This is a genomic window from Actinoplanes hulinensis (assembly GCF_019429605.1).
Classification (GTDB): Bacteria; Actinomycetota; Actinomycetes; order Mycobacteriales; family Micromonosporaceae; genus Actinoplanes; species Actinoplanes campanulatus.
This window is the reverse complement of sequence record NZ_JAHXZI010000035.1, coordinates 1-57,671: the sequence shown is the minus strand read 5'-3', so window position 1 is coordinate 57,671 and position 57,671 is coordinate 1. Positions and strand designations below refer to the sequence as shown.

Genomic DNA, 57,671 nt, shown 5'->3' with positions numbered 1-57,671 from the left:
TTCTGGTGGCTCGCCGCGCTGCGCGGCCTGCGCCGCGGTGAGCTCTCTGCGGCCTACGGTGGGCGGCCGTCGACCTCGACCGAGGGCTGCTGTTCGTCAAACACCAGCGCACCACGGCCAGCTACACCGTCGTCGAAGGTGAACCCCAAAACCGCCGCCGGCCGTCGAGCCGTCGCCTTGGACAAGCACACTGTCGCGGTCCTGCGGGCACACCGCAGCCGCGGGCTCGCCCACCGCGACAAGCGGCACGGCAACAGCCAAATGTGGATCGACTCCGGCTACGTCTTCACCCGCAAAGACGGCGAACCGATCAACCCGAACTACGCCACCACCCGATTCCGCAAACTCACCAACCACGCAGGCCTACCACCCGTCCGGCTCCACGACCTCCGGCACGGCGCCGCCTCCCTCGCCCACGAAGCCGTCGCGGACTTGAAGACACTGCAAGATCTACTCGGGCACTCCAGCATCGTGGTCACCGCCGACACCTACACCAGCGTCCTGCCCGACTCCCAGCGTCGCCGCGCGGATGCGACTGCCGCGTTGGTGCTGGCCGCAGCCCGGCACACCCGCAAACGCATCAAGGAGAAAGCCACGAAGAACCGGCCCTCCGGGCGCACCGAAAAAGAAACACCTTCGGAGAAACGGCCCACCAGCAAGAAGCGAACCCGCAGGTCCCGCAGCCACCGCAACCCGTTTCGTCACGGAAAGTGACGACACCCATGTGCCACCCACACGCCACCCAACCTCCACAAAGGCCGGACAACGAGAAAGGCCCGAACCGCGTTTCCGCAGCTCAGGCCTCAATCGAAGAAGTGCGCCCGAAGGGACTCGAACCCCTAACCTTCTGATCCGTAGTCAGACGCCTAGTGGTCATACGCACACTCCGCGACCACCGTCGCGCGAGACTGCATCGAAGGCGTTGTGCCAGGTCAGAGTGGGTACGAGTTTCCGCAGGTATCGGCCGAGTGCATGATTTCTAGGCCCGTCGAACCGGCGTCGTTCAATCGATCGTGCTGATTTAGTCGCACCCGTGCTGAAACGGTCGCCGACATCCGATCACCACCGGATCACCACGTGATCAAATCACTCTGCATCGAAGTTGGCCGCTACCACGCTGTTCCGATCGCCCGTCAGCGATGGCCGACTCTTTACACCACGCCCGTGGACGTGACCAAGATCTGCGGGCAGAACGGCAACCCGACTGCGACCGAAAAGGTACTCGAGGTCTCGTAGCCTAGTCGGACGTCCACGCGCCATTGGTTGCAGGAGATCATCCTTGCAGCCAACGGCGCTGTTGCGGGCGCAGGGAAGTTGACTTCACGGGAATCGCGGCGACCCTACCGCATCGACTCAGAGATACACGCGGGAGCGAAGGTTGGCATTGAAAATCAAACGCGCGCTGGCGGTAGCCCTCCTTGCGGCCGTCGCCGTTGCGGTTGCCATTGTGGTGGGGAACCGTCAGAAGCCTCATCCCGTCAAGGTCGCATACGCCACGCCCGGTAACGAATTGGACACGGCAAAAATGCTGCCGTACGGGTGGTCGGGATCAAAATCGGTAGGAACGCGATTCACCGACGGGCTCAACTATCTGCAGATCTCGCCGGATATCGAGGGCCCTATCGAGATCGTCTCCGTTACGCCACTACTGGACAACGAAGCAACCATACGTGTCGTCGGAGTGCTGGCCCGGGTCGTGCCGGACATGCTCCCCGCGGGTCACCAGTCAGGCTGGTTCCAGCAGGACCAGGGGTTCCCGCCGGCGAGCCCTGACAACTCCGGCGGCCGGGACCCCCGTGGCCTGGTGGTTCAGAACCCCGGACATCGTGACGATCTGACCGTTGAATTCCAGATCGGGTTCGAGGTCGTCGGCGATGGAAAGTCCAGCAAAAACGGTGTCGAAGTCGTCTACCGGCACGAGGGGGAGACGAAGCGTTTCGTCATTCCAAGCTACTTGTCGATTTGCGCGCCCATCTCGGTGAAGTGCTCACCGGAGGACAAATAGGCGCCTGACCTGCCAATACGCAGAGCCGCCGCTTCTCATATTCCGCAGATGTGATGACGCCGAGCCCATACGACCCGGCGTCATTGCAGCTGTGACTCACTCCGAAACTCTGGGCCGTGTCCTCCAAGCCCACCCATGTCACCTGAACATGCTGCGGCACCGGTTCCCAGATGACGCCGGGATGCCCGTGCCAGAGGCGGTCGCATATGGGTGGCGGGTCATCGATACCGACCACCATGTCTTCGGTAGTCGTCTCTCCGAGGTACTCCACGAACAGGCCCTTGGCCAGCCTTTTTATAGTCAGAACATCCGGTGAGCCCACCGCAACAGCATAAGTCGACGAAACCACTACGTGCACGACAGTTGATCTCAGGCTCTGCCGCCGCACGCGTGGCACCTCGGTATCGGATTGACGCGCACGATCGGCGGCAGGAGAGTAAGAGTCGCGCAACTCGGCCCGAGTCCGGTCCGACTATTCAGGATGCCGCTCGTGCATCACGCGTACGACCGCCCTGTGAGTCGCCTCGTACTACTACCGTTCGGCCTATGGCTTCGAGCGCCCCGGTGCGCCTGTTGTCGGGACCGGGCGATTACGCATGCCGTCCGCCATGCCGATGAGCGATTTCCACCGCTCCTGGCCGCGCGATGAGCGGTTGAGTGGGCTCAAAACGCGAGTCAATGGCCCCCTGACATCTTGTCACTGGTCATCGATGCTGCTACCGTTCCAGCGCCGCTTCTCCCCGAGCTCTTGGAATCCTTGTGGAATTTCATCGCAACACCGGCAAAATGCTCCGTACGGCGCTTCTGCTCGTCCTGCTCGGCGTCGTGCTGTTCGCCTTTCCTGCACTGCTGAATCTCATCGGCTACGAGTTCACCCTCGGGCCATGGATCGCCTACGCGATGGGTGCGATCCTCGCCTTCTTTGGCATCGCCCGGATCTACCAGATCATCCGCTACCCGTTCCTGCTGGTTGTGGACGAAGCCGGCCTCTCCATCCGCTGCGACGGCCTCAACGCGGACGTTCCGTGGGCTGCGCTGGCCGAGGTCAGCATTGAACGGGCCCATTTCGTCGACCCTTCGTCGGCCCCGTACCTAATCATCTGGCCCGTGCCGGGCGCCGAGCTCGGCTTCAAGTGCGGCTACCGCCGCAAGGGCGACGACCGCCCCGGCTGCCTGGTGATCCAAATCGACGAGCTCCGCGAGGCACCCGCCCAGGTGGCTGCCGTGCTGCAGGCGTACGCGGGAGGCAGGTTCAACGCCCGCGACCTGCCCGCCTCGGCCGGATGATCGGCTGAGGCATCACCGGAGCCGCGCCTGAAGGCCTGGCGAACAAACGGTGAGCTTGCCGTTCAACCTCTGGCTCCAGCGCAGTGCCTCCACGGAGCAGCCGCTGCGTCATCAACGGCGACTACAGCCAGTACCGGCCTGGCGCGCCGGGCACGGGCAGAGACGAGACCACGCGCGCATTGTCTGCGGCATGACAATGCGTTCACGACCAGGCTGGTTGGGCGGCCGATCAGGCAATTCAGTGGGCCTCACGTTCCGATACGGCGGCAGCCGCCTCGCGAACCGCGCGGTCGTACTGATTCCTACGGAAGGTAATGGGGCCAAAGCTCCCGTAGTCGCGTTGCGGACGGAAAGGCTGCGTGAAACCGCGCCACGTGACGAGGTCCTTTTCGAGGACAACCCGGGACTCGAGCGGCCAGCAACCGACCTCGCCGCAGTCGCAGCCCAGCAGGGCGATCACCCCTCTGTTCGCCCGGTAGGCCGACTCCGGCTCCCCCATGAGGTAGGCAGTCAGATCGCCGACGTTGAAGTGGTCGAGCACAAGCCCGGCATACGTGCCGGGAACATCGAAGCCGGATGCACGCTCGTAGCCGGCGACCAGCTCGACCAGGCTGACGTCGTCGACGAACGGAAGTAGCTCACGCCTCGGGTCGGCGCTGTCACCCCACGGGCAAACGTCGAATCGGACCCGCCGGATGGGCAGTTGCGAAGGCACGAGGCAAGTCTGCACGCAGCAAGGCGTCTCCGGCCAGTAGTTATGCCTGGTGCTCGAACGAAGCGGCAGTAGAGCACGTTGGCCGGGGCCGTCCCCCGGAATGTGGTTGCTTGACGCGGCGTCGAGATCCCGACGATAGGAACGTGTTCGACTCTCGGTGTCCAGGGTGTGGCCAACGAGGCTTGGTCGGTGATCGCGAACGCCTCGAAGACTTCTGCGGCACTTGCAGGGCTGAGGCGACTTGGAACTCACTCGACCTCCGCACGCAGTGCGTGATTGATGCTGCGATCCGCCGCGGGTCGATAGCGGGGCTGATCGCGATGCGCGACGCTACACCGCCGATCCGACTGCCCCATGCAGTCGGCCTGCTCCAATACCGGCGTACTTCGGGCGTGCTTTCCGACGCGGCCGGCCAGTAGGCCCGGGTAAGCGTTATTTGCGGCAGATCCGGACGTCGCCTGCGACGTGAAAGACTGGGAGCAGAGGACCTATGCTGGCGTTTATAAGGTGCCGGGCGCAGCCGGTTCCACCAGCATTACGGTGATGATGCCCCAGAACCGGTTCTACTCAATGCCGCCGGCTTTGCACACCGAGCGGCTTGCGTTGAACACTTTCACCGAGGACGACGCGGCCGAGTTGCACGAACTGTTCGCCGATCCGCGGACCCACACCACCGGCTCGGGACCGTTCACCGCGCTCGCGCAGACAACGCGGTGGATCGCAAACCGTGTAGCGACACAACGCGATCACGGGTTGTGCTGGTACGCGCTACGACGCACCGACACCGATCAGCTTATTGGCAACTGTGGCCTGTTCCCCGGCCGCACTGGCTACGCGGAACCCGAGATCGGCTATCTGATTGCCGAGGAGCACCGGGGCCTAGGCTACGCCGCGGAGGCCGTCGCGGCCGTCTTGCGGCACTGTCGCGCCGCGGGCCTACGGCGAGTGTGGGCCAGCATCCGTCCGCGCAACGCCGCTTCCCTGCGGGTTGCCGAGTCTGCCGGTATGGGCCTTGACCACGTCGAGACCGACGAACGCGGCGACTTGCTGCTCTATGTCATCGACCTGGCGCCCGCGACCACGGGCTGAACGCAGAGCCCCGCGCCGGATCGCGGCAGATCAGCACACCTCGGGCAGCAGAGAATATCGGCCAGGCAGTCGCCGCCTAACTCTATGAGATCATGCGACACACCCGCTACGGCGGCTCGGCGCACGAAGCTGGATTGCCGTTCCACAGGCGCTGGCCAAGCGCTTGATTTCAGCCGCCCGGCCAGATGGAGGGATCCTGTGCGCGAAGACCATCCTGTCGACCGGCTTGTTGTCGCGCTGGAGGGAGACCCCACCGCATCGACCGTCGATGCGATGGTTGCGTCAGCTCAGCGGCTTGCCGGCCGACGGACCTGGGTAATCAGCCCGCCCCAATTCCTCGATCAATCAGACGACTCTGGCGCACGCTGGGTGGGATTCGGACTGCAGCTCTACACGGCTCTACCGCCATGGGGCGATGAGATCGACCCCCAGGTGGACAGTGCCCACCTGGAAGAGGTCAAGGAGCTGGTCGGCGAGATCTGTCGCCTCTCGGACGATTGGGGCGCCTCGTTTCAATTTGAGTACGCCAACGAGTTCATTGGCATGGTGGAAGCTGGCCGCATGGACTCCGGCATTGCGGAAACCCTCATCGGCGAGTGGGAGCGAGCGATCAACCGCGCGAAATCACCTGGCTGATCATCGGCGGTGAAAGCCCGCCAGGCAGCCCCAATCGGGCTCAATCGCATGCAGGAGGTCTTGCTACATCAAGCTCATGCGCTCGACCACTTTGAGAACATCGGCGATGTCAGAGGGCGGTACGGAGATTAGGTCCGTAACCGCCCTCTGAGGGTGAGGCCTGCGTTTCTGCGGCCCCACCCTCAGGTCCAATCAACCAACGTCAGCGAGGCAATTGCCTCAGCATTTGCGCAAGGTCATCCGGGAACTCCGTCATGTGCGGCTCGGCACAGTACCTCACTGTACAGGCTGCGGAGACCAACTCAATCGCAGAATACTCGCCGCTCGACAACATCTCGGCACACATCCCCAGTGGGACGACGAAGTCAGCTTGAGTCCGACCCGTTAAAGAGTCAAGCAGACCAGTCTCCTCCGAAAGGACCAGTTCCACGATCGAATCTAGAACGCGTACCAGTTCAGAAACATCCAATCCACGAGAGATTTCGACCATGTCTTCATATTCGGCGAAACCGAATCGGTTGATCCGGAGGTGCTCCCTAACCACCTAATCACCCCAAGCCCGCAACGAAGCCGATTCCCTGATTTTCAAGCCGAGGCTGGCAGACCAATTCACAAGGACTGGCGGGTTTACCATGCGCACCACCGGGCGGAGAATTCAATCCTCTTACCATGACCACCTCGAACGTTCCCCCTCGAACTCCGGCTGCACCCTCCTTCGCCTCGGCTTTGATGAGGCACATTGTCTCGGCACAGCCCTTATGGTAGCGGCCGTCTTCCGGCGTGAACCGCCGAACAAGCGAGTCCACCACTCCACCAGGAGCCGGCACTAGATCGTGGCCTGAGTGGCCGTAGTACGTCTCACCGGATGCGGACGTGTACTTCGCTGCAAAAAAGGGGCCCTTACCCTTCTTAAACCCGGGACGCAGGCTATCGGCGTAGTTGGCGAGGTCGGGGGAGGTATCGCAGTTGTGAACTAGAACCGGAGTTGTTCCCGCGAGCACATAGTAGGTGTGAACCTCAGAAACCGTGAGGTCGTACATGTGACGCGAACCGCTGTACGTACGCACCCCCGCAACGGTGGCGTCAGTTCCCTCTCCGAGAGAATGAAGCTCGTCTCCGTACGCCAGGTCGCCTGCTTCGGTCCATTCCTTGTTGGTCCGGTTCCAGAACGGATGGTTGGACGTGGCCTGGAGGACTGCCATGGTGCCGTCACTCAAGCCAACGGTGATGTCCGAGAATTCCTCGTCGACGTTGTCAAACAGCGTCTCTACGGTTTCGCTGGTGGTCAGACCCGTTTCAGGATCAGTTGCAAGGACCTCGTCACCGATCTTGACCTCGCTGATCGGTTTGGTCGTTCCGTCTGCGAGCAGGACCGGAGTCGCGGCAGCGAAACTGTGGCAGTTCATCTTTTTGCCGCGAATGGTCTTGACACCAGTTACGACGGTCACTACATCCAGGACGGCGGCTGCGCCGTGTCCGCCGACTGCCAGCCAGTCGCCTTCCTTGGCGTTGTCGTATATCGCAACTGACTGTTTGGCGAGATCGACGGCGGCGAGCGGAACCGCCAGAAGGCCGTCTAGTGCGCCCTCGGCGGCCGAGACGACAAGGTCGGAGGCGCTGTCGATCCTGCCGTCGAGGTAGTCGGTGGTGACGGATGCGGCGGCGCCTGCCACGCCGGCGCATCCCAGGGCTCCGGCTCCGCCGGTGACGGCGGTGCAGCCGATGAAGGTCACGACACCGACGCCTGCTCCAGCGAGCATGGTCTTGTTCTCGCTGAACCAGTCACCGACGCGGTCCCAGCCGGACTTCTTCTGCTTTGGCGTACTTCCGCTGCTTCCGCCGCTAGATCCACCGCTGGAGCTGCTGCTCTGGTTCCCGCTCGATCCGCCGCTCGATGGGCCGGGGCCGCTCATGTAGTCGTGGTTGGCGTCGCCTCCGCTGGGTTCCTTGGGGTATCGCAGACCGGTGGGGTCGGAGAAGGAGATCGGGTTGTTGTTGGAGTAGGCGTACGCGTTCCACTGCTGTGGGTCGGTGAGGTCCTGGATCGGGTCGACGGAGATGAACCGGCCGAGGGCGGTGTCATACTCGCGCGCTCCGATGTGGGTCAAGCCGGTCGAATCGATGTCGCCGCCAACGAAGCCCTTGTTGTTGGGCCAGGTCGGGTTGGTTCCTCGGAGGCCGCCGTAGGGTGCCTGGCGGCGGATGCTGACCTGCTGGGTGTAGGCGTTGACCGCGATGCTTTGGCTGCCCTGGTGGTCCCCGAACAGCCAGGTGAGGCTCTGTGTTGCGTTGGTGCGGGAGGCGATGATCCCCGCGGGGCCGAAGCTGTAGTAACGCGTTGCAGTCGGCGCGGTTCCCGAGATGACACGCCGGATCTCGTTGCCCGGCAGGTAGAGGGTGGCGCCGGTGTTGTCGCGCTGGATGAGTCGGGTGCCGTCGGCGTCGTAGAGGCTGGTGGTGACCTTGCTGCCTTCCACGGTCTTGATGGGTTTGCCCTCGGCGTCCCAGGTGATGGTCTGAGTTGCCGTGTCACCGGGCCGGGTGGTCATGTTGCCCGAGTTGTCGTAGCTGTAGCCGACGGTGGTGCTGCTCTGGTTGGGCAGGATGGTGGTGAGACCGGTGACGGAGTGTGGACGCACGGCGTTGAGGCCGGCGGGAGGCACCGCGTAGTTGCGGGTGGTGTCACCGGCGGCGCTGTGGGATACCTCCTTCGTACGGTTGCCGAGGTTGTCGATGGTCCAGTCGGTCCAGTACGGCGCCGGTCCACCGAGGTCGGCCACGCTCGGGGCGGCCGCGCAGGTGACACCGGTCTTCGGGGTCCATGCTGAGGTAAGCCGTTGCAGGGCGTCGTAGGTGAAGCACTGCGTGTCGGCCTGGCCGACCTGCGGGGTGTCCGCGATCGAGGTGATTTGCCCGCTGTGGTCGTAGGTGTAGCTGCGGTCGGCGACCGTCCCGGTGGAGGTTTCGGGCTTGACCTGGACCTGCTTGACGCGGCGGGTGTCGAGTTCGTAGCTGATGCCGCGTTCGGCGTAGGTGCCGCCGCTGATCTTCACGGTGTTGACGGTCGGTTCGCCGTAGCTGGTGTATTGCTGGCCGACGACGTAGGAGCCCACGCCGGCGAGGTTGGTGTCGAGGCTCTTGGGGAGCCCGCTGGTGGCGTCGTAGTTGGTGGTGACGGTCTCGGTGGTGAGGCCGCCGCCGGCGGGGTAGGTCAGGGTGGTGGGTTCACCGGTGTAGGCGGAGAACCCGTACGCGTAGATATAGGTGCCGGCGAGTCCGGTCTCGGCGGTCGGGATGATGTGGTGCGCGCCGGTGACCTGGTTGCGGGTGTTGAAACCTCGGACCTGCCACTTGTAGGGCTGGCGGGTGCCGTCGGCGGCGGTGTCGTACCGGATCGTCTGAGTCAGGGCACCGCGGACCGTCTGACCGGTGTACAGCTTGTCGTAGATCCATTCGGCGCGTTTGTTGGCGTCGGCGACGGTGGAGTTGTAGACAGCGGTCTGACGGCCGAGGGTGTCGTAGGTGTAGGCGAGGACCCGGTTGTCGGCGTCCCGGGTGAGGGTGACCTCACCGAGGTCGTTGTACTCGGCGTAGCTCTTGCCCTTGTCCGGGTCGGCGGTCTCCTTCTGTCGGCCGAGAAGGTCGTAGGTGTAGGTCCACTGGTCGCCGGCGTGGTCGACGACCGTGGTCAGCTGGTTCTTGGCGTTGTAGCTGTAACTGGTCTTGAGGTAGCCGCCGTCGATGCCCGCGGCGGTGTTGTACTGCCGCAGTTCCTTGGTACGGCCGAGGACGTCGGTGATGGTGGTAGTCGGCGTTCCGCCCTGGGGTGGTACGACGGTGGTGAGATCGCCTTCGTAGCGGGTAGTGGTGCGCCACTTCTCGACCATGTTGGTGCCGCCGCTGTCGGCGCTGCCGGCGCGGAAGATGTTGTCGGTGGGCCGGCCGGCGCGGTCGAAGACGGTGACCGATTGGGCCGGGACCGACCACTCCGGCTCCCACCAGAGCGTTCCGGAGGGCGCGTCGGGTTCGGCGTGCGCGGCGTACGACATCGAGGCGAAGCCGTACTCGTCGTAGAGGGTGTCGGTGACCACACGGCCGCCGCCGACCGCGGCGCTCTGGCTCTGGCGGTTGCGCATCATGCCGTCGTAGATGACGTATGAGGTGTCGGTGCCGCCGGTGACGTTGAGGGCTTCGGTCTTGATGTACGGGTAGGTGCTGCGGGTGGGGCTGAATACGTAGGTGAACTTCTTCAGCGGGTTGTTCGGGTTGGCGGCGCGGGTCCATCCGGCGTCCCAGACTTGGCTGGTGCGCCCGAGCGGGTCGTAGGCGACGTCGGCGACCCGGTTGTTGATGTCGGTGATCTTGGCCGGTGCCGACCAGGCCGGGTTGATGTCGGTGGTGGTGACCCAGCCGAGGTTGGTGGTCTGGGTCTTGCGGGTGACCAGGCTGTTGGCGGGTGTGTAGGCGTTGGTGACGGTGTTGCGGCGTACGTCGGTTTCGACGAGGGTGCGGCCGAACGCGTCGAAGGTGCTTTCGCCGCTGGTCTTCCAGGTGGTGCCACCGGCCGGGGTCCAGGCCTTCATGAGGTCGGTGCGGCTGAGCTGGCCGCGTACGGGCGCGGTGGTGGCGCTGGTGGCGCCGTCGTAGAAGGTCAGAGCGTCGTCGACCATCTGGGCTTCGCTGGTGGGGGCGACGCCGCAGGCGAGCGCGGTGGTGGTGATGCGGCTCGGCAGGGTGACGATGTTTTTCGTGGTGTTGCGGTTGTAGGTGGTGGTGGTGCACTTCTCGTCGCCGGTGGCGGCGATGTCGCCGTTGTCCTGCACCGTGGTGGGCAGGCCGTAGGTCTGGTCGTATTTGGTGGTGGTGCTGGTGACGCGCCAGCCGCGGGAGCCGTTGACGCCGAGGGCGGTGCCGGAGTACACGGTCTCGGTGTTGACGTACCGGGCGGTGACGGTGTCGCCGTTGATGGTGCGTGAGGCGGTGGGGTTGGATAGCCACGGGACGTTGACGGTCTTGCTGACCGGTTTGTTCTCGTCGCCGTTGTAGACGACGTGTTCGCGGACCATGCCGGCGTACTGGTCGTGGTCGTTGACGGTTTCGGTGCCGAGTGAGGCGGGGACGGTGACGGGGGTGGTGCCGCCGGACGGGCTGGTCCGGTCGTTGTGCATGCCGCGGAAGAAGGTGGTGCGGGTCAGTGTCGGGTTGACCTCGCCGACCTTGGTGAGCACGCTGGCGTATCCGCGGAACTGGTCCCAGGTCTTGTACTTGGCCTTGGAAAGGCCGTCGTCGTCGGCGTAGTGCCAGGCCGGGGTGCCTTCGTAGGTGTAGAAGGTGGTCTTGGCCGGGGCTTGGTGGCCGTCGGCGAGCGGCACGTCGAGTTCGGAGACCGCGGTGACGACGTACTTGTGCCACCACTCGGTGAGGTCGCCGCCGGAGGTCGAGTACGGGTCTGGCCCGATGACCGGGTAGCAGCGTTTGGTGTTGTTGTGCGGGGCTGTCGGCAGGTTGGTCTGGGTGCACTCGGGCAACGAGTAGGTGACCGCGATCCGCGCACCGGTTTCGGTGTCGATGTTGGCGATGCGCTGCCAGTTCTCGGTGTTGTTAGTGCCGGTGAGCACCCGGTTGGGCTTCGAGACGGGGTCGAAGGTGACCGGCGGCATGGCGGCGGTGCCGCCGACCAGGCCGGTGTGGGCGATCGAGGAGAGCCACAGGCCGGCGTGGGTGCCGTCTCCGGTGTTAGGGAAGCTGTGGGTCAGCACCCACTGGTCGACGTCCTGCCAGGCCGGGGTGGTCTTGGTGGTGTCCCAAACCCGGGTGGCGATCTTGCTCAGGCGTTTGGTGGACCAGAACGTCGGCGAGTAGTCGGTGCAGCTGGTGGCGGTGGTCTTGCATTCCTGGTCCCAGGGGGTGTCGGGCCAGTGCTGCGCGTCGTGGACGGTGCAGTTGGAAGAGCACCGGTCGGCGGTGGTGAAGTTGACCTGCGCGAGTGGGGTCACGGACCGGTCGGTGCTGCCGCGGTCCCAGGTGCCGTAGTCGATGCGGGCCAGGCTGCCGCCACGCACGTACTCCACCAGTTTGGTCGAGGTCAGTTCGGCGGCGTACCGGTTGGTTTCCTTGGTGTACCAGTACGAGATGGTGTTGCCGTGGGTGTCGATGGCGTAGTCAAGGTTCCAGCGCCACGCCTGGGTACAGGCGGATGCGGCGAACGTGGCGGCCTTGCAGGGCTCACCAGCGTGGTTGCCGTATACGCGGGTGGTCCAGGTGGAGCCGGTCTCGGCGGTCTGCCCGGCGGGCTTGTTGAGGCCGAAGAAGTACTGGACGCCGTCGGTCGTGGTGACCTTCCAGTGCTCGCCGTCGTTGTCGCCGTTGGTGGCGCCGGTCAGCAGCTCGATCTTCGAGCCGTTCTCCGAGCGTCCGTGCCAGCCCTTACCGGTTTCGTAGACGAGTTCGGTGGAGCTGCCGCCCAGTGACATGGTGGCGTTGTTGGAGCGCCAGCACTGGTCGAAGGACTGGGTCGGGTTGTTCGGCGAGCCGGCTTTGTCGTCGTCGCAGGAGACGTAACGGCGCTCAACGAAGCCGGGCGAGAAGTCGAAGCCCTCGCCGATCCAGGACGGCTGGTTGTTGGTCGCCGCGGATCGGCCGTCGACGCTCGACGACGAGTACGACAGCGACATACCCGGTTGTGGGCCGGCGATGCCGTTGGGCGTACGCATCGGGTAGGACCAGGTGAAGTCACCGGTGGAACCGCCGGCAGACCAGGTGGCCGAGGCCGCCAGCGGGGAGGCGGAGAAGTCACCCGAGGAGCCGGACGGCGCGGCCGCCAGCGCCACCATCATCGTGCTCGCGGGTGCTGCTGACCCGGTGGTAGCGGCCGTAGTCGTGGCGACAGGCACGTCGGCGGTGACGGTCGCGGTGTTGGTGTTGTTGCTGGAGTCCAACGGCGTCGGTGCGCAGCTGGCTTTGTCCGGTGTGGTGAGGGCACAGTCGGGCAGGCGCCACAGCCGCAGCCGTGACGCCCAGTCACCACCGTAGGCGTGCTGGAACTTGGAATAGTCGACGGCCAGCGACGCGGCACTCGCGTCGCGGGCCGAGACCTTAATAACCATGCCAGCCTGCCACCGGGCCGGGACACTGGCCCGGTCGACGACAGCGGTGGTCACGGCAGGATCCGCCGCCGCGCTCGATGCGGTTGCGGCAGCGCGTTTCGCCGGCTTGGCCGTCGCACGGATCGGTGTTCCTGCGGCGGGCCAGACGGGATCGGGCAGGACAGCAGGCTTCGGTTGGGGGGCCTTCTTCCAACCCTTACCGGCAACGGCACCGCCGTCGTCGTCGAGCTTCTCGACCTGTGCCTTGAGGGGTTTAGGTGTGATGGGCGCGGCGAGTGCGGGTGGTACGGCCAGCGGGGACGCGACGAGGGTGGCCGTCGCGGCGGCTGCTACCGACAGGCGTAGCCGGGCAGCCCGTGACAGGCGGCCAATGATGAATGGTTTACCGCCGATGCGGCTCACGAATGATCTCCTGGAAGACATGGGTCAGGCTCCTGCCTGCGCGGCGAGCTGAGCGACCTGGGCCTCGTTCATGGCGCCCTGGTAGATGCGGACGTCGTCGAGACCGCCGAACCAGGCGTCGACGTAGCGGCCGGCCGCGTTGTCGGACGTGTACCACGAGTTCCCGACGATGACGGGCCCGGCGGCGTTCCACGCTGCTGGCTGCGCGGCTGTCTTCTTGCGTTTGCCGTTGACGTAGAGCTCGAGCGTCTTGGCTCCGGCGTTGTAGACGATGGTCAGCTCGTGCCACGAGGTCGTTTCGTCCAGGACCAGGGCCTCGTCGGCGATGATGTGGGCGTAGGTTTCGCCGACGTCGGCGTCGAGGTTCGGCACCATGATCTCGTACCGCTGGGCGGTCACCCCGTTCACCGTGGACCTGCGGGTGCCGAGGTAGAAGGCCGACTGCTTGGTGCCCTTCGGTGCGATCGCGGTCATCGTCGTGTCGACGGAGGCGATTTTGACGCGCACGGTGGCGGTGAAGGACTGGTTGGTGTAAAGGACCGGCCCGTCAGCCCACTGCGGCAGGGCGGGGTCGCCGCTGGTGTTGCGTTGCGACTGCCCGTACTCGCGGGTGACCAGGGTGGGGTCGTCGGGGTGGGTGTTGTCGAACATGCCGTACTGGCCACCCGTGCCCTCTTCGATCATGACGCCCTGGGTCAGTTGCAGCCGACGGCCGAACTGCGTGCCGTCCGGCGCTTCACAGGTCAGCTCGGTGGCCGGGTCGTAGCAGGACACGGCGGCGTTGAAGTCCCAGCGGGCAACCTCAATGGGCGTGATCATGCCGCGTTCACCCTCGACTGCTGCAGCCGGATCGGTGGCGTCACCGGTGAGGTCCTCCTGGACCAAGGCTCGGTCGAAGACCTGCAGGTCGGCGACGCTGCCGTAAAGCTTGTCGGTGAAGGCTGTCGTTGATGACTTCCGGTTACCCGAACGCAGCGGGCCGGTACTCGGCAGGCCAACCGGCGCGGCGACTTCCTGCATCAGGACGCCGTCGACCCAGATCCGCATCTTCTTCTCGCTCGCGTCGAAGCTGGCAGCGACGTGAGTCCACCGGGCAGCCGTGGCGACGTTGACGCCGCAGGCGACCGTGCCGGGCGCCGTGGCTTTATCTTCGTTAGCCATGAGGAAACAGAAGGACTTGTCCGCGACCCCGTCGGCGTTGCGGTCGTCGCTTCGCAGCTGAACTTGGAACGTGGCCGTGTTGTTGCCGTCCTGAGCGATGAAGCTCTGGAAGCCGTTCAAAGTGTCCAGCCGTACCCAGGCAGCGACGCCGTAGCTCTTGGTGGTGTCAACGACCTGCCCAGCCGTCGTCAGAGCGCCCGCTCCGTTGAATGCAAGGTTCTTTCCGCCGACCAGGTGCTGCTTGGCGTCGGTGGGGGCCCACGTCACTCCAGTGGCCGTCAGCGTGCCACCGACGCCCGCGGGATCGGCGGCCTGATCGTCCGTGAGAGCGGCCTCGGCCGTCACGCCCGGGTATTCCTCCAAGCCCCAGCGCGCCACCGCAGCCGCTGCCTTCTCGACGCTGAACGAAACACTGCCGTCGCCGACGTTCCCGGTCGTGTCGATCGCCTTCGCCCAGAAGCTGTTCAGCCCGTACTTGGGTGCCGACAACTTCACGCGGGCGGTCTTGTAGGTCTTGCCTTCGATCACCTCGGTGCCCGTCGCCGCCACCTCGTTGACGACGGATTCGGTCCAGCCGTACTTGAACTTGGCTAGGTCAGTGGCCTCTGACCTGATCCGGAACTCGCCTTCCTTGCCTGGCCCGGCTGGCGCCACGAGGACATCAGCTTTTACGTCGGGGTCCTTCAGATCCACCTTGAAGGTGCACCACTCGGACGGGGGACTCTGCTGGAAATACGGATTAGGGTCTTTGCCGACGACCCGGAACCGGTAGGTGCCTCCGTCGACGGCACCGGTGATGCCTGACCGTTGGGCGTCGTTGTTGGACCGGATCACGCTGGGCGCCGGGGCCGGTGTGATGGTGGTCCAGGTGGTCCCGTTGAGGCGCTGCCACTCCCAGGTCGCGGTGATGTCCTGGTCGGAATCCCCGTCGAGCATCTTGGCCTTGAACGTCAACGAGGTCGTACCGATGTTCGCCGTGCCGGTGCCGCACTTCGCACCGCTGACCCAGAAGTCGGTCGGCTTACCGGGGATCGCGTCGACATCCGCGCTCAGCCACACCTTGTCGGGGTAGAACTTCTTCCACCGATCCTGCGTGGTCTCGTAGTCGCCGCTGGCGTTGCCGGCGCTGAGCGCCACCGTGAAACTCGTCGCCGCCTTCGTCGCGACCACCTGCAACGCGTCGCTGACCGAGTGATCGGCGCCGCGGTCCTTGGGGAAGTTCACGGTCATGTCCGGTTGCGGCGAGTCGGCACACCCGGAGCCCTCGTTCGCGTTCGACGAGTTCGAGGCAAGGTGCTTGACGTACCACGACGCCGACGAGTTCCACGCCATCCGAGGCGTACCGCTGATCGGGTTGGTGCTGTACAGGTGCGTAGAAGTCGCGTTGCACGACCACGAGTGGTCGAGCTCGGTGTGCACGTGCGCCTCGTACACGTACTTGTTCGCGATGGTGGAGATGGGGAACTCGAAGTACGACCGGTACACGACGCCGCTGGACGGGTCCTTGCCCACCCGCGCCCGACTGGTGTCAGTGTTGGTGCTGTTGTTGCTCGTCGAGTACGCCCACTTGTTCTGGTTCTTCGACCAGACCGGGTCGATGAACAGCGGGAACGTCGCCGATGTCAGCAGCTTGGTGTCGGGCTTCAACACCAGGTCACCGGCCGCGTTCAGCGTGGACGGCACCTCAGCCACCGTGGCCGCGTCCGACGGCCCGGCCGCACTGGACTTGTCCGGGCTCATGCCGTCGGCAGCGGTGGCGTTCAGTGCTTTGACGCCAGCGGACGGAGCCGTAGTTCCGGCGGTCTTGGAGTCCCACATCGTCGGTGCCGGCGCCGACGCGACGACGACGTTGCCGGACACCGCCTGCAGGGAGCCGTCCCGGGTACGCCGGGTCCGGGCCTGTCCGCCGAGGTCGAACGTGATCGCGCTGAGCTTCGGGTTCGCAGCAGCGGCAGCGGTATTGACCTTGAGCACGTGCGAGAAGCCGTCAGTGGTCGCCCGGACGACGAGATCGACGTCCGGCAACACTCCCGGATAGGTGGCGGAGTCACCGGACACGGTCGGCTTCGGCAAGGTACCCAACGGCCACGAGACCGTGAAGGTCTTTCCCTTCTCGACCATGGTGACCAGCGGTCCGTCGCCGCCGGCGGAGAAGCGGACATCCGCGGCCGAGACCCTCGGCCGCAGCGTCCCGTCGGAGGCGGCGCCCAGCGTGTTGTCGATGTCGGCCCAGGAGCCGTTCGCACGGCGAACGCGCTGCTGCACGACCGCTGACTCGAAGGTGAACCGCCCCGTCGGCTCAGCAAAGAGCTGCGAGAACTCGGTCCTGCTCGACAGCACCTCGACCCGCTCGCCCGACGCAACCGCGAGCTGCCGCGCCGCGCCTTCGGTGGCGGCGGCTCGTGCGGGCGGAATCGCGGTTTGCGGCGCGGCGTTCGCGCGCTGGGGAACCAATCCCACCGGAACCGCTACGGCCAGCGTCAGGATGCCAGCCAGGAGCGATCGAAATTGGGCAGACCTAGCCCGGAAAACGGCGTCAGACACCGAACTCCCCCATTCCATCGAACAACGGGGTGGAACATTAGGTGGCTGTGGATCTTTTGTGAATCAGCTGGGCGGCAGCTAGGTGATCCCGCTCGCTCTGAAACTGGGCACCAAGAACAGACAGCCACAGAATTCAGCGAAAGGGTTCAACGTTGTGACCTTCTCCATTAACGGAATGGAACGATCCGCTACACAGCAGCGTTCGGCGACCTTAGTGCTTGTACGGATACAACTCGGATGATCCGCGTTGGGCCTTCGCGCAGCAGAACGGACGTTAGTGCACCCAGCGGAGAAAGGTGCTCATCACCCCAGCAGTGGCGGGATCACGCAGCACGCACCTAGGAGAGGAAGCAACTAGACCGACACGAGCACTACGGAACTCCACGCGAATAGACGTGCGAAATGTCAACCGCATCAAGCTCACCGTCGAAAGACGGCGCAGGGCTTGCACCCATCGACGCTCCTGGGCTTATGCTGCCAGCCTCCAAAGAACACCGAAGGTCAGGCAATGCAGCACAAAGAATTGGCGACACGAGTCAGTGGCGCGGTCATGGCCGCCATCCTCATCAACATCGGACTCGGGGCACCGGCTGCCCACGCCGCCGCGGCCGGCGACACCACGGCTCCTACAATCGCGGACATCGGCATCGCCGCCGGCACCCTGGTCAACGGAACCGTTGCCCTCCACCCGGTCGTCGCCGACGACGTCGCCGTGACACGCGTGGAACTGCGAGCCAACAACGCCCTCGTCGCCACCTCCAAGGCCGCCCCGTTTACCTTGTCATGGGACTCGCGCAAGCACTACGACATCAACGTACTGCTACGGCTGACCGCCTTCGACGCCGCCGGCAACTCCGTCACGTCCGACGTCGTGACCGTGCACGTGGACAACGACGCGCCGTTCATCACGTTCCCGTGGTACTTCACCGACAGCATCAAACAGAACCCGGACATGAGCTTCACCGGCACCGTCGCCATCGACTTCACCAAGTGGGGCCTCGACGCCGACACCGCCGGCATCGAACTGTCCATCGGCGACAAGGTCATCGGAACCCGTACCAGCGCCCCATGGGTGATCGACTGGGACACCAGCGCCTACAACGGCCGCACGACGCTCACCGCCCGCGGCTGGGACACCTTCGGCAACACCTACACGGCCCGCAGCACCGTCTGGGCCGATCACACCGGCCCCACCATCACACCCCGCTTCAACTGGACACCCGACCACGTCACCGGCGGCGGTCAGATCCACACCGAACAGACCGACGGCGCCTGGATCCGCAAGGTCGAACTGCTGGTGAACGGCACCCTGGTAGCGACCAACACCATCGGAGACAGCAAACTCGTCACCTTCACCTGGCCCAAGGGCATCCCGAACGGGCCGGCGACCATGACCATCCGCGCCGAGGACATGATCGGTAACGTCAGTGAGCACACCCGCACGGTGATCGTCGACAACGACGCGCCGACCGCCACGGTCAGCCCGGCCACCGGGTCCCTGCTGCACGGCACAGCCACCGCCAGCCTCACCAACTACCGGGACGCGACCGGCGTCGTCTACTTCTCCGCCGGCCTCGGCGACAGACTCAGCGCCACCGCGAAGGCTCCCTGGCGGACCGCCTTCGACACCACCTGGCACCCGGACGGCCGGCAGACCCTGACCTGCTACGTCGTCGACAAGGCCGGCAACACCACCGTGATCACCCGGGCCGTGACCGTCGACAACACCGCGCCGGCCGTCGCGATGGTCAAGGCCCCACGGAACAACACCACACTCCGCAAGGCCATCAGAATCAACGCCGCCGCACGCGACGCCCACGGCATCGCCCGCGTACAACTCCTGGTCAACGGCAAGGTCATCGCCACTGATACCACCAGCGCCTACCGCTTCACACTGAACCCCAAGAAGTTCGGCAAGAAGTTCACCGTCCAAGTACGTGCCTACGATCGGGCGGGCAACGTCAAGTACACGGCTAAGCGCACCTACCGCCGCTGACGGGAACAGACCTGCATCACTGGGCGGTCCGGCGAAGCTACCGCTACGGCGGCTACGGGCCGCCCGGCGGGGAAACCGGTCGGTCCGCAGCCGCCTGTGATGAGGCTCCGCGAACGCCGACCGCTCGCGCATTCAGTCTCTGACCACCGACGTGTTGCCGCTACCGGTCAACGCCTGCTCCGCGGCATGCCTCACAGCGGTCCCGCCGGCGCCATCCGGCCACATCCCGACACCACACCGCGGCGGCCCCGATCTGGTGCAGCCCGCGACCCGCGGCCGGGTCACGGTCCGGCGGAGGTGGGCGGGACAGCCAGATTTCCGGCGACGTAGCTGTCGATCAGGCAATGCCGGATTCGCTGAATCTGGCGCGAGAACATTCGCTCGTCGGCCAGATCCGCAACATGATCACAAATTCTGTGATCGGCACAGCGAGGGGTCCGGGACACCCACGGTGGGCGCGACACCCTCACCCCGACGTCGGACACCGCTCCGGACCGCGGCGATCCGCCACGGTCCGGAGAAGGAGACCCCACGGCAGGACAACCGTGCGACTAACCTCGCCTGCATCAGCCGCCGCCGGCTTTGGGTCCGGCATCGGCCGACCGCCCGGGCCAAGCGTGACAGGCACCACCGGGCATCACACACCGTAACCGGGCCAAGTGCGGGTCCGGCCAAGGGTTCGCGTGGCGGAAGTCCAGGCCAACCCGTAAATCCACTATGCACTGAACGCGCTCGCGACACAGGATCACCACCCGATCACCACGGTTCCACCTGGTGGGAAAATCCGAGCCGAAATGGGAAAGAAGAAGGCCGTGGCCCTTGTTTCCGCAGGTCACGGCCTTGATCGTTTGTGCGCCCGAAGGGACTCGAACCCCTAACCTTCTGATCCGTAGTCAGACACCTAGTGGTCACACGTACACTCCGTCACCATCGTCGCGCAAGACCGCATCGAAGGCGTTGTGCCAGGTCAGAGTGGGCGCGAGTCTTCGCAGGCACCGGCCGAGTGCATGATTTCTAGGCCCCTCGACCGGCGCCGCTCAATCAATCGTGCTGATTTGGTCGCGCCCGTGCTGAAACGGTCGCCGACATCCGATCACCACCGGATCACCACGTGATCAAATCACTCTGCGTCGAAGTCGGCCGCTACCGCGCAGTGCCGGCCGAAACCGGACCTGAGCAGACAGGCGTTCAACGGTACGCACCGTAACCGGGTGCGGGGCTCCGATCGGCGAGGGACATAGCGCGATTCGATCGCCTGTGGGTCAATCTACGATGCCAGCGTGAGCCCCTGACCACCCCGGCGATCCGTCACGCTGCGTAGAATGCCCGAAACGCTGCTGGTCAGGCGAAGTTCAAGCCACGCCCATGGCTTGTCACCGAGTTTCCGGGTCAGCAACGATTTCTACAGCCGTGCGGCCGTCATGCAGGGCGCAGCCGCTCAGGTCACCCGATCCCGATCGTCAGCGGCATCACGACGACACTCGTGAAATGTCCGTCGTCGTCCTGCTCGGTCAGAACCAGATATCCGGGGAACGGGTTCGCTTCCCTGGTGAAGTTGGCGTGCGCGTACCAGTACTCGTCCGGGTCGACGTTCTCCGACCAGCTGGTCAGCTCCTTGGAGTTGCGGGCGTCCAGCAGGCGTATCCGCGCTGTGTCGTTGGTGCTGGGCCGGAAGTTGACCGACAGCGGCGGGTTGGCCGCACCGTTCGGCCTGGGGTGGCGCACGGTGGTTCGCGGCGACTGCATGGCCTGCACGCCCCACGCTCCGCCGCCGGCGTCCCGGCGCAGGCTCACCGTGCCGAGCACGCTCCCGTCCCGCTTGGTGACCTTGACCAGCCGCGCCTCGCCCCGGCTGTCCTGCTCGACCGAGAAGGCCAGGTCGGACGTCGGGACGCCGAGTTCGTCGAGGAACCGCTCGGCGGTCGGTCCCGGATCATCGGTCGCCGGTCCCGTTCCAGCCTTCCCGCCCACCAGATCCTGCGGCCAGATGATCGGATAGTCGACGGTCGCGCCCTGCTGCGACGCGGCCGTGGGCATGCCGCTGTCCGAGCGACGGTTCACCGTCACCCAGCGACCACCGCGAGAATCACTCCCAGCGCCGCCGTGGCCAATATCAGAAAACGTTTCCGCACGACTGCCTTCCGCCGCCCTTGGTCCACTCCGCAATTCAACGGTCCGGCCCCTCCGATCCGCCCGGTCATGCGCGAAGCCGCCCCGGTCCACGACATCGGCGCCGTTGACTTTGCGATAGAACTCCTGAGCCTTGGTACGCAGCAGCAGCACGGAGGCCATGGTCAGGGCGAGGAGCACACCCGCCACCAACATGCTGTGTGCCATCGGATACCAGGAGACAAGCAGCTCCTTCAAGGGAAGGTACGCCGGGTTTCCCCGGGCTGCCCGAGGTCAGCAACTCCGGCGCCACGGCCAGTCCGCAACCCAAACCCGCCCCCACGTGGCCACAGTCACCACCCACACGCCGACCTGCACCCAACGCAGCCGGTAACGAAGCAACCACGCGAGCCAGCCAGTCGTCAGCAGAACCATGCCGGCGGTCAACATGTCGTAGAGAAGCCGTGCGCGGACCTGCGCCGGCACGTCCGCGGACGGTCTCTCCCAATGCCGCCATCGCCTGCTGGTAGACGTCGTAGCCGTCGTCGGCGGCATCGAGATGACCTCTGGCGACGATCGCAATGAGCTGCTGCCGGAGTCCGACCAAGGCGAAGGTTCCGACTCGGCGACCGCGGCATCCGATTGTCACGGGAATACCACGGAGCACCGGAAACCGGCCAACCCAGTGATGCAAATCATACTTCTGCCCCGTCGAGGCGGCGGCAGAGAAGCCCCAGACTCGTGCGACTTCGCTGGTTCTCGATGCCGACGACGTCATCGGACGGCATCCGCCACGACGGAGGATGCCGGAGCATATGGTGCTCACAGGCTTCCGCACCGAAGGGTCGGGGCGGCGCCGGACGGATGGGCGCCTCCGACAAGGGAATGAGCGATATGAACCTTCGCCCGATACCGTTGAACGACTCCGTCTCGTCGCAGATGCAACGGATGCCCCGGACACGCACAAAGCCCGAGATGCAGCTTCGACGAGAGCTTCATCGTCGCGGCATGCGATTCCGGGTGAACTATCCGAAGCTGCCCGGCCGTCCGGACATTGCTTTCACCAAACTTCGACTGGCCGTCTTCGTTGACGGCTGCTTCTGGCACATGTGCCCTCTGCACTCCACGATGCCCAGGAACAACGCGGAGTGGTGGCGAATCAAGCTGCTGAGAAACGTCGAGCGGGACAGAGAGAAGGATGACCAACTGAGCGTCCGCGGCTGGCACGTGCTTCACATCTGGGAGCATGAAGACACTCATGAGGCTGCTGACAAGGTGTCGGCACTTGTGTCCTCCCTGCGGTAGCCGTTTCACGCGCTTCCGGCACGCGTTTTCGTGATCTTGGGGCGGCTGTGGCATCCTGGTCGTCACCGACGACGTGACGGAGGAAACGGTGGCGGAGAAAGCGTGGTACGACGTATCGCCTTCGGCGGCCCGGTTGACGGGCTCCTTGCGGGACATCGGCTACGAGTTTTCCACCGCTGTGGCGGACGTTGTGGACAACAGCGTCGCGGCAGGAGCGACACGCGTTCAGATCCTGATTGAGCACGAAGGTGCGCAGTCACGGGTGTTTGTCGCTGATGATGGTCACGGCATGTCACCGTCTGCCTTGCTCGAGGCGCTCCGTTTCGGCACACGGCGCAGTTACAGCCGTGGCGAGTTGGGGCGCTACGGGCTGGGCTTGAAGACTGCGTCACTCTCGCAGTGCCGCGTTCTGACTGTCGTCAGCCGTAGTTCGAAGTCGGCAGTACGCACCTGCGCCCGGTCACTGGATCTCGACCTCATCGAGGAATGGGACCAGTGGGTGATCGTTGATCCATCGAGCGCTGATCCGGCGGTCGTGCGCGCTCGACAGTGGCTGGCCGAGGGTACGGGCACGGTGGTGATCTGGCAGTCACTTGACCGGGTTCTACCGGAGAAGCGGCCCGAAGGTGGCTGGGCCCGTCGGCGACTCGACACGCTTGCCGCCCGCACCGCCGAGCATCTCGGTATGGTCTTCAATCGGTTCCTCGTCGGCCCTTCTGGCCGACCGCAGCTGGTCATCACTGTCAACGGGCAGAAGGTCCAACCGTGGGATCCGTTTGCCCAGCAGGAGAGCGCCACCGCAGAGCTACCGACACAGCGCTTTGAGATCGAGTCTGCGGGTGCGGTCGGCAAGGTGACGCTCCGCAGGTTTGTCCTTCCTTCACGCGACCAATTCGCCGATTCAGCAGGGTTTGACCGGTTATCGGGGCCATTGAACTGGAATCGCCAGCAGGGCTTGTACGTTTATCGGGCTGACCGCCTCGTCCAGTGGGGCGGTTGGGGAGGCATCCGAGGCATCGATGAGCACACCAAGCTGGCCCGGGCCGCGCTCGAGTTCGACACCGATCTCGACACAGCCTTCAACATCAACGTCGCCAAGATGCGCGTAACCTTGCCGGCTCAACTGCGCCAGCTCATAGAGCCATCGGTAAATGAACTCTGCGCCCTTGCTGACGATGCATACCGCAAGACCTCGCGTGCGAAGAGCACGCCGGTCCCTGCTGATCTCGGGGCATCAGCTGAGGCGCGTGCAACTTCTCAGGCTGCTACCACAGCCGGACTGGCTTTAAGGATGGCCGCGATGCAGGCCGACCAGTGGGACGCATGGGCGCAGATTGAGAACCTACTGCGCCAGCAGTCGCCCGACGTCGCCGAACTGCTCGGACTCAGCGATCTGTGAGGTTCAGAAGAGCGGCTCCGACTGGATTTTCGCCTCAACGCACTTCTTGGACAGCGGACACTCCTGGCACACAGGTTCCTGTGGTCGGCATAACGTGTTCGCTAGTTCGATGAGACCAAGGTGGGCACTGCGGGCGTCAGTGTCGAGGCCGATCATGCGAGCAACCTCAAGGCGTCCATCCGTGAGGCGATTTCGGCTGCCCACCGGGTTGCCGCTGAACCGTGCAGCGACGCGGAGAACCCCCTTGGTAACCAGTACCGGTTCCTCGGACTCGTCCTCGCCACCTCCAGGAACCACGAGAATGGCGAGGTCGGCAATCGACTCGTTGAGCCCTCGCACCTTGCGCAGAGCGTCGTCGTCACGCAGACTCGCCGGATCGTCGGCGAGAGAGCGCGCCAGCCCAACCACGATGTCAGCGCGTGCTTCCCGGGAGACGAAACGGCCGATACGTCGCAGGTCGTCCTCGTGGGCAAGTGTGTCCTGCGGTTGACGCCAGGTTTGAAGCATGCGCCAGACCTGGCGGGTGACATCGGAGTGGGCGCGGTCGAGCAGGATTTCCGCCTGAATTACCTGCCACCGGGTCTCTGCCCGCAGCCAGGGGATCCCTTTCACTTCCTCCGAATCGAACCAGGCCGCAAGGCTGGCAGCAACCTGTCGGGTATTGACATGTGCGGGGGTGTCAGCCTTCAGTGACGCAGATACCGCCCGGCCGAGGTGTTCGCCGAGCATCGGAGGTACAGCATTGCCGATCTGCTTGAATGCAGCCGAAGGCGGACCGGCGAACCGGAAGTTGTCGGGAAAGGTCTGCAGTCTTGCTGCCTCGCGGACTGTGATCGTGCGGTGCTGCTCGGGGTGGATGTACCAGTAACCGTCTTTCGCAATGTGGGCGGTGATGGTGCGGGAGCGGCCGTCCTTGTCAAGGCGCTTGTACTTGTCATCGAAGATGTCGTCGCGGTAACGCTTCACCTCGGCCGGCAGTTCGGAGTAGCGGGTATTTGCGTCCATGAGCTCGAACGCCTTGAGGTCGTCGGGCCGGACCGGCCGGGTGATGTGGTCAAAGACCTTGGCTTGGTCTTCGTCCGCCACATATCTGCGCATCCGCCGTTGGAAGTCGGTCTTCGGCCCTTGATAGTCGGCCCAGCCCTCCGCCCCGCCGGGCGGCCGCCATCCTCCTTCGACCTCGGGAAGGTCACCGATGGCGTTCCACACCGTCGGCTTGTCGGGAGACTCGGCGGGCCACTGGAATGCGGCACCATCGCGTAGCGCGACCAGGATGAGGCGCTGCCGGAACTGCGGAACTCCGTACCGCCAGGTGTCCACCACGCGTTCTTCAACGGCGTAGCCGAGGGCCTCGAGTTCATGGACCATCGTACGGAGAATGAACATCTCCTTGTCGAGGGCCATGTCGGGGACATTCTCCATGATGACCGCGGGAGGTCGCGCCAAGCGTACGACCTCTAGGAACGAGCGCCAGAGATCACGCCGTTCGTCGTAGGGATCACGGAGGCCATGGCGGACCCTGTGCCGAATCTTGGACCGACCCGCTTTGGAGAACGGCTGGCATGGCGGTCCGCCAGCCAGCAGTTCGACACCAGCCTGCCCGATCAGGTCGGCAACCTGGCGGACCCGGTCGGGATCTCCCAGATCCCAGTCAACGCTGAGCCCGGCATGGTGGTGTCGATGCGTCTCGACCGCCTCGGGATAGTGATCGACGGCGAGTACGACCCGGTAGCCGGCTTCCTCCAAGCCCAGGCTGAGCCCGCCAGCGCCGCTGAACAGGTCGGCGGCCAGGCTCTCGCCGTGCTCGCGGGCTTTCGCGGCATACTGCAGCATCTGCTCTGGGCTGTCGGAGGCGTCAGGGTGGCTGGGAAGCTCGACGAACGGCCCGCGAATGAGCTTGACCCCGTACGCACCCCGCCTGGTCGAAGGATCCTGTACCGACTGGGGCGGCGTATCGTCAGCGGCGGTCACGGCTACGCACGTTACCGGCAGTCTGGCGGCACACCCAAGAACCGATGGTTGTAGACCGGTAGCGGTTACCGAGCGTAACTCCAGCACAGCGGCCTGGGCTGCGGTTGACGGCCTCTCGAATGGGGTGTGGTGCGCGGGTGGCCAGCTGTACGAATTCGGACAACCGTTCGGCCGAGTCGCAGTATCCGTTGGTACGGGTTCCGATCAGGGGTCCGATGCGCCGGTTGCGCCTCATGACTGGTTGTCGGTCCTTCTCTTTATGCTGGAGGCTCTTACGTGGTTGGCCACATCGATGATGTAGCCAACCACCCTGCCCTCGGAGAGATCGATGCCCACGGCCAGTCCTCGCCTAGGCGTATCCGCCCGCCTGCCTGCCTGCTCGGCATCGACGGAGGTGCGCAGTGCATGAGTCGGATCTCGACTTCTACGCCTACACACTCCTGGAAGAGGTCCGGGCATACGCGGAGATCAACGACTGCGACCCGCAGGAGGCGTTCGCCGGCCTGGTATTGGAGCAACTGGCGAACGACGGGCTGACAGAGGATGCAACCGTGGTTCGTTTCAAGGATCACGGGGTCGAGGTCAGCGGATTCGGCCTTTCCTCAGATGACCGCACCCTCGACCTGTTCGTCACCAACTACAGCCCGCGGGCCGACGAGGCCCACAAGATCAACCGATCTGACATTGAAACCGCATTTCGCCGGCTCGAGAACTTCCTGTCACGCAGCCTCTCCGGTGTGCTCGCCAAGAAGGACCCTTCCTCCGAGCTCTCGGGCATGATCCAGGCTGTCGTGGACAGCTACCCACGGGTGGACAAGATCCGCTTCGTCTTCATCTCCAACGCCCGCAGTGTGCTACGGGATTCGTTGCCGCCGCTGCAGTTCCAGGGCCGCGAAATCCTACGCGACGTGTGGGACCTGCGCCGCCTGTCCAACTGGACGGCGTCCGGCAGCCGCGCCGAACCGATCGTTGCCGAGTTTCCTGCCGGCCTGCCGTGCCTGGGTACGGCAACCACCACCGAGGACTACTCCGTTCTGCTTACCATCGTGTCGGGCTCCGATCTGGCCGACCTGTACTCCCGGCACGGTGCGCGGCTGCTCGAACTCAATGTCCGATCCTTCCTCCAGGTGCGTGGCTCGGTGAACGCCGGAATCCAACGAACCCTGCGGGAGCATCCTGAGCGGTTCCTGGCCTACAACAACGGCATCGCCGCCACCGCCTCGGCAGTGGACTTCGACACCGACAAGTCCGGACAGCGGCGGATTCTGCGCATTCATGATCTCCAGGTGGTCAACGGCGGCCAGACCACCGCTTCGATCCACCACGCGCGGCGTACCACCGACATCGGCGCCGTCCTGGTGCAGATGAAGCTGACCGTCGTCTCGCCGGACCGCCTGGACGAGATCGTTCCGAAGATCTCCGCCTACTCCAACACACAAAACCGGGTCACCGCGTCTGACCTCAAGGCAAATGCGGGCTTCCATGTCGAGGTTGAACGCATCATGCGAACCCTGTGGGCGCCACCCGGCCCGATCCACGACAGTGACACCCACTGGTTCTACGAACGCGCCCGTGGCCAGTACGCCAACGCGGTCGCCGCCGAGTTGACCCGCTCCCGGCAGAAGGTCTTCAAGACGATCAACCCGGCCGACCAGAAGTTCACCAAGTCGGAGTTGGCGAAGTTCGAGGTCTCATGGTCGTTGCGTCCATACCAGGTCAGCCTCGGCGCGGAGAAGAACTTCACGTTGTTCTCCGAGTGGCTCGATCAGCAGAACATCACCGTGGACAAGGACTACTGCCGTCACCTGGTCGCCAAGGCGATTCTTTTCCGGCGGACCGACAAGATTGTCGCCCGGCAGAACTTCGGCGGGTACAAGGCCAACATCGTCACCTACGCCGTCGCGAAGATCGTGCACGCCACCGGCGCTCGTATCGACCTCGACAGGATCTGGCGGGAGCAGGACATTTCACCGGTGCTTGCCGAGGCGATCACCGATCTCTGCATATTGGTGCAGAAGGTGATCACCTCCCCTCCGGGGAACATGACCCATGTCGGCGAATGGGCGAAGAAGGAGGACTGCTGGGACGCCGTCCGCGATATCGACTGGACGCCGCCACCACCTCTGGATGCGGAGCTCATTCCGGTCGACAGTTACGCCGCCGACGTTGATGCGCTGAACGACTCTCAGGCCGGCGACTGGCAGGACCTCGCCGCCTGGGGCGCCACAACCGGCACATTTGACAGCCACCAGCGCTCGACCGTACGCGACGTCGCCCATGCTCTCTCGCAAGGCAACATCCCTGCCGGCAAGCAACTGCGCGCAGCATCGCTGCTCATGGAGCTGGCTCGCGAACGCGGATTCTGTCCCACCCGGACGACCACCCGTCCTGGTACCGGCATCACATCAAGGAACGCATAATGACCGCCTGGATCGCCGAGGTCCCCACCGCCGGAACGGTGGAACTACAGCCGGATCCCCACGCCCTGGACTCGCTCGGCCGTAACCACTCACTCGAAACAGCCTTGGCGGATTTGGTCGACAACTCTGTAGACGCTGGCGCCGGTACCGTTCTGATCCGATTCATTCGCCACGGCGCCAGGCTGATCGGACTCTATGTCGTCGACGACGGTCGCGGGATGACGCCCGAGTCCATCGACACCGCCATGACCTTGGGCGGGCGTCGTAGCTACAACGAAAACGACCTTGGACGATTTGGCGTCGGTCTGAAGGCCGCCTCCTTCAGTCAGGCAGCGAGCTTGACTGTCCTCACCCGTGCGACCGGCCACCCCGCGGTTGGTCGTCGCTGGCTGCATGGACAGGAACATGCAAACTTCCAGTGCGATCTGGTAGCCGGCAACTTCGTTGAGGCCGAGCTCGACCGAGCATGGCCGATGAGCACCAGACCGTCCGGCACCGTCATCCGGTGGGACCGGGTGGCAGGTTTCCCTGCCACCGATGACACACACCAGGTCACAACATTCCTGTCCCGGGCAATTGATCATCTCCGGGGGCACTTGGGACTCATGTTCCACCGGCTACTGGCCGCTGGCAGGATCAAAATTCTTGTCGATGTCGAGGACATCAACGAGGGCGTCGGGATCCCAACGGAGATCAGCCCGATCGACCCATTCGGTTACATGAAGCCTGCACCGGGTTGGCCCCGCACGCTGACAAGCGACGTCGACGGCCGCCAACTGCAGATCGTCTGCCACATCTGGCCACGTAAAGCCAGCACCGAGCAGTACCGCCTTCCAGGAGGGGCAGAGAACCGGCAGGGTCTCTACTTCTACCGTCGTGACCGGCTCCTGCACGCCGGCGGATGGGAAGGCATTCACGCACCGGACAAGAAGCTCCAGCTCGCACGCGCCAGCATTGACATTGACGGCGACGTTGCCGGCCTGTTCACCATGAATCCGGAGAAGTCGCGGGTTGCCGCCGGAGCAGACTTCGCCCGGGCTGTCACCGCAGCCCGCGCAGACGATGGCACCACAATCAGCGACTATCTCAAAGCCGCGGAATCGACCTGGGGTATCAGCACGCAGCGGGCGACCGCCCAACGCCACCCGGTCATCCCACCTGGCAAGGGTCTCCATCCGAAGATTGTCCGGGAGATCGTCGAGGAGCTCCCGCAGGTCAACAGCAGCCCGCTCAACCTCCTGTGGGCCAGGTTCGACAACGACAACTTCTTCGAGATCGACCGCGACGCTATGACGTTGCGACTCAACAACCGATACCGGGCGGCAGTCCTGGGCGGTCGCCGAGGAGGTCTCAACGATGCTCCTCTGCTCAAATCCGTGCTCTTCCTGCTCATAGAGAACGTCTTCCAAGGAGTTCACCTCGGAGCAAGGGACAAGGACAACATCGAGCTCTGGCAGGAGATCCTCACCACGGCTGCCCGCGCCGAACTGGCCGCCTACACGAGTCGCGCATGACCGGACACGACCGCCACCTCAGCGGTGACAGTTTTGCCGCTTACCTCGCTACCGGCATTCCCATGGAACACCCGATCGACGGTGTTCCTCGGTTGGTGCTTTTTTTCGATCCCGACAATCGGCGCATCGGCCTACGTGGGCCAGCACGCCCGAACGAGACGCCGGTTCATACCGGCTTGGAGCACATAAACATGGCGGTGGTCCACCAGTCCGGCCACCGCATGATCGAAGTCGCTGTGGAGGAACCGCGACTGTTCGTGGATGCCTATCCCGTTCTGTGTGGGGTAGCCGACCGGACCCAGCTTGACAACATGACGATCAGCCGAGCCTTCAGTGAAACCCTCCGCCGGCTCGGGCATCTGATCCGGGCCGAGCAGACACTGACCCAGGAGGTAGAGGCCGGGCTAATAGGCGAACTGTGCTTGCTGGCCGGGCTATGTGTCACATCCACGCCGGAAGCCGCGCTGCAGGCGTGGCGGGGCGGAACCGAGGAGCATGACTTCGGCCTCGCGAGCCTCGACGTCGAGGTCAAGACCACGATGTCGGAGACCCGCCGCCACCGCATCTCCTCGATCACCCAGCTGCAGCCGACCGGTGACCGGCCGCTTTGGCTACTTTCGTTGCAGCTGACCGATGCGGGCACGGGTGGTAGCACCGTGGCAGAGTTCGTCCAGCGTGTCCGGCAGATGTTTCCGACCGCGGCGCAACGGGACGAGTTCGATCTGCGCACCCAGGCTGCTGGTTGGCGCCACCGCTACGCCGACACCCCACTTCACCGCTGGCGGCTGCGTACTGATCCGGCGCTCCACCTCGTCACGGCAGCCTTTCCCCGAATCACTCCCAGCCAACTTCTCGCGGCAGGTGTCAACCTCGACGCGATCAGCGACCTGCGGTACCGCATCGACCTCACCGGCAGAAGCGCTGACCGGGCCCCCGCCCACCTCGACAACGCCGTCAATGCTGGACGACAGGAGCTCCGATGAGCGACATCCTCACGACCGCGTACAGCGCGGCACTCGACGCGATGGCCCGCACCGGCCCTAGAAGCCTGCATCCCTTGGCCGCCATGCTTGGTGACGACAGTTTGGCCAACGGGGCAGCCCTCCTCTCCCATCTGCGCGGTGCCGGGCCGGAGGATGCCCTCCGCCAGCAGTTCGCTCATGTGTTGGCCGGCTGGGATCGGGTCGACACCGATGCCGGATGGGCCGCCGGCACCAGCCGGAACACCGCTGAAAGGCGCGAAGCAGCCATCGCTGCGCTCACTCTCGACACCGACACCGAACAGCTGTTCGCCGATCGTTTCCCGTATGCCGCCGCATCAGGGTCAATCGTCATCAGCGCCGACGACTGGGAGCAATGGCGGACCCCGCAACGTCGTCATGACCGTGATTTCTACTGGGCCCACTACAGCAAACTCCTGCGCGACAAGGGGTGGGACCCGGACGCGGTTGCCGATCTCGATGATGCCACCGAGGAGGTGGTGCAACGTCTGTCCGACCCGACCCGCATCAAGGCCTACCAGTCAAAGGGCCTTGTCGTTGGCTATGTGCAGAGCGGGAAGACCGCCAACTTCACCGGTGTCATCGCCAAGGCCATCGATGCCGGCTATCGCTTGGTCATCGTGCTGACAGGCACCACCAACATGTTGCGCGCGCAGACGCAACGTCGCCTCGACATGGAGCTGCTCGGCCGCGAAAACCTTGAGCTGGAAATCTCTGCCCACGACACCAAGGCCCACGACTACCAGGATGACCCGGACTGGGATGCGGACCGTTTCATCCGTCATGGTGGCCGCCCGTCCGATGCCGGCTACCCCGACATCCGCCGGCTCAGCACTCACGCATGGGACTTCAAGCGACTCCGGCAGGGCTTCTCCGCGCTCGAGTACCACCGACGTGAGCCTGCAAGGCGCCTGTTCGAACCAGTCAACCTTTTCACCACAGATGCCCGTCTGGTGGTTGCCAAGAAGAACAGCAGGATCCTGGAGGACCTGGTAGCCGATCTTGGTCGAATCAGTGATCGGCTCGGCGAAGTGCCTGTTCTGATCGTCGATGACGAGTCCGACCAGGCCTCCGTCAACACCACCAGCCCGAAGAAATGGCAGGCCGACAGCAAAAAGCGCACCGCAATCAACGACCTCATCGGCAAGCTGCTGAAGATGATGCCGCGCGCTCAGTACGTTGGCTACACCGCGACTCCGTACGCCAATGTTTTTATCGATCCAGGTGACAGCGAAGACATTTTCCCGCGCGACTTCCTGGTGGCACTGGACCGGCCGAGCGGTTACATGGGCGCGGAAGATTTCCACGACTTCGATATCGATGTCCCGGTCGAAAAGCGTAGTTATTCCGAGTCGCAGGAACGCCGCCACGTTCGTCTTCTCAGCGATGAGCCCGAAGACGCGGAACTGCGCACCGCCTTGGACATGTATGTCCTGACCGGGGCCGTCAAGCTACATCGCGAGAGGCTGGGCCACGCCACCTCAAAAACCTACCGGCATCACACCATGCTGGTTCACGAGGCCATGGGCCGCGACACGCACCGCGAGGCTGCCACCACGATCAACTCGATGTGGAACAGCGGGGACTACCGTGGTCCGTCCGGCTTAGCTCGGTTGCGGCGCCTTTACGAGACCGACGTCCTGCCCGTGAGCCAGGCAACCGCCGCGGATCTACCGACCCCACCGAACTTCGACGATCTACGCCCTGACATCGGAGCAGCTGTCAGTCGGATCAGCCCACCCGACCGGGACGCCGGACCGGTCATCGTGGTCAACAGTGATCCCGATCTAGACCGTCAGCAGGAAAGCCTCGACTTCGACCGCCGCTCTGTCTGGCGCATCCTGGTAGGCGGTAACAGCCTCGCCCGCGGGTTCACCGTGGAAGGGCTCACTGTCACCTACTACCGTCGCTCGACCGCGCAGGTCGACACGCTCATGCAGATGGGTCGATGGTTCGGATTCCGGCCGAAGTACCGTGACCTGGTACGCCTCTACACCACCGAAGATTTGCACAGTATGTTCGCGGCGGCCTGCAAAGATGAGGAGTATCTGCGTACTCAACTGCGCCTTTACTCACGGTCGGTTGGTGGCGCGCCGCAAATAACGCCCAGACAGGTTCCACCTCTGATCGCCCAACATCGCCCCGACCTTCGCCCCTCAGCTCGGAACAAGATGTGGAATGCCCGACTTGTCGAGCGCAGCTCACCGGGTGAGCCGATGGAGCCGGTGGCCTTCCCCTACCCTGCAGGCACATCAGGAGCCCGCCAGACCCTGCACAATAACCGAGCCTGGCTGCCTGCAATCGCTGCGGCTGAGGAAATCGTAAAATTCAAGACCGTTCGCGTCAGTAGAGTTAATGGCCTGTCCGCCACACAGGAATCCGGTACCACCTACAGCGCCCGGATCGCCGCGGTTGAGCACGCCCGGTTCCTCTCGATCCTCAGCGAGCTGAAGTGGAGCGGGGTTGACACCTTCCAGCCGGAGCTTGCCTGGCTTCGGAGCCTCAGCGCCGATCAGCTCAACCGCTGGATTGTCCTATTTCCATTTCAGAGTTCCGCAGGTGACGATCAGGAGATTTTGGGACACGGGCCTTTCAGTATTTTCCAGCGCGCGTGGACGGCATCCAAAGGTTCTCTGAGAGTTGCCAGTGAGTCCCGTCACCGAAACGCGGCGAATCGAATTGCCGGCCTTCCCACGCCCGTTGCTGATCCTACTGCCGATCGTCTCCATCAGCCTGGCACAGGTGCCGTGATCGTCTATCCCTCGGTGGAAAAGAAGAGTGAACTCGATGAATATCCCTACCCTGATGACCGGATCACTCTTGCCTTCCACCTTGTGACACCGTTGAGCACGATGCCTCTCAGCGGCCGACTCATCAAGTGGCAGACCCGTGACAACAGCAACCCGACAGCTGTGGTTGTGAATGTGACATAGCGGGGGCGGTTGAGTATCGGAGGCAGGTTGACCTGCCCGGGCAGGTGAGTGAGTGCCATCGCTGGGTGGGCCGATAACGTCCCCAGCTGCTGTCGGGCGCCCCACAACCCGACAGTCGTGCCCGGATTGGACGGCTCTGAATCCGCGGAATCAACGACATGTCGCCTGCCCCTGGCCTTTTCGCGGTACATCCCGGCCTGCAGCGACGTGGCTCGGCTACTGCCCCGGACCCTGCCGCCTCAGCGGAAACAGGTCGCGAATCGGTGATAGGCCGCCAGTCGGACACGGATGCGATTCCGGGTTCGACGACCTCCAGGCCGTGGAAATGTCGGGCGACCTCATCAGCAGTGCGGGGGCAGAACGGCGCACGCTGCCAGCGTGCGCCTTGTTGAATGCGGCGATCGTGTCAGGGTCGAGCAAGGCGTACCTCGCCGGGAACCTTCCGGCTCCAGGCGACCGAGGGCCTACTGGTGAAGGTCCATCCATGCCGGTCGGCCCGCTGTCGCCATCGTTCGCGCTCCCGACGGTCACGGCGACGTTGAACCACCGCAACGGCCGCGACGATCATGATCGACGCCAAACAGCACAGGCCTCCCGCGACGGCGATCGGTTCATCCACCGCGGGTCCGGCGAGCAACCGCACCGGTGACGACGAACCCGGCGAGCGCGTCACCGAGGGCAAGGACCATGCCGAATATCCCCGCCACGGAGACGCCGACGGTCAGCGCGATGACCGCCAAGGCGATAAGGACCGCACCCAGCCGCAGCCACGTCAGGTTGAGCGTGCCACGAGCGAGACCTTGGCCGCGCCCGCCCCGCAGCAAGGCGATCACCGCGAGGATCGCGAGAATGGCACCGATCGCGGCCGATGCCCCCATCACCGTGAACGGCCCGGCCTGTACGGTGGTGAAATCGCCGTCGCGGTACGACTGCCAGGCCACGACGCCCATTGCGGCGAGCCCGCCCTCGGCCAGCGCATACACGATGATCACTCCTGCTAGGAGTGTGTTGCTCGTCCGCTCGGTCCGCGCCGCGGTCATGCCGTGCCCGCCGGCGGCCAGTGGCCCTGGAAGAAGCCGGTGTCATCGAACTTCTGCCGCAGGAGGCTGTTGGCGGAGGTACAGGCGCTTTTCAGGGTTTCGCAGCCGACGATCAACGCTATCGAGGCCGTCACCGCCGCGCCGGCCGCGATGAACGGTGCTGCGGGTAGGCCGAAGATCGTGGCGCTGGAGGCGAGCGCGCCGATGATGCCGACCGCCAGTGCGGCGAGCGCCCCGAGCAGGCCTGTCCAGAACAGGAACACACCGGTGCGAACCTGTTCCAATGCCGTGGACAGGCCGTCGGTGAGGACCGTCTTGACCTTCTCCAGCGCGGCCTTCTGCAGCGGCAGCATCTGCCGGTACGCGTCGGCGGCGTCGCCGGCCCAGTTGTCGTCGACGGTGAGCAGCCCGGCATCGGCGGCCTGGACCTGCCCGCTGACCGGCACACCGACCCGGTCGCTCCAGGCTTGCGCGGTCGTCGACAGCGCCGACAGCGAGCCCATGTTCGACAGGATCGTCGCCAGGTTGTCCCAGATACGGCGCATGAACGCGCAGAAGTCGTCCCAGCCCTGACGGATCTTGCCCTGCGCGGGCGGGGGAACGTACGCCAGCTTGTCGTTGATCGAGTTCTGCAGCTCGACGGTCTTGGCGTCGATGCGGTCGATGGTCGAATGAATGCGTTCGAGCAGGACGGCCTCGGTGCTACTCACGGACATCCCACACTCCCTCCAGCTCTCTGGCGGCGCGTTCGTCGTTCGTCTCGTACTCGTAGGCGACCTTGTCGAGCTTCACGCTCAGACCGCTGTACACCCCGCTCGCCTCCTCCAGCAACGTCACCACCTTGCGCTGCAACTCGACGTAGGTGTCGAGCAGGCCGCTCGGCAACGACGCCCAGGACAGCTCATGCGCGCTCAGGGTCAACAGGCTCGCCTCGTACGTGGCCTGCCGGGTCACCGCCGCCACCTGCTCCCACGAGGCGGCATCGCGGTGCAGCGCGTCCAGCGCGGCCTTGAGAGTCATCAGCCGGCCAACCCGAACCGGCGGGCGAACCCGGCCGGATCCCGCATCACCATCTGCGCGTGGCCGAGCGGGCTGTCGGCGATCAGACGCCGAACGCCGTTCGCGGCGACCTGTTCGTACGCCGCCCGGAACGCCGTGGTGAGCTGCCGGGAAAGGTTCGCGTCGTGGGCGTCACGCAACCAGCGTCGGTCGAAACGCACCGCCGTAACGTCACCGCCGCCGGTCAGCTCCACGGTCACCTCACGGTGCGGGCTGTGCCCGGTCTGGGTCGCGCTCAAGGTCTGGTCCAGCCTGCCGGTTACCTCGTCGAGGCCCTGCTCGATCGACTCGACCACCTCGAGCAACGCCACCAGCGCGATCTCTCGTTCTGCGCTGGGAAGTGCGGACGAGGTGATGGAGTCCAGCCGCTGCTGGAGATCGGCCGCAGGCGGCACCGCCTCCGGCACGGCCGGCTCGATGTACGCCTCGCCCCACGCGGTCAGGCGTCGCATCGCGGCGTCCCGGACCGCCTCCACGACAGCCTCACCCAGGCGATCATCGGCCAGGCACGATCGCCAATGGCTGGCTACGGTCATCGTCGCGACACGGCCGTGCTCATCCAGCGTCACCGTGACCGAGCCGGTCGAGTCCAATCCCGGTTCACCAATCGCCCGGGTCGCGGATTGGGCTCGCCGCAGCAGCGCCTCACCGTCGTCGCGCAGCCCGACCAGGGCATCCATACGATCATCGAACATCGGTCATCCCCGTCCCCGGCGACCCGCACACTTCGAACTATCTCAATTCCGAGTACCCCGTGTACGCCTGACGGGTTCAACCGTCCGGCGACGCGTCGGGGGTACCGGGAGTCGTGTCGCCGACAAGCGGCGCCCGGACTCACCGATGCGACGGCAGACCGGATCGGCGACGTGGCATTCGCCGCGCCGATAGACGGGCGCGGGCACCTGGTGAGGTTAGGGAGCGACCGACGGACCCTCGCGACCGCTTTTCGGTGGACGAAACGTCGAATGCGATCTAGCGGGCCGAGGTCGGGCCGTCGTTCGCGGCGGCGACGTACGTGCCGCGGCCGACGACAGTGATCACTAGGCCGCGGTCACGGAGCAGTTGGATGGCCTTGCGGGCGGTACCCCGGGCTACGCCGTACTCCTGGACCATCTGGTTCTCCGAGGGGATCGGGCGGTTCGGCAGAAGGTCACCCGCGTCGATTCTCGCCGTGATGGCGTCCGCCACCTGCATGTAGAGCGGGGTCGGGCCTTCGTGGTCGATCACGGCCTGACCATCGCACTCAACAGAGAGCCATGGCCGTTGAGGGGGAACCATGGTGGGCCATATACAAGCATGGGGAACCGGCGTACGCTCGGGCTATAACGCGCAAATAGTGCATCGCAAAGGACTTCCTCGGCCGCCGCTAGTAGAGAGAATGCCGTGAGTACCGAGGCGAATCGGGCCAGGCGGCGTATCAGCGGGCACGGATCGCGATACGGATGCGGGCCACCCCGCCCCTCGGCTCTTGGGACAACGCTTTCGACCGCGCCCAGTGGCGCACGTCTGACGGATTCGACCGCACGGACCAGCGACACCACTGAACTCGGCCGTCAGCAGGATCGGGCTCGACCGCTTCGAAGACGCGGAAGCGCCGCAAGCTCGCGGTCACGGCACACCCTGCCGCCGGCTTCCTAGGGAGACGCGAAACACGGGGGATGACATGACCAACGGAATCTTCAAACGGTGCGGATGTACCGACACCACGACAGGACGACGCTGCGCCGAACACTGCCCGCGCCTGTCAGAACCAGGCCACGGCAGCTGGTACTTCGCCTACTCAACCCGGGACCTGCTCGACCGCGCGCAACGCGTACGCCGCGGCGGCTACCAGTCCGAGGAAGCCGCCCGGAAAGCCCGTGACGACCTGCTCGCCATATCCCGCGGGGAACGCACCGGGCAGAACTGGACCGTCACCCGCTGGCTGCGGTACTGGCTGACCACGCGCACCCGGATCCGGCCCACCACGAGAGCGCACTACACCCACGACATCGACCAGTTCCTGATCCCGGCCATCGGCCACCTGACCCTCGCCGAGTTGAACTCGCGTCAGCTGACCGCCGCGTTCGCCGCGATCGGCAAGGCCACCAACCGGTACGGGCTGCCCAATACCGTCTGCACCCTGCAACACGTGCACACGACGCTGCGAGCGGCGCTCAACGCCGCTCTCCGGGAAGACGTCATCACCAGCAACCCCGCCACCCGGGTCGAGTTGCCTGCCCGCGAACGGCCCCATGCCGAGGTCTGGATCGAGCCCCGCGTCGCCGACTGGCGCGCCACCGGCGAACACCCGGTTGTTGCGGTCTGGACACCCGAACAACTCGCCGAGTTTCTGCACTCGGTGCGCCACGACGGCCTCTACGCGCTGTGGTGGCTTCTCGCCCTCCGCGGCCTGCGCCGTGGCGAGGCCGCCGGCCTGCGATGGACCGACGTCGACCTCGACAACGCCCAACTCACGGTTATCCGGCAACGCACCACCGCTGGCTACACCATCCATGAAGGACCGCCGAAGTCAGCGGCCAGCCGCCGCACCGTCGCACTGGACCAGCACACAATGCAGATTCTCCGGCTGCACCGGTGCCGCCAACGACGCCACCAGGAACGACGCGATGCCGCCGGCAAGCCTTACCTCCCGAGCGGATATGTGTTCACCCGCCCGGACGGCGCCCCGTTCCACCCCGGCTACTTCACCCAACGCCTGCAACTGCTCATCAACCGCGCCGGCCTACCACCGGTCCGTCTCCAGGACCTCCGCCACGGCGCCGCCAGCCTCGCGCACTCCGCCGGTGCCGACCTCAAGACAATCCAGGACCTGCTCGGGCACTCCAACATCGCGCTCACCGCCGACATCTACACCAGCGTCCTGCCCGCCACCCAACGCCGAGCAGCCGAGGAGACCGTCCGTCTCATCCTCGCCGCCGACCCGACCCGGCGGGCATCCCCGTCCGTAAACGCACCGTTCCACGGCCACGACACCCAGGCGACCACGTCCACGACCGCGCGCGGCCCGACGTAGCGCTTCATCCAGCAGTAAGCAGCCGTCACAACGACGCATCTGGTGACTGAACAACGAACTTGGAGTCCGGTGAGTTCCCGCCCGGGAGCACCGGGCTCCTTCCCGAGACTCGGTCCTATCCCGCTCCAGGGCACCGTCATTGTCGAGCTGTCTTGCTCGACCGACTTTCTGACCCGGAATCAGATGGTTCAGGCTGACCCTGTGGCAAGCGCCCAAGTCCGTGAGCTGTGGAAGCAGGCGGCCCGGCCGCTGATAGTCCCGCTTTTCGAGCCTGGAATTCCCACTTAACGGGATTTGGTGATCGGTGGGTGATCGGCTGTTCGGAATTTGTCGAACGAGCTCCGATCACCCAGAAAGTGGCTGCTGACCTGCGGAAACGTGGGTCATGATCTTGCCCCACACGTGCCCCACGTCGTCCACATAGGCCAAACAAAAAGAAGGCCCTGAACCGCGTTTCCGCAGCTCAGGACCCTCTTGATGTTGTGCGCCCGAAGGGACTCGAACCCCTAACCTTCTGATCCGTAGTCAGATGCTCTATCCATTGAGCTACGGGCGCTCTCTCAGTGCTCAGTCAGCCTACAACACCGACTTTTGCGCGGAGACTCCGGGATTCGAACCCGGGAGGGGCTTTAAAACCCCAACCGCATTAGCAGTGCGGCGCCATAGACCAGACTAGGCGAAGTCTCCCCGGTGACCCGGGGGCCACCGAGGCTTGACAATACCGGACCCGCTCAGCGCCGCACAAAGAGGTTGCCATCTGGCACGCCAAGGATCTTCGCGAGCGGCTACGAACAGGCGAAACGTCGCGGATGAGGCTAGGCTTCGTGCGATGGAGGAGAACACGCGCCGGGAGGCTCCGCGGGCTCGGGGTCCGCGAAGCCCGTTCAGCACGCCCGAGCAGAAGCCCTCCGGCGAGGAGCCGGAAGGGGCGCCCTCGCGCCGCGGTGCGCCGCCGGCGGTCACCTTCCAGCCCCCGCCATCCGGCTCGAGTGCCGAAGGTCCCTCTTCAGGGGGTGGAGCCCGCCCGGTTCCTCCTCAGCCGGCGCGCACCACCGAATCGTCCGCGGCCGAGCCCACGCCGGAGACCCCGCAATCTGCGACACCGGGTCCGGCCGCAGCCCGCACGCCCGCGAAACGGGCGCCGGCCAAGAAGGCCACCCCCGCGAAGAAGGCAGCACCGCCACGAAAGGCCGCTCCCACCGGAGAATCCGCGCCTCCGGCTACGAGAGCGGAGAAGGTGGAGAAGGCAGCCCCGGCACGAGGGGTGAGCCCGGTAGCGAAGGACGCATCCGAGCAGATCCCGCCACCCGAGAACAACCCCGCCGGGAGGAACGCACCTTCGGCAGAGGCGGCCGCGCCTGCGAAAAAGGCGCCGGCCAAGAAGACGGCCGTCAAGAAGGCGGCTGCCAAGCGAGTCGCGGCCAAGGCGGTGCCGCCCGTCGAGTTGACCGTTCGGACGCCGGCCAAGCGCCCGGCATCCCGGCCGGTGCAGCCCACCCTGCCGCCTCGAGAGGCGGACACCGCGGCGCGGAATGCGGTCCCCACATCGGCGGGGACCAAGCTGCTCGTCACCGAAACGGCGCCGGCCCAAGGCGACGAGGCCAAGCCAACCCCGGCCGAAACGTTGCCGGCCCAAGGCGACACGGCCGAGCCAACCTCGGCCGAAACCGCGCCGGCCCAAGGCGACACGGCCAAGCCGACCGAGACCGAAACGGCGCCGACCTTGCGCGGAGCAAGCGAACCCGCCAGCGGCGGGCCGGCCGAAACCGGCACCGATCCGGCTGGCCGTGGAGCGGCCGCGCCGGCCACGGAAACGGGCGACACGGTGGAAGGGCTGGGCTCGCTCACCGAGGAGTTGCTGGCCGACCCGGCCCGCACCCCGGAGATCCTCGCCCACACGGCGGTCCAGCACATCGGGCCCCGAGCCCGGGCCTGGGCAGCGCAGACGCGCGCGTCCTATCCGACGGCCACGACGGAGGCGATCGCCCGCCTGGCCGTTCAGCGGTTCACTCGCTCGGCGGGAATTCGGGGCGGCCTGGGTGCCCTGGCCGGCCCGTACGCCCCGATCGCTCTTGTCTCGACGACCGTGATCACGCACGCGGAGCTGGTGTTGCACCTGGCCGCGGTCTACGGCCTGGATCCCGCGGATCCGCGCCGCGCCGACGATCTGCTGGCGCTGGCGGCCCCGGGGAAGGGCCCGATCGCGCTCTGGGCCGCGCTGAGACTGGTCCGCCTGCCGGGCGTGAGCCTGCTCACCGCGGTGCTGGGCGCCCGCGCCACGACCGAGATGGTGGCGGTGCGGGCGCGCCGGTTCTATGCGGAGTATTCGAGCCAGGACAGCCAGGAGTCGGGCAGCAGTTCGTAGCCGACGAACGCGGTGATGTCGAGGAGGCCGTGCGCCACGATGAGCGGCATCACGCGTTTCGTCCGCAGGTAGAACAGCGCGAAGATCACGCCCATCACGGCGTTGCCGAGGAAGGCGCCGAAGCCCTGGTAGAGGTGGTAGGAGCCGCGCAGTACGGCGGACGCGGCGATGATCCAGGCTGGTGACAGGGAGAGCGCCCGGAGCCGGGTGATCAGGTAGCCGACGACGATGACCTCTTCGAGGACGGCGTTCTGCACGGCGGCGAGGACCAGTACGGGCACCGACCACCAGTACGGCTGGAGCCCGGACGGCACGATCTGCGCGTTGATGCCGAGTTGCATGGCCCCGTACACGAGAAGGAGGCCGGGCAGCCCGATGCCGGCGGCGAGTCCGGCGCCCCAGCCGAGGTCGTAGGCCGGCCGCCGGTAGTCGATGCCGAGTTCTCGGGCCGCCGCGCCGAAGGAGCGGGCGAGCAGGAACAGCGCCAGGGCGACCGGGACCAGCGCGAAGAAGATGCCGAGCAGCTGGTACGTCAGGTCGAGGTAGGGCCGTGGCGACACCGAGGCGTTGAGTGTGGCGGTCTGCTGGGCCAGCGGCCGGTCGGCGGTGAGTTTCGCGGTCAGTGACACCACGGAGTAGACGGCCGACTGCCCGAGCGACAGCAGTAACACGATGGCGATCTCGGTCCCGTAGCGCGGACGGGTGGTCAGCTGCTGTTCTTCCACGGTCACCCGCCAACTCTAGGCCAGGCACAAATTGGCCCAATTCGGCAAGCGACGCGCCGCGGAGGGTGGCGAGTCGCACTTCTCGTGCGTCGTGTTCCCGACTGCGCTGACCACCCTGAATGGCATGGGAGACCTCGCAAGCTTGCTCAAGGAGAGCTGGAGCCTGGTCGAGGAACATCAGGACAAGGTCGCCGGCTATTTCTACGCGCGCATCTTCCTGAGGTACCCGGACCTGCGCGATCTGTTCCCGGTGCAGATGGATGTGCAGCGGGCCCGTCTGCTCGGGGCGATCGTGACCGCGGTGCAGACGCTGGAGGATCCGGAGCGGTTCGACGAGTACCTGCGGGCGCTGGGCCGGGACCACCGCAAGTTCCACGTGGAACCGGAGCACTACGAGGTGGTGGGCGGCGCCCTGATCGAGTCGATGCGGGCGTTCGCCGGCGAGGACTGGAGCATCGAGTACGACCAGGCCTGGGCCGACGCGTACGCGGTGATCGCCTCGAAGATGCTGGCCGGCGCCGACGCCGACCCGAACCCGCCGTACTGGTACGGCGAGGTGGTGGCGCACGAGCGCCGGTCCCGCGACATCGCGGTGTTCACCGTGCTGCCGTTGCAGACACTGGAGTACCGGGCCGGCCAGTACCTGAGCCTCGAGTGCCCGCGCTACCAGCCGCGGCTGTGGCGCACCTACTCACCCGCGAACGCGCCACGCCGGGACAACACGCTGGATTTCCACGTCCGCGCGGTGGGTGCCGGCTGGGTGTCCAGCGCTCTGGTCCGGCGGATGCAGGTGGGCGACATGGTGAAGTTGGCCGCGCCGATGGGCTCGATGACGCTGGACCGCAGGTCGACCCGGGACGCCGTCTTCGTGGCCGGCGGCACCGGGCTCGCCCCGATCAAGTCGTTGCTCGAGGAGCTCACCCGGTACAACCGGACCCGTTGGGTGCACGTCTTCTTCGGCGCGCAGACCCGGGAGGACCTGTACGACCTGGCCGACCTGAACCGGCTGGCCGCCCGCTACCCCTGGCTGTCGGTGGTGACCGCGTGCAGCGACGACCCGACCTTCCCCGGCGAGCAGGGCTACATCTCGGATGTGGTGGCGAAGTACGGCCCGTGGAAGGAGCACGACTTCTTCGTCTCCGGGTCGGGACGGATGGTGAAGGCCACCTTGAAGCGCCTCGCCGAGCTACAGGTGCCCTCTGTCCGGATAAAGTACGACAGTTTTAGCGACTAGTAGTCCCAAGGACGGCCGGTCTGCTGGTACTGGGCGACCGGCACGAGCTTGGCGTCGGCCTTCATCCGGTCAACGTAGAGCCGGCCCTCCAGGTGGTCGATCTCGTGGCTGATCAGCCGGGCCAGGGCCCGCTCGAACGTGGTGACCACCCGGGTCCCGTCGAACCGGGCGTGCTCCACGTCGATCCGCAGCGGGCGCGGCACCAGGCCCCGGTAGTCGAAGAACGACAGGCAGCCTTCGTACTGCTCGTCGGTCTCGCCGGACTCGCCGACGACCCGGGGGTTGAGCAGGACGACCGGTTCGGTGTCGCGCTCCGGCGGCCGGACGACGGCGGCCGCCACCGGAACCCCGATCTGGGGCGCGGCGAGACCCACGCCCTTGCTGAACTCGTGCAGATCCTCGAGCCGCCCGAGCGAGGTCAGCAGCCGGGTGACCGCGGTCCGGGCGGCCGCCCCCTCGCGGGGCAGCTGAAAGTGGCGGGCCCGCTGCCGGAGCAGGTCGGATCCGCGCTGGATGATGCCGATGCCGCGCATCCGGTGCGAGGCCCGGGGCAGAGCCGGCTCGGGCGGGCCGGTCTCCTCGTAGAGCGGGGCGTCGGCGCCACGGAACCGCCATTCCAGCCGGTACCGGGCGTTGAGCAGGGGCGCGTCGGTTGACCACTCGAAAATGGCGCGACCTCCCTCGGTGCGGCGTTCCAACGGGGTGCGGACGGGCACCTCGGCGGCGAGGGACGCCTCCACACCCCAGACCTGGGGTTCAAAGCTCTCCGGGAAGTTCAGCCGGACGGTCAGCGACCGGGTCGGCAGGCGGACGGCGCGCTGGAACCACTGGCCCCACTTCTCTTCGCCGACCGTGTACGCGTACTCGATGGTGGTCCGTTCGCCGGGATAGAGCGGGAACTGGCCGCGCGAGTTCGCGAACATGAGCCAGATCTCCTTGGACGCGTCCCGGTCCAGCTTGACCCGCCACAGCATGGGCTCGGCGGCCTCGCCCTCGCCGGCGAACGCCCGCACGTCCATCTCGTCGAAGGTGAGCGGGTTCTCCCGGTGGTGGCGGTTGGAGCCGGCCGGGTCGTGCGGGTAGCGGTCCACGGAGATCTTCGCGAGGTACCGGGTGACCGGTTCGACGCCGGCGTTGTAGAGGGAGCGCCGCACCCGGCAGCGGTAGGCGCCGTCGGTGTAGATCAGGTCGGCGATCTCGCGCTCGACGATCAGCCCGGTGCCTGGTGGCAGCCACTGGACCGGCACGGGCGGGTCGCGGTGCAGGCCGGCGTTGCGGGCGTTGCGCAGTTCGTCGTACTCCTGGAAACGCTGCCAGATGACGCCGCCGGCGCCGAGGACGGCCTCGGCCCGGCGGGCGAAGTCCTCGGTGGGTTTGTGGCGGCGGCCCTCGACGTGGCTGACGTATGAGGGATCGAAGCCCATGCGCGCGGCCAGCTGCTTCTTGGTCATCCCGCGCTCGACCCGCCACTGCGCAAGGGCTGAGACGAACTTGTCTGCGGCCCTTTCGATGGGCGAGGTGGTCATCACGGATGTCCCCTTCGCGACGGCACGTTCAGTGTCGCCGGGACCGCGTGTCTGCAAGGAGCTAGTAGCGATTTGCCGACAGATACCTTGACGAACCCGGCAACGCCGCCACGCTACGTAAAGTAATCATGGCTGAGGGTATTCGCCCGAAAGATCCCTGGGCCAGTGTGGTTAGGCTACCCTTAACCGGGTACCGTGGGTCTCTCGCGAGCCCCGTCGCTCCACAAGAGCCGGCTCGCCCCCCCTTCTGCAAGATCATCCGCGAGGAGAGTGCGGTGCCTCAGCGACGAGTGCCGCGGGCCGGCGGCCGCCCATGACCAGCCCCACGCTCGAGCTCAGGCAGCTCCGGCCACCACTGCTGGCGCCGGTCAACGCGACGCTGCGCGCCATGTTCGGCACCAGCACCGAGGTCCCCGGCCTGGCGCCCAACCTGGTGGTGCGCGACCTGGCCGGCTGGACACCGACCGCGCGCCTGGCCGACGTACACCTGGACACCCTGCTCGACGCGGCCCGCCGTCGCTGGAACGCGCAGGCGCACGCCGCCGCCGCACTCGCCTGGAAGGCCTACACCTACTGGCTCGCCCTCCCGGCCGTCCTCGGCTGGGCCTCGGCGCGCCGCGTGCCGCTGCTCACCTCCACCGACGCGGTCATGCACTTCGACGACCCGCGCCCGCTGGTCACGCTCGGCATGCGCCCGGACATCCCGGTCGCGGTCCTGCCGCACGACCCGCTGGCCCTCTCCGGCCTGCCGCAGGTCAAGGTCGTCGCCGACGAGGACGCGCTGCTCGCCGAATTCCGCCACGCCCTCTTCGAACAGCATCTGGAACCGCTGCTCGACGCCATCCACGGCCGGGTTCGCCTGGGCCGGCGCCCGCTGCTCGGCTCGCTGGCCTCCGGCATCGCCTACGGCGTCCTGCGCTCCGCCGACGCCGTCCCCGGCTCCTCCGCCGCGACCATCGACCGGCTGCTCGGCGCGCTCGGCATCCGCGACCTGATCGATCTCGAGCCCGGCCCGAACGGCCAGATCGACGTCCGCCGCAAGACCTGCTGCCTGGCCTTCACCCTGCCTCAGCCCAAGGTCTGCCCGGGCTGCTGCATCAAAACCCCTTAGCGGTACGGGCTACGCGCACCCGCCGTGGGAAGACAGCGGCCACCGTCGGACACCGGCCTTTGCCGCCCGCGCCGGGCGCAGATCGGTGGTCACCCTTCGCAGGCGACCCGGACGTCCTTGCCGTAAGCGAGGCACTCGTCGTCGTCCGCGCCGCCGTCCAGCCGGTCCGCCGCCGCAGTCCTGTGCTCGTAGCCGTCGAGATGGTCGATTCCAGCACCGCCGTACAGACTGTCCCGTCCGGCCTGGCCGACCAGGAAGTCCGCGCCACCGTTGCCGACGATGACGTCGTCGCCCTCCGCACCGTAGAGAGTGTCGGACCGCTCGGTGCCGTAGAGGCGGTCGTCGCCGTACCCGCCGTAGATCTCCTCGATGTCGGCGCCGATCGTGTCGTGCTCACCGCGCGCACCGTCGTCGCCCTCGACACCGTCGGCGTCGGCTGTCACGGGACGGTCGTATCCACCGAAGTTGACCGCGTCCCGGCCGCTGCCCCCGTAGTATCGGTCGCTGTCAGCCGCTCCGGCCGCCATCGGCAGGTCCGCCGAGAAGCTGTCGTTCCCGGGGCCGCCGTAATGCCGGTCGTTCCCGTCCCCGCTGGAGAAGGAGTCGCGGCCGTCCCCGCCGGAGATCACGTCGTCTCCCTGGGCCCCGATTAGCGTGTCGTCACCGCCCTCGCCCCAGATCCGGTCGTCACCCACGTAGCCGTCGAGCTTGTCGTCGCCACCGTTCCCGTAGATCCGGTCCGCACCGGTGTCGCCGTTGATGATGTCCCGGCGCGGTCCCCCGATCAGGGTGTCCCGGCCGCTGCCGCCGTTGATGCTCGTCGGCAGCCCGGACCGGATATCCACCGAGTCGTTCCGGTCGTAGGCCATGATCCACACCCGCGCCTCGGACGACGTTCGGCAGCGGACCTTGGTCTTGTCGCCCCCGACCCGTTCACAGCCCTTTCCCGGTGTGATCGCCACCCGGTCGTCGATCGTGACCGTGGCGCCCGACCCGGTCACGACAACCTTGTTCTCCTGACCCCACCGGGCGTGATAGGTGACCCGGTAGCCATGCGTGACCTTGACGGTTCCATGGGCGGCCGCCTGCGCGGGTGTAGCGATCAGACCGGCCGAGACGGTGGTCAGAAACGCCAGGCCGAATCCGGCCAGCCGGGTATGACGAGGCACGCGGTCCCTCCAGGGCCTTCGACGGTGCCAAGATCATAGAACGGCATCGTATCGACGCAAGGCCCCGCGTCAGAAAGGTTCGCCGCCGGTGAGGACGGTGTCCGGGTCGTCGACCAGCTCGCGGACGTCCCAGACCCAGGCGCCGCCGTTCCACGTCGGACGGAAGCCCAGCAGGTCGGACATGGTGCGCAGGAGTTCGATGTCGTGGCTCTGCGGGGTCAGCACCACCACGCCGGCCCGCCAGAAGCGGAGGTCGGCGAGGGTCATCTCGCGCCGCTCGTCGGTGATCTCCGGGATCGGGTTGCCCTGTTTGATCGAGGCGACCAGGCCGCTGGTCGGGCGCCACGGCGGCGAGAACATCGCGGTCCGGTCACTCGGGTCCTGCGGGTTCTGGTTCGGCAGCAGCGCGTACGCCCCGGCGATCCGCAGGTCCTGGCCGGTGGTGGCGGTCCAGCGCAGCGGGTCCGGGTAGCTGCTGTCCGGCAGCGGCAGGGTGACCATGGTGTGCCGATCGTCGACGTAGTCGCGCCAGGCGCCGGTGGTGACGAACTCGGGCACCGGATCCATCTGCACCGTGGCCATCGGCCGGGGGATCAGCGGCACCAGCGCCATCGCCACCGCGGTGATCATCGCGACCCGGATCGGCCCGCGCGAGGCCGGCTGGCTGCGCATCATGTCGGCGGCCCGCTGGACGCCGAGCGCCAGCACGATGCCGACGATCGGCGCGATCGCCATCGCCCACCGGGTCGGCACCGCGGAGTCCAGCACCGGGATGCGGTGCAGCAGCGCCCAGATGCCGGGGATGCCGGTGTCCACCCCGTTGAGCACGATGCGCGGGCCGAGCGACATGGCCCCGAAGAGGATCGCGATCCCGCCGAGGGTCAGCACCGCCCGGGAGCGGCGCAGCCAGACGAGCAGGCCGAGGAAGAGGACGATCAGGCCCCAGCCGAAGAAGGCGTTCTCCTCCGCCGCGTTCTGCGTGAGGCGCGACGCGATGGCCGTTTCGCCGGCCATCGAGTGCCGGGAGTAGGCGGCGAACGAGGCCAGGTCGGCCCCGAAGTTCCGGACGAACTCGGCCAGGCCCTGGTAGCTCTGCGGGCCGAAGAACTGGACGCTGAGCGGGTAGGCGAGCACCGCGAGGGTGACCGCCGCGGTGACCCCGAGCGCCCGCACGAACGGCAGGAACTCGCCCCGGTGAGCGCGCCGCCGGACCACCGCCATGACCGCGCAGAACAGGCCGAGGCCGACCGCGGTCATGAAGAGGATCTCGAGGTTGATGAACGCCTGCCAGATCAGCAGGCCGGCCAGGATCAGCCCATTGCGCAGCGCGCGGCCGCGAACCCGGAGCTCCAGCGTCCGCCAGATGATCAGCGGGACGAGGAACTGGGAGACGATGTTCGGGTGGCCGCCGGCGTGCGACACCATGCTCGGCGCGAAGGTGCAGAAGAGCGCGCCCACCCAGGCGGCCAGCCGGGAGGTGACGAACCGGCGGGAGAGCACGAGATACCACGACGCGCCGGTAAATGCCAATGCGCCGGTGAGAAATACGTTGAACGCCACATGGGGACCGAACAGAAGAGTGATCGGCGTCAGTGGCAACGAAACGGCCAACACCGAGGTGTTGGCCATCATGTTCACCCCGTCGGGGTAATTCATGCGGTCCGAGAAGAACGGATAGACGCCATCCGTGAGCACTCGGGCACCGTGCGCCAGCATCCACTCGAAGAAAGCTTGATCCTGCGGATCATCACGCAGTTCATGATCAAGATTGAGCCACAACGGCAGCGTCAGCATGACCGCGAAGACGATGAAAGTGCCGACGGCCACGACGTCACGCCACGTGAGCAGGTGCCGCCACCGCAGGCGTATAACCTGCTCATCCACGGTTTCCCGGGCGGTGGGTGTGGTCGCGCGAGTGACCACCGTGCCACTTGAACCGAGGGCTATCAGCTCCGCGTCCAGGTCGTCGTCGGCGGCCACTCGGCCTGGCGACAGATCGTTCTCGGCGGTCGACTGGCCTGTCGAGTCAAAACCCGTAATCGTCATAGCATCGGCGAGCCTAACCGAGGTTTCCAAGAAGGCAGCGGTGTGCGCCCCAGGCGTGATAGAGCCGATATGTACGCGTGTTTTCCGCGTGTCCTTCCTGTGGACTTCCGGCGGGGGTAACCCATCCGAGTACCCAGCTCACCTATGTCTCAATCAGGCCAAAAAATCAGTGGTGACCAGCACTCAACTTTCGGTTAGACGCTTCAGATGGTTAACTTCGCTGGTCCCGCTGTCAGCTCAGATCCGGCAAGATGAGGGAACCTCACCTATGGCAGACATCACTGGAGACCAGCGGATCCAGTCCGAAGTGCTCGAAGGCCTCGCCATGGCGGTGAACCACCGCCGGTGGTTCGTCGAACTCGCGCTCCCGTACCTGGGGGACAACCCCATCGAGATCGGCAGCGGCCTCGGTGACTACGCGATCGAGTGGGCGGAACACCTGCCGAAGTTCACCGCGACCGAGGCAGACCCCGACCGGCTCGTCCTGCTCAAGGAGCGGATGGCGGAGTACCCCAACATCGACGTGAAGCAGATGCTGCTTCCGGCACAGGACGCCGCCGCTGAGTACAGCGCGGCCGTCTCGTACAACGTGCTGGAGCACATCGAGGATCACGTCGGCGCGCTCAGCAGCATGAAGGAACTGGTCCGCCCCGGCGGCCGCGTGATCATCATCGTGCCGGCCTTCATGTTCGCGATGAGCCAGGTGGACATCGCCACCGGGCACATCCGCCGCTACACCAAGAAGACGCTGGGCGCCGCCTTCGTCGAGGCCGGCCTGGAGATCGAGAAGATCCACTACGCGAATGCGCTGGGTCTGGTCGGCTATTACACCGCGACCAGCATCTTCAAGCTGGCCCCCAAGGAGGGGCCGATGGTCAAGATCTACGACAGCCTGGTGCTGCCGGTGACCAAGGCCGCCGAGCGGATCGTCCGCCCGCCGTTCGGGCAGTCGGTCTTCTGCGTGGCCCGCGTCCCCCACTGATCGGGCAGACGGATGAGGCCGCCGGCGCTGCCGGCGGCCTCATCCGTACGGTGGCTCAGCCGCGCACCTGACAGGTGGGGCGGACCGTGGCCCGGGCCAGGGTGTGGAAGGCCAGGTTGAAGCCGACGTAGGCGGGGGACGCGTCCGGCGTCACCTCGAGCCGGTCGACGTCGATCGCGTGCACCGCGAACACGTACCGGTGCGGGCGGTCGCCGGGCGGCGGCGCCGAGCCGCCGTAGTCGCGGGAGCCGTAGTCGTTGCGCACGCAGAAGGCGCCGTCCGGCAGCGGATCGACACCGCGGTCCAGGGACGTGACCGTGACCGGCAGGTTCACCAGCACCCAGTGCCAGAACCCGCTCCCGGTCGGCGCGTCCGGGTCGAAGCAGGTGACCACGAAGCCACGTGTCTCGTCCGGGAAACCGGACCAGGCCAGCTGGGGCGACAGGTTCTTCCCGCCCACGCTGGTGTGCACGTAGAGCTCGTCGAGGGGCTGCCCGTCCGTCATGTCCGTGCTGGTCACCGTGAAGGACGGGACCGGTGGCAGGAGATCGTACGGGTCGGGCGCCAGGGCGCGGTCGTCAAGACTCATTGGTTGGCCTCCGGCGGCGTGGTGAGTAACTGATCAGGTTTTCCCACGATGGGCAGAGACTAACCGTTCGACGTGTCGGGCGCCTTTCGTCCGCATTACCGCACGCCGTCACACGAACGGGTAAACGCACAGGTGGTGCGCATGCCTTGAGCCCTCGCAGGTCATGCTTCTGTCAGACATCCGACCGGGTGTGTGCGGCCGAGATCCCCGCGCCCGGTTGCGATCGGCTGCCGTGAGGCATTCGGTGGCCACAGCGAGTCGGCACCCGTCAGACCGGCGGGTGCTGACTGCTGTACGGGCACGGATCGTCCCTGTCAGCCCAGCCGCGCGACACTGAGCCCCCGGTAGAGCTTGCGGTACACCACCCCGGTACGGCGGTTCCCCGCGTCGATCATCATCCCGTCGCCCATGTAGATGCCCACGTGTCCACGGCCGACCACCAGGTCGCCGGGGCGGGCCACCGAGCGGGAGACGGACCGGGCACGGCGCGCCTGGGCGCCGGACGAGTGCGGCAGACGGTAACCGGCCCGGGCGTACGCGCGCTTGGTGAACCCGGAGCAGTCGAAGCCACCCGGCCCCTCACCGCCGCGGACGTAGCGCTTGCCGACCTGGGACTTGGCGTACGCGACCACCGCCCGCAGGCTCCCACGCTCACCGGCCGTCTGCGGCCGCCGCTCGGTGGTGCCGCGGACGACCTTGGGGACCGATCGCGGCATCCGGGCCCGGACGGTGCCCGCTTCCCGGGCCACCGGGCGCTCGACCGTGCGGCGGGCCACCGGGCGCTCGACCGTGCGGGCCACCAGCCGGACCACGGTGGCCGGGCGGCGCATCCCCGGCGCGGGGCCCACGATCCGCCGCGGAAGCGTTCGCGAGGCGCGTTCGGCGTTCGCCCGGCGGTGCAGGAGGCCGGCGTGCACCGGCCCGGGCACGGCGCCCGCGTCCAACCTGATCTCGCGTGGACCGACGGCCACGAACTGCTCGATGCGGGCCGGTCGGGTGTGGAGCGCGCCGGACAGCGGGCGCTCCGCGAGTTCCGGTGTGGCCGGCAGGCCGCGTGGTGCGGTGACCGTCTCCGGGCCGTGGTCGACGGAGTCTAGGGCCGGTGCGATGACGGCCAGCGCGAGCGCGCCGACGGTCAGCACCCGGCGGGTGGACGTACCGTGCAGTGTTGCCTCCGAAATCGGCCCGGGGCACTCACGCGAATCCCATCCGAACGTGGCCGATGCCGCTGGTCACGTTTGTGCCGCCGTCGAAGGTGGGCAATGGGAACCCGGACAACCATGCGTATTCCGTGGACCATGCCAACACAACATCGAATCCGCCGGGGCGTGATTCACATAATTGATCCTCCATCACGAACCGATGGGCGCGGTGTTCAGCTCGGATCCGGCAGTGTCACGCGTACGCCCGGAGTGGACCTTCCGCCGCCGAGGGTGGCCGCACTGAGCCGAGCGTCCACCGGCACGTCGAACGGCAGGACGCCGGCCACGGTCTGACCCGGACCGATCCGGTCGAGCAGGGCCGGACTGCGATCGTTGAGAAACACCGCGGCCTGTTCCGCGACGGCGTAGGCTTCGCCGTTGGCGTCGTACACGCGCTGCGCGCCACTGTCGAACAGCTCCGGTTCCCGGCCGTTGTTCGTCACGATGACGTCGAGCAGGCAGAACTGGCCAGTGGCCCGCTGTTCCAGGCCGCTCGGGCCGACCGAGGGCACGCCGCACCGCAGTCCGGTGGGGGCGACGGTGAACTGAGCGGTCGGGGGTGCGCCCGCGAGGACGCCGGTGACCGTCGCCGCCGGGCTGGTGGCCACCGCCCACGCCCCGAAGGCGACCAGCACGCCCGAGACGGCGACGCCGCCGGCGATCCAGGACCGGCTGCTCCGCCGGTGGGGGCCGGCGTCCCAGTCGTCCTCGATCGACGGCAGATCCCGGGCCGGAGCGGAACGATGCGGTGCGTACGTCACGTGTCCCCCAGTGGTTCGGATACGGGCGCGGCCGGGGACCGGCCGCGCTGTCCGTCCATGCTGGGATCGCTGGACCGCGACACGCTGGCGACTCGCCGCATATCCTGACTATTCGGTCATACAGCTCCATGATCGGTCACTCGTACGGGTGGTCACCGTTGCAACAGAATCTTCCCGAAGTGGTCGCCGGACTCCATCAGCTCATGCGCCCGCGCCGCCTCGGCCAGCGGAAACGTGCTGTTGATGATCGGCTTCACCAGCCCGGCGGCGACCAGCGGCCACACCTGGTCCCGGACACCGGCCACGATCCGCGCCTTGTCCGCCGCCGGACGGGCCCGCAACGACGTCGACGACACCCGGCCCCGCTTCGCCATCAACAGCCCGAGATCGAGCTCGGCACTCCGGCCGCCCTGCATCCCGATCACCGTGATCCGCCCCTCCGGCGCGAGCACCTCCACGTTGCGGGCCAGGTACTTCGCGCCGATGATGTCCAGCACCACGTCCGCGCCGCGGCCGCCGGTGTGATCCAGCACCGCCCGTACGAAATCGTCGTTCCGATAGTCGACGGTCAGCGCCGCACCCAGCGCACGCAGCCGCTCGTGCTTCTCCGCCCGGGCCGTCACCAGCACCGACGCGCCCAGCGCCACCCCCAGCTGCACCGCGAAGGTGCCGATCCCGCTGCCGCCACCGTGCACCAGCAGCGTCTCACCGGGACGGAGCCTGTCCCGATCCACCACGTTGGACCACACCGTGCAGGCCACCTCGGGCAGCGCCGCCGCCTCGACCAGCGACAACCCGGCCGGGACCGGCAGCAACTGCCCCACCGGGACGGCCACCCGCTCGGCGTAGCCACCACCGGCGAGCAGCGCGCACACCCGCTCACCCACGTGATGCCCGGTCACGCCCGGCCCGAGCGCACTGATCACCCCCGAGCACTCCAGCCCCGGAAACTCCGGCGCGCCCGGTGGCGGCGGATAGAACCCCTGCCGTTGCAGCACATCGGCCCGGTTCACCGCGGACGCCGTCACATCGACGACGACCTCCCCCGCGCCGGCCTCCGGATCCGGCACCTCAGCCCAGCTCAGACCCTTGTCCTCGATCACGATCGCGTGCATGGGGCCGACTCTGCCCCACCGGTACGACAAGAACCAGAGGCGGGTGGCAGACTGGAGCGGCACTACGGGAGGGCTCGCCTAGTGGCCGATGGCGCCGGTCTTGAAAACCGGTAAGGGGAAACTCTTCGTGGGTTCGAATCCCACGCCCTCCGCATCGATGAACAGCGAAAACCGCCGTTGAACTGGAGAAGCACAGGTCAACGGCGGTCATCGTAGATCGCCAGCCGGTCTCACTCGGTCTCGCTGCATCCCTCTGGATCTCACCCGTCGCGGCAAATCCGCGGCAACGGAATCTCAGCTGCTGCAACGTGGTCAGCGCCTTCTCCCTGGCCCGGCGCCAGGCTGTGGCGTAGGCGTTGCAGCCAGTAGGGGCGCTTCTATACCAGGCTTCTCGAATTGGACACCATGACGACGTTGCCGGCGCCCTGGCTATCGAGCCAACCTTCATCGATGGATCGAGGCTTGGCCAAGCGACGGGTAAGGAAGCTGCGTAGCCGCCGTTCGGCTGGGCGTTCAACGGCAACGTAGAGAAGATGTGCGGCGCCGACGGAAGCGGCTAGCAGCCCGATCGCCAGCGCCAGGCTGGCGGTGGGGTTGAGGGTTCGCCCGGCCACACCCGCCTCCAGGACGAGGATCAGCTGCCAGTGGATTAGGTACAGTGCGAATGAGCGGTCCCCCAGAATTACCAGCGAGCGCTTTCGTAGCAGCGTTCTTCTGCCCTTGATGTCGGCGGTTGCCGCTGCTGCGATGATGGCGAGGAAGAAGGGCAGCAGCGCCAAGTTCGTGAGAAATCTTGGCACATTTCCCATACTGTCGTGTGGAGCAAACATCAGTAGCGCCAAGTAGGGGAAAACGCAACCGGCGGCAGCGAGCCAGGTTGGCCATGATGCCCGCCAGCCACGTCGCATTGCTATGGCAAGGAGCATCCCTAGGATGAATTCGCCAAGCCGGTAAAGAGGGTTCGTGACCAGCAGGTACCCCCACGCGACATCGGGGGCCAGAGATACGACGGCAAGCGCGGATATCGCCATCATTGCTACGGTGGTGACGGCAAGGCAGCGCAGGCGCTGTTGTTGCCATCGGGCCACTCGGATCAGAAATGGGAACAGCGCATAGAAGAAGACTTCGGCTGCGAGTGACCAGGCTGGCGGGTTAAATGCGTTGCGCCATTCTTTGCTGGGAATCCATAATTGCGTCAAGGTCAACACGAACGGAAGCGCGCCCCAAACGATCTTTTTTCCAGCTAGATAGATCACCGGAACAGCGAGTGCGATTACGGCGACGTGAGCGGGCCAGATCCGGGCGAATCGACGGCTGTAGAAAAGACGGGCGGCGTCACCGGGTTTGGCTGTCCAGGTGAGGACGAAACCGGACAGGACGAAGAAGAAGGTGACGCCTACGTATCCAAGGCTCGCCACCTCCTCGATGATGTACGGCAGGTCGAAAGCGGCCTGGAGATGCACTATTACGACTGCTGCGGCAGCGAAGAACCGAAGACTGGTCAGGGAGTCCAGACGGCTTGGCGGGGCCGCGCTCGCGGGTGTCGTCATGAGGTCCTCTCGCCGACCGGGTCGTCGTCGGAAGTAGGTAGCCGCCCGGTCCCGACGGCCACAGGTGGGTCGTGGCTCATCGAGAGTTAAGCGGGGTTGAGGTGTCCGCGGCGGCGTCGGGTGATTGCGGTTCGGGTGCACAGCCACTCACGGCTCACCGAAGCACGCAGCGGTTCTCCGTCGGCCACGGTCCGCCGCGGCCGGAACTCATCGTGGGTTCGACTCCCACGCCCTCCGCTCCGTCACCGGCCATACCATGACGAGCCACGCCTCCAGCAACCCTCGTCCAGGCAGCCCGTGACGTGCGAGAGAAGTGCACCTTGGCAAAGGCGCTCGGGGAAGCGGCTTCCCGTCACGTCCCGGTGACAGTCGGGCCGGGTAGCCTGGCCCGATGGCGCGGAGCCTGCCCGACGGCAGCCGCCCGGGGTGTTCCGCCGGACGGCCGTGAGCCGCGGCTGAAGCGGCCGGTCACTCGGCCGGCGGGTTGAGGATCATCTGGGGGCCGGCGCCGCTGACCGCGAGACGGTCGCTCGGGTTGACCAGCTTGCAGCGTTGCAGCGACAGGCAGCCGCACCCGATGCAGCCGCTGAGCTGGTCACGGAGGCGCTCGAGTACCCCGATCCGCTCCTGGAGGCGGTAACGCCAGCGGGCCGAGAGCCGGGACCAGTCCGCCTTCGTGGGGGTGCGGTTCTCCGGCAGGGAGGCGAGCGCCTCGCGGATCTCGTCGAGCGAGACCCCGACCTGTTGGGCGATCTTGATGAAGGCGACCCGGCGCAGTTCGGCCCGGTCGTACCGTCGCTGGTTGCCGCTGGTGCGGGAGGCGTGGATCAGGCCCTCCCGCTCGTAGAAGCGCAACGCGGAGGGCGCCACACCGCTGCGGGCGGAGAGTTCCCCGATGGTGAGGTGCTCCATCCCCACTCCCTTGAGTTGAAGTGAACTTCAAGTTGCAGTCTATGCACATGAAGCTGCTCAGCCGAGTGACCGCCGACGTCAAACACACGCCCAGCGCGCACTCCACGCTGGACGTCCTGTGGGTTCTCTACGATCGTGTGTTACGCATCACCCCGGAGACGGTCGACGCGCCGGACCGGGACCGCTTCCTGCTCTCCAAGGGGCACGGGCCGGCCGCCTACTACGCGGTGCTGGCCGCCAAGGGGTTCATCCCCGAGGAGTGGCTCGACGACATGGGCGGGTGGAACAGCCCGCTCGGCCACCACCCGGACCGGGTGCTGATCCCGGGCGTCGAGATCGGCACCGGCTCGCTGGGCCACGGGCTCGGCCTCGCCGTCGGCACCGCGCTCGGGCTGCGGGCACAGGGATTCCTCGACACCCGGACGTTCGTGCTGCTCGGCGACGCGGAACTGGACGAGGGATCGAATCACGAGGCGATCGCGTACGCGGCCGCGATCCGCCTGCCGATCACCGCGATCGTCATCGACAACCGGTCCGCGACCCACGGGTGGCCGGGCGGGATACCCGTCCGGTTCCCGAACTGGAGCGTGTCCGTGGTGAACGGGCGGGATCACGACCAGATCGAGCGGGCCCTGCGGGTCGTCTCCGACCGGCCGCACCTGGTGGTGGCGTCGGTATGAGGGAGACGTTCATCGACACGACCACCGCGATCCTGGACGAGGACCCGCGTACCGCCCTGGTGGTCGCGGACATCTCGGCGGCGTCGTTCACCGCGGCGCGGCGCCGGCACCCGGACCGGGTCTTCAACGTCGGCATCCGGGAGCAGCTGATGGCCGGGGTAGGCGGCGGGCTCGCGCTCACCGGGATGCGGCCCTACCTGCACTCGTACGCGCCGTTCCTGATCGACCGGGCCTACGAGCAGATCAAGCTCGACCTCGGGCACCAGGAGACGGGCGCCGTGCTGGTCAGCATCGGCGCTTCGTACGACGCCGCGGCCGAGGGCTACACCCACCAGTCACCGGGTGACGTGGCGCTGCTGGACACCCTCGACGGCTGGACCGTGCACGTGCCCGGGCACCGCGACGAGGTGGCCGCGCTGCTGCGGGCGGCGGCCCGGCACGACGACCGCGTCTACGTGCGCCTCTCCACGCAGGAGAACGCCCACGCCTACCCGGACGCCGGCGGCCTGCGGGTGCTGCGCCGGGGTGGGCCGCTGGTGGTGGCGGTCGGGCCGATGCTGGACCCGGTGCTGGAGGCGACCCTCGGGATGGACGTGACGGTGGCGTACACGAACACGCCCCGGCCGCTGGACACCGACGGGCTGCGGGCGCTCGTCGAGGGTGAGGTCGTGGTGGTCGAGCCGTACCTGGCCGGCACCTCGGCGCACCCGGTCGGCCAGGCGCTGAACGGGCTGCCGCACCGGGCGCTGCACCTGGGCGTGGGCCGGGCCGAGGTCCGCCGCTACGGCGACTGGAGGGACCACGCCCGCGCGCACGGCTTGGATCCGGCCGGGCTGCGCCGGTCGATCAGCGGGTTCCTGCTCTAGACCCAACGCCGTTCAGTTAGGCCAGCGTCGGGTTCGTCAAGGTCCGTTGGTGATGATGTTGATGGCGATGGTGGCTTGGTAGGTGCGCCGGTCGATGTTCGGGCCGCGGGCCTGGTATTTGGAGTTCGAT

General features: G+C 66.2%; 40 protein-coding genes and 4 tRNA genes (1 of these 44 running past the window's edge). 20 read left to right on the top strand and 24 right to left on the bottom strand.

Translation table 11 applies throughout. The features are described 5' to 3' along the window. The 3 genes from KZ829_RS40595 to KZ829_RS40585 form a co-directional block, all read left to right on the top strand. Positions 1 to 714: the 3' portion of a site-specific integrase gene (locus tag KZ829_RS40595; protein WP_246637077.1), read on the top strand. The gene continues 192 nt to the left of window position 1, outside the view; only the last 714 of its 906 coding nucleotides appear in the window; its start codon lies off the left edge, out of view; the stop codon is at positions 712 to 714. A 664-nt stretch (positions 715 to 1,378) separates the two neighbouring features. Further along, positions 1,379 to 2,005, top strand: coding sequence for a hypothetical protein (locus KZ829_RS40590; RefSeq protein WP_188120327.1), 627 nt, complete (start codon positions 1,379 to 1,381; stop codon positions 2,003 to 2,005). A gap of 759 nt (positions 2,006 to 2,764) precedes the next feature. After that, positions 2,765 to 3,292 (top strand): hypothetical protein, encoded by a 528-nt coding sequence (locus tag KZ829_RS40585; protein ID WP_220149152.1) that lies wholly within the window; start codon positions 2,765 to 2,767, stop codon positions 3,290 to 3,292. Between the two features lie 238 nt (positions 3,293 to 3,530). On the opposite strand, the gene KZ829_RS40580 is transcribed toward KZ829_RS40585, so the two are convergent. Then, positions 3,531 to 4,007 carry a hypothetical protein gene (locus KZ829_RS40580; RefSeq protein WP_308285868.1) on the bottom strand — a complete coding sequence of 159 codons (477 nt, stop codon included), beginning with the start codon at positions 4,005 to 4,007 and terminating at the stop codon, positions 3,531 to 3,533. Between the two features lie 465 nt (positions 4,008 to 4,472). Here KZ829_RS40580 and KZ829_RS40575 point away from each other — a divergent pair, with 465 nt between their 5' ends. Beyond that, a complete protein-coding gene (locus tag KZ829_RS40575) occupies positions 4,473 to 5,096 on the top strand; it encodes a GNAT family N-acetyltransferase (RefSeq protein ID WP_220149151.1) in 624 nt (207 codons plus the stop codon). Between the two features lie 198 nt (positions 5,097 to 5,294). Next, on the top strand, positions 5,295 to 5,732 hold the full coding sequence (locus KZ829_RS40570; RefSeq protein ID WP_220149150.1) for a hypothetical protein: 438 nt from the start codon (positions 5,295 to 5,297) through the stop codon (positions 5,730 to 5,732). A gap of 548 nt (positions 5,733 to 6,280) precedes the next feature. On the opposite strand, the gene KZ829_RS44745 is transcribed toward KZ829_RS40570, so the two are convergent. Both KZ829_RS44745 and KZ829_RS40560 read right to left on the bottom strand, forming a co-directional pair. Continuing rightward, positions 6,281 to 12,892, bottom strand: a complete 6,612-nt coding sequence (locus KZ829_RS44745; protein WP_220149149.1) for an RHS repeat-associated core domain-containing protein — start codon at positions 12,890 to 12,892, stop codon at positions 6,281 to 6,283. Positions 12,893 to 13,264: 372 nt separating this feature from the next. Next, positions 13,265 to 16,861: a LamG domain-containing protein gene (locus tag KZ829_RS40560; protein ID WP_220149148.1), complete on the bottom strand. Its 3,597-nt coding sequence runs from the start codon at positions 16,859 to 16,861 to the stop codon at positions 13,265 to 13,267. Between the two features lie 634 nt (positions 16,862 to 17,495). Here KZ829_RS40560 and KZ829_RS40555 point away from each other — a divergent pair. After that, the gene (locus KZ829_RS40555) at positions 17,496 to 18,941 is read left to right on the top strand and encodes an Ig-like domain-containing protein (RefSeq protein WP_220149147.1); all 1,446 of its coding nucleotides are present in this window, start codon (positions 17,496 to 17,498) and stop codon (positions 18,939 to 18,941) included. 851 nt (positions 18,942 to 19,792) lie between these two features. On the opposite strand, the gene KZ829_RS40550 is transcribed toward KZ829_RS40555, so the two are convergent. Further along, positions 19,793 to 19,888: transfer RNA gene (locus tag KZ829_RS40550), tRNA-Ser, on the bottom strand. Between the two features lie 496 nt (positions 19,889 to 20,384). After that, on the bottom strand, positions 20,385 to 21,008 hold the full coding sequence (locus KZ829_RS40545; RefSeq protein ID WP_220149146.1) for a hypothetical protein: 624 nt from the start codon (positions 21,006 to 21,008) through the stop codon (positions 20,385 to 20,387). Positions 21,009 to 21,812: 804 nt separating this feature from the next. Here KZ829_RS40545 and KZ829_RS40540 point away from each other — a divergent pair. Together KZ829_RS40540 and KZ829_RS40535 are read left to right on the top strand one after the other, a co-directional pair. Next, complete coding sequence (locus tag KZ829_RS40540; RefSeq protein ID WP_308285869.1) at positions 21,813 to 22,355, top strand: very short patch repair endonuclease; 543 nt, start codon at positions 21,813 to 21,815, stop codon at positions 22,353 to 22,355. An 88-nt stretch (positions 22,356 to 22,443) separates the two neighbouring features. Further along, positions 22,444 to 23,754 carry an ATP-binding protein gene (locus tag KZ829_RS40535; RefSeq protein ID WP_220149145.1) on the top strand — a complete coding sequence of 437 codons (1,311 nt, stop codon included), beginning with the start codon at positions 22,444 to 22,446 and terminating at the stop codon, positions 23,752 to 23,754. A 3-nt stretch (positions 23,755 to 23,757) separates the two neighbouring features. Here KZ829_RS40535 and dcm read toward each other — a convergent pair whose 3' ends face one another. Beyond that, positions 23,758 to 25,725: a DNA (cytosine-5-)-methyltransferase gene (dcm, locus tag KZ829_RS40530; protein ID WP_308285867.1), complete on the bottom strand. Its 1,968-nt coding sequence runs from the start codon at positions 25,723 to 25,725 to the stop codon at positions 23,758 to 23,760. Positions 25,726 to 26,126: 401 nt separating this feature from the next. On the opposite strand from dcm, the gene KZ829_RS40525 reads away from it, so the two are divergent. From KZ829_RS40525 to KZ829_RS40510, 4 genes are read left to right on the top strand one after another with little or no spacing between them, the layout of a single operon-like run. Next, positions 26,127 to 28,145 (top strand): AIPR family protein, encoded by a 2,019-nt coding sequence (locus tag KZ829_RS40525; RefSeq protein ID WP_220149144.1) that lies wholly within the window; start codon positions 26,127 to 26,129, stop codon positions 28,143 to 28,145. Next, the gene (locus KZ829_RS40520) at positions 28,145 to 29,659 is read left to right on the top strand and encodes an ATP-binding protein (RefSeq protein ID WP_220149143.1); all 1,515 of its coding nucleotides are present in this window, start codon (positions 28,145 to 28,147) and stop codon (positions 29,657 to 29,659) included. Before KZ829_RS40525 ends, KZ829_RS40520 begins: the two co-directional genes overlap by 1 nt. Further along, on the top strand, positions 29,656 to 30,642 hold the full coding sequence (locus KZ829_RS40515; protein ID WP_220149142.1) for a PD-(D/E)XK motif protein: 987 nt from the start codon (positions 29,656 to 29,658) through the stop codon (positions 30,640 to 30,642). The genes KZ829_RS40520 and KZ829_RS40515 overlap by 4 nt, the downstream gene beginning before the upstream one ends. Then, entirely contained in the window at positions 30,639 to 33,593 is a 2,955-nt protein-coding gene (locus tag KZ829_RS40510) for a Z1 domain-containing protein (protein ID WP_220149141.1), read from the top strand. The genes KZ829_RS40515 and KZ829_RS40510 overlap by 4 nt, the downstream gene beginning before the upstream one ends. Here the strand turns inward: KZ829_RS40510 and KZ829_RS40505 are convergent. The 6 genes from KZ829_RS40505 to KZ829_RS40480 all read right to left on the bottom strand — a co-directional run bounded on the left by KZ829_RS40505 (position 33,535) and on the right by KZ829_RS40480 (position 36,919). After that, on the bottom strand, positions 33,535 to 33,987 hold the full coding sequence (locus KZ829_RS40505) for an SAM-dependent methyltransferase (RefSeq protein WP_220149153.1): 453 nt from the start codon (positions 33,985 to 33,987) through the stop codon (positions 33,535 to 33,537). The genes KZ829_RS40510 and KZ829_RS40505 overlap by 59 nt on opposite strands. A gap of 217 nt (positions 33,988 to 34,204) precedes the next feature. Further along, positions 34,205 to 34,585: a hypothetical protein gene (locus tag KZ829_RS40500; RefSeq protein WP_220149140.1), complete on the bottom strand. Its 381-nt coding sequence runs from the start codon at positions 34,583 to 34,585 to the stop codon at positions 34,205 to 34,207. A 44-nt stretch (positions 34,586 to 34,629) separates the two neighbouring features. After that, positions 34,630 to 35,349: a WXG100 family type VII secretion target gene (locus tag KZ829_RS40495; RefSeq protein WP_220149139.1), complete on the bottom strand. Its 720-nt coding sequence runs from the start codon at positions 35,347 to 35,349 to the stop codon at positions 34,630 to 34,632. Continuing rightward, on the bottom strand, positions 35,336 to 35,653 hold the full coding sequence (locus tag KZ829_RS40490) for a hypothetical protein (RefSeq protein WP_220149138.1): 318 nt from the start codon (positions 35,651 to 35,653) through the stop codon (positions 35,336 to 35,338). Before KZ829_RS40490 ends, KZ829_RS40495 begins: the two co-directional genes overlap by 14 nt. Continuing rightward, on the bottom strand, positions 35,653 to 36,387 hold the full coding sequence (locus tag KZ829_RS40485; protein ID WP_220149137.1) for a YbaB/EbfC family nucleoid-associated protein: 735 nt from the start codon (positions 36,385 to 36,387) through the stop codon (positions 35,653 to 35,655). Before KZ829_RS40485 ends, KZ829_RS40490 begins: the two co-directional genes overlap by 1 nt. Positions 36,388 to 36,664: 277 nt before the next feature. Further along, positions 36,665 to 36,919 carry a GntR family transcriptional regulator gene (locus tag KZ829_RS40480; protein ID WP_220149136.1) on the bottom strand — a complete coding sequence of 85 codons (255 nt, stop codon included), beginning with the start codon at positions 36,917 to 36,919 and terminating at the stop codon, positions 36,665 to 36,667. A gap of 436 nt (positions 36,920 to 37,355) precedes the next feature. Here KZ829_RS40480 and KZ829_RS40475 point away from each other — a divergent pair, with 436 nt between their 5' ends. Continuing rightward, positions 37,356 to 38,708: a tyrosine-type recombinase/integrase gene (locus tag KZ829_RS40475; RefSeq protein ID WP_220149135.1), complete on the top strand. Its 1,353-nt coding sequence runs from the start codon at positions 37,356 to 37,358 to the stop codon at positions 38,706 to 38,708. A gap of 483 nt (positions 38,709 to 39,191) precedes the next feature. On the opposite strand, the gene KZ829_RS40470 is transcribed toward KZ829_RS40475, so the two are convergent. Both KZ829_RS40470 and KZ829_RS40465 read right to left on the bottom strand, forming a co-directional pair. Further along, positions 39,192 to 39,264 (bottom strand) — tRNA-Arg (locus KZ829_RS40470). A gap of 40 nt (positions 39,265 to 39,304) precedes the next feature. Next, positions 39,305 to 39,395, bottom strand: a tRNA-Ser gene (locus tag KZ829_RS40465). 550 nt (positions 39,396 to 39,945) lie between these two features. On the opposite strand from KZ829_RS40465, the gene KZ829_RS40460 reads away from it, so the two are divergent. Further along, the gene (locus KZ829_RS40460; protein WP_220149134.1) at positions 39,946 to 41,073 is read left to right on the top strand and encodes a hypothetical protein; all 1,128 of its coding nucleotides are present in this window, start codon (positions 39,946 to 39,948) and stop codon (positions 41,071 to 41,073) included. On the opposite strand, the gene KZ829_RS40455 is transcribed toward KZ829_RS40460, so the two are convergent. Next, positions 41,022 to 41,804 carry a CPBP family intramembrane glutamic endopeptidase gene (locus tag KZ829_RS40455; RefSeq protein WP_220149133.1) on the bottom strand — a complete coding sequence of 261 codons (783 nt, stop codon included), beginning with the start codon at positions 41,802 to 41,804 and terminating at the stop codon, positions 41,022 to 41,024. The two genes, KZ829_RS40460 and KZ829_RS40455, sit on opposite strands and share 52 nt — an antisense overlap. A 118-nt stretch (positions 41,805 to 41,922) precedes the next feature. On the opposite strand from KZ829_RS40455, the gene KZ829_RS40450 reads away from it, so the two are divergent. Further along, complete coding sequence (locus tag KZ829_RS40450) at positions 41,923 to 43,032, top strand: globin domain-containing protein (protein ID WP_220149132.1); 1,110 nt, start codon at positions 41,923 to 41,925, stop codon at positions 43,030 to 43,032. Here the strand turns inward: KZ829_RS40450 and KZ829_RS40445 are convergent. Further along, positions 43,029 to 44,558: a peptide deformylase gene (locus tag KZ829_RS40445; protein WP_220149131.1), complete on the bottom strand. Its 1,530-nt coding sequence runs from the start codon at positions 44,556 to 44,558 to the stop codon at positions 43,029 to 43,031. The two genes, KZ829_RS40450 and KZ829_RS40445, sit on opposite strands and share 4 nt — an antisense overlap. A 313-nt stretch (positions 44,559 to 44,871) precedes the next feature. Here KZ829_RS40445 and KZ829_RS40440 point away from each other — a divergent pair, with 313 nt between their 5' ends. Beyond that, complete coding sequence (locus KZ829_RS40440; RefSeq protein WP_220149130.1) at positions 44,872 to 45,669, top strand: IucA/IucC family C-terminal-domain containing protein; 798 nt, start codon at positions 44,872 to 44,874, stop codon at positions 45,667 to 45,669. Positions 45,670 to 45,758: 89 nt separating this feature from the next. On the opposite strand, the gene KZ829_RS40435 is transcribed toward KZ829_RS40440, so the two are convergent. Both KZ829_RS40435 and KZ829_RS40430 read right to left on the bottom strand, forming a co-directional pair. Then, positions 45,759 to 46,838 carry a calcium-binding protein gene (locus tag KZ829_RS40435; protein ID WP_220149129.1) on the bottom strand — a complete coding sequence of 360 codons (1,080 nt, stop codon included), beginning with the start codon at positions 46,836 to 46,838 and terminating at the stop codon, positions 45,759 to 45,761. A 69-nt stretch (positions 46,839 to 46,907) separates the two neighbouring features. Beyond that, positions 46,908 to 48,818 carry a DUF6311 domain-containing protein gene (locus tag KZ829_RS40430; RefSeq protein ID WP_308285866.1) on the bottom strand — a complete coding sequence of 637 codons (1,911 nt, stop codon included), beginning with the start codon at positions 48,816 to 48,818 and terminating at the stop codon, positions 46,908 to 46,910. Between the two features lie 334 nt (positions 48,819 to 49,152). Here KZ829_RS40430 and KZ829_RS40425 point away from each other — a divergent pair, with 334 nt between their 5' ends. Next, complete coding sequence (locus KZ829_RS40425; protein WP_220149127.1) at positions 49,153 to 49,866, top strand: class I SAM-dependent methyltransferase; 714 nt, start codon at positions 49,153 to 49,155, stop codon at positions 49,864 to 49,866. 55 nt (positions 49,867 to 49,921) lie between these two features. Here the strand turns inward: KZ829_RS40425 and KZ829_RS40420 are convergent, their stop codons facing one another. From KZ829_RS40420 to KZ829_RS40405, 4 genes are all read right to left on the bottom strand, one after another. Next, positions 49,922 to 50,455, bottom strand: a complete 534-nt coding sequence (locus KZ829_RS40420; protein WP_220149126.1) for a YbhB/YbcL family Raf kinase inhibitor-like protein — start codon at positions 50,453 to 50,455, stop codon at positions 49,922 to 49,924. Between the two features lie 314 nt (positions 50,456 to 50,769). Next, complete coding sequence (locus tag KZ829_RS43685) at positions 50,770 to 51,597, bottom strand: C40 family peptidase (RefSeq protein ID WP_308285865.1); 828 nt, start codon at positions 51,595 to 51,597, stop codon at positions 50,770 to 50,772. 233 nt (positions 51,598 to 51,830) lie between these two features. Next, entirely contained in the window at positions 51,831 to 52,418 is a 588-nt protein-coding gene (locus KZ829_RS40410) for a DUF4352 domain-containing protein (protein ID WP_220149125.1), read from the bottom strand. A gap of 152 nt (positions 52,419 to 52,570) precedes the next feature. Next, on the bottom strand, positions 52,571 to 53,533 hold the full coding sequence (locus KZ829_RS40405) for an NAD(P)H-quinone oxidoreductase (RefSeq protein WP_220149124.1): 963 nt from the start codon (positions 53,531 to 53,533) through the stop codon (positions 52,571 to 52,573). 67 nt (positions 53,534 to 53,600) lie between these two features. On the opposite strand from KZ829_RS40405, the gene KZ829_RS40400 reads away from it, so the two are divergent. Continuing rightward, positions 53,601 to 53,685, top strand: a tRNA-Ser gene (locus KZ829_RS40400). 225 nt (positions 53,686 to 53,910) lie between these two features. Here the strand turns inward: KZ829_RS40400 and KZ829_RS40395 are convergent. Both KZ829_RS40395 and soxR read right to left on the bottom strand, forming a co-directional pair. Next, a complete protein-coding gene (locus KZ829_RS40395; protein ID WP_220149123.1) occupies positions 53,911 to 55,083 on the bottom strand; it encodes an acyltransferase family protein in 1,173 nt (390 codons plus the stop codon). 468 nt (positions 55,084 to 55,551) lie between these two features. Continuing rightward, positions 55,552 to 55,995, bottom strand: a complete 444-nt coding sequence (gene soxR / locus KZ829_RS40390) for a redox-sensitive transcriptional activator SoxR (RefSeq protein ID WP_220149122.1) — start codon at positions 55,993 to 55,995, stop codon at positions 55,552 to 55,554. Between the two features lie 41 nt (positions 55,996 to 56,036). Between soxR and KZ829_RS40385 the strand changes: the two genes are divergently transcribed. Together KZ829_RS40385 and KZ829_RS40380 are read left to right on the top strand one after the other, a co-directional pair. Next, on the top strand, positions 56,037 to 56,675 hold the full coding sequence (locus tag KZ829_RS40385; protein ID WP_220149121.1) for a thiamine pyrophosphate-binding protein: 639 nt from the start codon (positions 56,037 to 56,039) through the stop codon (positions 56,673 to 56,675). Next, entirely contained in the window at positions 56,672 to 57,541 is an 870-nt protein-coding gene (locus KZ829_RS40380; protein ID WP_220149120.1) for a transketolase family protein, read from the top strand. The genes KZ829_RS40385 and KZ829_RS40380 overlap by 4 nt, the downstream gene beginning before the upstream one ends. The last annotated feature ends 130 nt before the right edge of the window (positions 57,542 to 57,671 follow it).

What these genes read in the sequence shown, in the direction of transcription:
- KZ829_RS40555 (WP_220149147.1), top strand. Translation starts at nt 17,496, where the DNA reads ATGGCCGCCATCCTCATCAACATCGGACTCGGGGCACCGGCTGCCCAC.
- KZ829_RS40540 (WP_308285869.1), top strand. Translation starts at nt 21,813, where the DNA reads ATGCCGACGACGTCATCGGACGGCATCCGCCACGACGGAGGATGCCGG.
- KZ829_RS40520 (WP_220149143.1), top strand. Translation starts at nt 28,145, where the DNA reads ATGACCGCCTGGATCGCCGAGGTCCCCACCGCCGGAACGGTGGAACTA.
- KZ829_RS40515 (WP_220149142.1), top strand. Translation starts at nt 29,656, where the DNA reads ATGACCGGACACGACCGCCACCTCAGCGGTGACAGTTTTGCCGCTTAC.
- KZ829_RS40510 (WP_220149141.1), top strand. Translation starts at nt 30,639, where the DNA reads ATGAGCGACATCCTCACGACCGCGTACAGCGCGGCACTCGACGCGATG.
- KZ829_RS40495 (WP_220149139.1), bottom strand. Translation starts at nt 35,349, where the DNA reads ATGTCCGTGAGTAGCACCGAGGCCGTCCTGCTCGAACGCATTCATTCG.
- KZ829_RS40490 (WP_220149138.1), bottom strand. Translation starts at nt 35,653, where the DNA reads ATGACTCTCAAGGCCGCGCTGGACGCGCTGCACCGCGATGCCGCCTCG.
- KZ829_RS40485 (WP_220149137.1), bottom strand. Translation starts at nt 36,387, where the DNA reads ATGTTCGATGATCGTATGGATGCCCTGGTCGGGCTGCGCGACGACGGT.
- KZ829_RS40475 (WP_220149135.1), top strand. Translation starts at nt 37,356, where the DNA reads ATGACCAACGGAATCTTCAAACGGTGCGGATGTACCGACACCACGACA.
- KZ829_RS40450 (WP_220149132.1), top strand. Translation starts at nt 41,923, where the DNA reads ATGGGAGACCTCGCAAGCTTGCTCAAGGAGAGCTGGAGCCTGGTCGAG.
- KZ829_RS40445 (WP_220149131.1), bottom strand. Translation starts at nt 44,558, where the DNA reads ATGACCACCTCGCCCATCGAAAGGGCCGCAGACAAGTTCGTCTCAGCC.
- KZ829_RS40440 (WP_220149130.1), top strand. Translation starts at nt 44,872, where the DNA reads ATGACCAGCCCCACGCTCGAGCTCAGGCAGCTCCGGCCACCACTGCTG.
- KZ829_RS40425 (WP_220149127.1), top strand. Translation starts at nt 49,153, where the DNA reads ATGGCAGACATCACTGGAGACCAGCGGATCCAGTCCGAAGTGCTCGAA.
- KZ829_RS40420 (WP_220149126.1), bottom strand. Translation starts at nt 50,455, where the DNA reads ATGAGTCTTGACGACCGCGCCCTGGCGCCCGACCCGTACGATCTCCTG.
- KZ829_RS40405 (WP_220149124.1), bottom strand. Translation starts at nt 53,533, where the DNA reads ATGCACGCGATCGTGATCGAGGACAAGGGTCTGAGCTGGGCTGAGGTG.
- KZ829_RS40395 (WP_220149123.1), bottom strand. Translation starts at nt 55,083, where the DNA reads ATGACGACACCCGCGAGCGCGGCCCCGCCAAGCCGTCTGGACTCCCTG.
- soxR (WP_220149122.1), bottom strand. Translation starts at nt 55,995, where the DNA reads ATGGAGCACCTCACCATCGGGGAACTCTCCGCCCGCAGCGGTGTGGCG.
- KZ829_RS40385 (WP_220149121.1), top strand. Translation starts at nt 56,037, where the DNA reads ATGCACATGAAGCTGCTCAGCCGAGTGACCGCCGACGTCAAACACACG.
- KZ829_RS40380 (WP_220149120.1), top strand. Translation starts at nt 56,672, where the DNA reads ATGAGGGAGACGTTCATCGACACGACCACCGCGATCCTGGACGAGGAC.